This window comes from Celeribacter halophilus (assembly GCF_900114135.1).
GTDB classification, from domain to species: Bacteria; Pseudomonadota; Alphaproteobacteria; order Rhodobacterales; family Rhodobacteraceae; genus Celeribacter; species Celeribacter halophilus.
Genome location: NZ_FORY01000006.1, coordinates 1 through 55,530, shown reverse-complemented (window position 1 = coordinate 55,530; position 55,530 = coordinate 1). Strand labels below are relative to the sequence as shown.

General features: G+C 59.3%; 60 protein-coding genes (1 of these 60 only partly in view). 42 read left to right on the top strand and 18 right to left on the bottom strand.

All coding sequences use genetic code 11. The features are described from left to right. Positions 1–514, bottom strand: partial view of a hydroxyacylglutathione hydrolase gene (gloB, locus tag BM152_RS07705; protein WP_066607173.1) — the 5' portion only. 251 nt of this gene lie to the left of the window's left edge; 514 of the gene's 765 nt are visible here — the first part of the coding sequence; it begins with the start codon at positions 512–514; its stop codon lies beyond the left edge, outside the window. Between the two features lie 63 nt (positions 515–577). On the opposite strand from gloB, the gene BM152_RS07700 reads away from it, so the two are divergent. The 10 genes from BM152_RS07700 (at position 578) to BM152_RS07660 (ending at position 8,650) form a co-directional block, all read left to right on the top strand. Next, positions 578–1,327: a class I SAM-dependent methyltransferase gene (locus BM152_RS07700; RefSeq protein WP_066607176.1), complete on the top strand. Its 750-nt coding sequence runs from the start codon at positions 578–580 to the stop codon at positions 1,325–1,327. A 42-nt stretch (positions 1,328–1,369) separates the two neighbouring features. After that, complete coding sequence (locus BM152_RS19420; protein WP_139222483.1) at positions 1,370–1,612, top strand: hypothetical protein; 243 nt, start codon at positions 1,370–1,372, stop codon at positions 1,610–1,612. Beyond that, positions 1,596–2,444, top strand: coding sequence for a DUF481 domain-containing protein (locus BM152_RS07695; RefSeq protein WP_066607179.1), 849 nt, complete (start codon positions 1,596–1,598; stop codon positions 2,442–2,444). The genes BM152_RS19420 and BM152_RS07695 overlap by 17 nt, the downstream gene beginning before the upstream one ends. Before the next feature lie 389 nt (positions 2,445–2,833). Beyond that, entirely contained in the window at positions 2,834–3,394 is a 561-nt protein-coding gene (locus BM152_RS07690) for a F0F1 ATP synthase subunit delta (RefSeq protein ID WP_066607181.1), read from the top strand. Then, entirely contained in the window at positions 3,394–4,932 is a 1,539-nt protein-coding gene (gene atpA / locus BM152_RS07685; RefSeq protein ID WP_066607190.1) for a F0F1 ATP synthase subunit alpha, read from the top strand. Before BM152_RS07690 ends, atpA begins: the two co-directional genes overlap by 1 nt. 18 nt (positions 4,933–4,950) lie before the next feature. Beyond that, the gene (locus tag BM152_RS07680; protein WP_066607192.1) at positions 4,951–5,823 is read left to right on the top strand and encodes a F0F1 ATP synthase subunit gamma; all 873 of its coding nucleotides are present in this window, start codon (positions 4,951–4,953) and stop codon (positions 5,821–5,823) included. A gap of 18 nt (positions 5,824–5,841) precedes the next feature. After that, a complete protein-coding gene (gene atpD / locus BM152_RS07675; protein ID WP_066607195.1) occupies positions 5,842–7,266 on the top strand; it encodes a F0F1 ATP synthase subunit beta in 1,425 nt (474 codons plus the stop codon). Between the two features lie 132 nt (positions 7,267–7,398). Then, entirely contained in the window at positions 7,399–7,806 is a 408-nt protein-coding gene (gene atpC, locus BM152_RS07670; protein WP_066607197.1) for an ATP synthase F1 subunit epsilon, read from the top strand. Positions 7,807–7,880: 74 nt separating this feature from the next. Then, a complete protein-coding gene (locus tag BM152_RS07665; RefSeq protein ID WP_066607205.1) occupies positions 7,881–8,234 on the top strand; it encodes a hypothetical protein in 354 nt (117 codons plus the stop codon). Between the two features lie 65 nt (positions 8,235–8,299). Continuing rightward, positions 8,300–8,650: an H-type lectin domain-containing protein gene (locus BM152_RS07660; protein WP_066607209.1), complete on the top strand. Its 351-nt coding sequence runs from the start codon at positions 8,300–8,302 to the stop codon at positions 8,648–8,650. Positions 8,651–8,717: 67 nt separating this feature from the next. On the opposite strand, the gene BM152_RS07655 is transcribed toward BM152_RS07660, so the two are convergent. Then, entirely contained in the window at positions 8,718–9,734 is a 1,017-nt protein-coding gene (locus BM152_RS07655; RefSeq protein ID WP_066607212.1) for a ribose-phosphate pyrophosphokinase, read from the bottom strand. Positions 9,735–9,848: 114 nt separating this feature from the next. Here BM152_RS07655 and BM152_RS07650 point away from each other — a divergent pair, with 114 nt between their 5' ends. Next, the gene (locus tag BM152_RS07650; protein WP_066607215.1) at positions 9,849–10,448 is read left to right on the top strand and encodes a 2-hydroxychromene-2-carboxylate isomerase; all 600 of its coding nucleotides are present in this window, start codon (positions 9,849–9,851) and stop codon (positions 10,446–10,448) included. 59 nt (positions 10,449–10,507) lie between these two features. Here the strand turns inward: BM152_RS07650 and BM152_RS07645 are convergent, their stop codons facing one another. From BM152_RS07645 to BM152_RS07625, 5 genes are all read right to left on the bottom strand, one after another. Further along, positions 10,508–11,551 (bottom strand): threonine aldolase family protein, encoded by a 1,044-nt coding sequence (locus BM152_RS07645; protein WP_066607217.1) that lies wholly within the window; start codon positions 11,549–11,551, stop codon positions 10,508–10,510. Beyond that, positions 11,551–12,000, bottom strand: coding sequence for a YcgN family cysteine cluster protein (locus tag BM152_RS07640; RefSeq protein WP_066607222.1), 450 nt, complete (start codon positions 11,998–12,000; stop codon positions 11,551–11,553). Before BM152_RS07640 ends, BM152_RS07645 begins: the two co-directional genes overlap by 1 nt. After that, on the bottom strand, positions 11,997–12,923 hold the full coding sequence (locus BM152_RS07635; RefSeq protein WP_066607225.1) for a bifunctional riboflavin kinase/FAD synthetase: 927 nt from the start codon (positions 12,921–12,923) through the stop codon (positions 11,997–11,999). Before BM152_RS07635 ends, BM152_RS07640 begins: the two co-directional genes overlap by 4 nt. Positions 12,924–12,956: 33 nt before the next feature. Then, positions 12,957–13,400 carry a MaoC family dehydratase gene (locus BM152_RS07630; protein ID WP_066607227.1) on the bottom strand — a complete coding sequence of 148 codons (444 nt, stop codon included), beginning with the start codon at positions 13,398–13,400 and terminating at the stop codon, positions 12,957–12,959. A 298-nt stretch (positions 13,401–13,698) separates the two neighbouring features. After that, positions 13,699–14,574 (bottom strand): TIGR01459 family HAD-type hydrolase, encoded by an 876-nt coding sequence (locus tag BM152_RS07625; RefSeq protein ID WP_066607230.1) that lies wholly within the window; start codon positions 14,572–14,574, stop codon positions 13,699–13,701. A gap of 186 nt (positions 14,575–14,760) precedes the next feature. On the opposite strand from BM152_RS07625, the gene BM152_RS07620 reads away from it, so the two are divergent. The 7 genes from BM152_RS07620 to ruvB all read left to right on the top strand — a co-directional run bounded on the left by BM152_RS07620 (position 14,761) and on the right by ruvB (position 20,716). After that, positions 14,761–16,014: an MFS transporter gene (locus BM152_RS07620; protein ID WP_066607232.1), complete on the top strand. Its 1,254-nt coding sequence runs from the start codon at positions 14,761–14,763 to the stop codon at positions 16,012–16,014. A gap of 61 nt (positions 16,015–16,075) precedes the next feature. Next, complete coding sequence (msrA, locus tag BM152_RS07615) at positions 16,076–16,777, top strand: peptide-methionine (S)-S-oxide reductase MsrA (RefSeq protein WP_066607235.1); 702 nt, start codon at positions 16,076–16,078, stop codon at positions 16,775–16,777. Positions 16,778–16,879: 102 nt separating this feature from the next. Further along, complete coding sequence (locus BM152_RS07610; RefSeq protein WP_066607238.1) at positions 16,880–17,752, top strand: 50S ribosomal protein L11 methyltransferase; 873 nt, start codon at positions 16,880–16,882, stop codon at positions 17,750–17,752. A gap of 104 nt (positions 17,753–17,856) precedes the next feature. Further along, positions 17,857–18,204, top strand: a complete 348-nt coding sequence (locus BM152_RS07605) for a hypothetical protein (RefSeq protein WP_066607242.1) — start codon at positions 17,857–17,859, stop codon at positions 18,202–18,204. Positions 18,205–18,493: 289 nt separating this feature from the next. After that, positions 18,494–19,003: a crossover junction endodeoxyribonuclease RuvC gene (gene ruvC / locus BM152_RS07600; RefSeq protein WP_066607243.1), complete on the top strand. Its 510-nt coding sequence runs from the start codon at positions 18,494–18,496 to the stop codon at positions 19,001–19,003. Beyond that, positions 19,000–19,683, top strand: coding sequence for a Holliday junction branch migration protein RuvA (gene ruvA, locus BM152_RS07595; RefSeq protein WP_066607245.1), 684 nt, complete (start codon positions 19,000–19,002; stop codon positions 19,681–19,683). The genes ruvC and ruvA overlap by 4 nt, the downstream gene beginning before the upstream one ends. Before the next feature lie 4 nt (positions 19,684–19,687). Further along, complete coding sequence (ruvB, locus tag BM152_RS07590; protein WP_066607249.1) at positions 19,688–20,716, top strand: Holliday junction branch migration DNA helicase RuvB; 1,029 nt, start codon at positions 19,688–19,690, stop codon at positions 20,714–20,716. 44 nt (positions 20,717–20,760) lie between these two features. Here ruvB and aroQ read toward each other — a convergent pair whose 3' ends face one another. Next, positions 20,761–21,198, bottom strand: a complete 438-nt coding sequence (gene aroQ / locus BM152_RS07585) for a type II 3-dehydroquinate dehydratase (RefSeq protein ID WP_066607253.1) — start codon at positions 21,196–21,198, stop codon at positions 20,761–20,763. Positions 21,199–21,313: 115 nt separating this feature from the next. Here aroQ and BM152_RS07580 point away from each other — a divergent pair, with 115 nt between their 5' ends. The 15 genes from BM152_RS07580 (at position 21,314) to BM152_RS07510 (ending at position 35,690) form a co-directional block, all read left to right on the top strand. Then, positions 21,314–21,943 carry a hypothetical protein gene (locus BM152_RS07580; RefSeq protein WP_066607256.1) on the top strand — a complete coding sequence of 210 codons (630 nt, stop codon included), beginning with the start codon at positions 21,314–21,316 and terminating at the stop codon, positions 21,941–21,943. Between the two features lie 6 nt (positions 21,944–21,949). Further along, complete coding sequence (thpR, locus tag BM152_RS07575) at positions 21,950–22,489, top strand: RNA 2',3'-cyclic phosphodiesterase (protein WP_066607259.1); 540 nt, start codon at positions 21,950–21,952, stop codon at positions 22,487–22,489. A gap of 114 nt (positions 22,490–22,603) precedes the next feature. Beyond that, a complete protein-coding gene (ybgC, locus tag BM152_RS07570) occupies positions 22,604–22,993 on the top strand; it encodes a tol-pal system-associated acyl-CoA thioesterase (RefSeq protein WP_066607267.1) in 390 nt (129 codons plus the stop codon). Positions 22,994–23,139: 146 nt separating this feature from the next. Then, positions 23,140–23,835, top strand: a complete 696-nt coding sequence (tolQ, locus tag BM152_RS07565; protein ID WP_066607270.1) for a protein TolQ — start codon at positions 23,140–23,142, stop codon at positions 23,833–23,835. Between the two features lies 1 nt (position 23,836). Continuing rightward, positions 23,837–24,307, top strand: coding sequence for a protein TolR (gene tolR, locus BM152_RS07560; RefSeq protein ID WP_066607272.1), 471 nt, complete (start codon positions 23,837–23,839; stop codon positions 24,305–24,307). A 12-nt stretch (positions 24,308–24,319) separates the two neighbouring features. Continuing rightward, complete coding sequence (locus tag BM152_RS07555) at positions 24,320–25,453, top strand: hypothetical protein (protein ID WP_066607276.1); 1,134 nt, start codon at positions 24,320–24,322, stop codon at positions 25,451–25,453. Beyond that, positions 25,450–26,784 carry a Tol-Pal system beta propeller repeat protein TolB gene (gene tolB / locus BM152_RS07550; RefSeq protein WP_066607278.1) on the top strand — a complete coding sequence of 445 codons (1,335 nt, stop codon included), beginning with the start codon at positions 25,450–25,452 and terminating at the stop codon, positions 26,782–26,784. The genes BM152_RS07555 and tolB overlap by 4 nt, the downstream gene beginning before the upstream one ends. 83 nt (positions 26,785–26,867) lie before the next feature. Beyond that, on the top strand, positions 26,868–27,398 hold the full coding sequence (gene pal, locus BM152_RS07545; RefSeq protein WP_082715436.1) for a peptidoglycan-associated lipoprotein Pal: 531 nt from the start codon (positions 26,868–26,870) through the stop codon (positions 27,396–27,398). A 12-nt stretch (positions 27,399–27,410) separates the two neighbouring features. Then, positions 27,411–28,244: a tol-pal system protein YbgF gene (ybgF, locus tag BM152_RS07540; protein ID WP_066607280.1), complete on the top strand. Its 834-nt coding sequence runs from the start codon at positions 27,411–27,413 to the stop codon at positions 28,242–28,244. Between the two features lie 7 nt (positions 28,245–28,251). Next, a complete protein-coding gene (tilS, locus tag BM152_RS07535) occupies positions 28,252–29,514 on the top strand; it encodes a tRNA lysidine(34) synthetase TilS (RefSeq protein ID WP_158527953.1) in 1,263 nt (420 codons plus the stop codon). Between the two features lie 79 nt (positions 29,515–29,593). Beyond that, positions 29,594–31,513, top strand: coding sequence for an ATP-dependent zinc metalloprotease FtsH (gene ftsH / locus BM152_RS07530; RefSeq protein WP_066607283.1), 1,920 nt, complete (start codon positions 29,594–29,596; stop codon positions 31,511–31,513). Between the two features lie 139 nt (positions 31,514–31,652). Continuing rightward, a complete protein-coding gene (locus BM152_RS07525; protein WP_331711577.1) occupies positions 31,653–31,967 on the top strand; it encodes a chorismate mutase in 315 nt (104 codons plus the stop codon). Position 31,968: 1 nt separating this feature from the next. Then, positions 31,969–32,868 carry a bifunctional methylenetetrahydrofolate dehydrogenase/methenyltetrahydrofolate cyclohydrolase FolD gene (gene folD / locus BM152_RS07520; RefSeq protein ID WP_066607290.1) on the top strand — a complete coding sequence of 300 codons (900 nt, stop codon included), beginning with the start codon at positions 31,969–31,971 and terminating at the stop codon, positions 32,866–32,868. Positions 32,869–33,570: 702 nt separating this feature from the next. Then, positions 33,571–34,257, top strand: a complete 687-nt coding sequence (locus BM152_RS18800) for a helix-turn-helix transcriptional regulator (protein ID WP_158527952.1) — start codon at positions 33,571–33,573, stop codon at positions 34,255–34,257. Between the two features lie 413 nt (positions 34,258–34,670). Further along, positions 34,671–35,690 carry a LysR family transcriptional regulator gene (locus tag BM152_RS07510; RefSeq protein WP_082715439.1) on the top strand — a complete coding sequence of 340 codons (1,020 nt, stop codon included), beginning with the start codon at positions 34,671–34,673 and terminating at the stop codon, positions 35,688–35,690. 235 nt (positions 35,691–35,925) lie between these two features. Here BM152_RS07510 and BM152_RS07505 read toward each other — a convergent pair whose 3' ends face one another. From BM152_RS07505 to BM152_RS07490, 4 genes are all read right to left on the bottom strand, one after another. After that, the gene (locus tag BM152_RS07505) at positions 35,926–36,642 is read right to left on the bottom strand and encodes a hypothetical protein (RefSeq protein WP_066607298.1); all 717 of its coding nucleotides are present in this window, start codon (positions 36,640–36,642) and stop codon (positions 35,926–35,928) included. A 114-nt stretch (positions 36,643–36,756) separates the two neighbouring features. Then, positions 36,757–37,149, bottom strand: a complete 393-nt coding sequence (locus BM152_RS07500) for a hypothetical protein (protein WP_066607304.1) — start codon at positions 37,147–37,149, stop codon at positions 36,757–36,759. 495 nt (positions 37,150–37,644) lie between these two features. Continuing rightward, on the bottom strand, positions 37,645–38,811 hold the full coding sequence (locus tag BM152_RS07495; RefSeq protein ID WP_066607307.1) for an Lcl C-terminal domain-containing protein: 1,167 nt from the start codon (positions 38,809–38,811) through the stop codon (positions 37,645–37,647). Positions 38,812–38,861: 50 nt separating this feature from the next. Then, positions 38,862–39,404, bottom strand: a complete 543-nt coding sequence (locus tag BM152_RS07490) for an RICIN domain-containing protein (protein ID WP_066607310.1) — start codon at positions 39,402–39,404, stop codon at positions 38,862–38,864. A gap of 262 nt (positions 39,405–39,666) precedes the next feature. Between BM152_RS07490 and BM152_RS07485 the strand changes: the two genes are divergently transcribed. From BM152_RS07485 to BM152_RS07470, 4 genes are all read left to right on the top strand, one after another. After that, positions 39,667–39,954 carry an ArsR/SmtB family transcription factor gene (locus tag BM152_RS07485; protein ID WP_111481366.1) on the top strand — a complete coding sequence of 96 codons (288 nt, stop codon included), beginning with the start codon at positions 39,667–39,669 and terminating at the stop codon, positions 39,952–39,954. Then, a complete protein-coding gene (locus BM152_RS07480; RefSeq protein ID WP_066607314.1) occupies positions 39,951–41,009 on the top strand; it encodes a permease in 1,059 nt (352 codons plus the stop codon). Before BM152_RS07485 ends, BM152_RS07480 begins: the two co-directional genes overlap by 4 nt. Before the next feature lie 43 nt (positions 41,010–41,052). Continuing rightward, on the top strand, positions 41,053–41,289 hold the full coding sequence (locus BM152_RS07475; RefSeq protein WP_066607317.1) for a thioredoxin family protein: 237 nt from the start codon (positions 41,053–41,055) through the stop codon (positions 41,287–41,289). An 83-nt stretch (positions 41,290–41,372) separates the two neighbouring features. Further along, a complete protein-coding gene (locus BM152_RS07470; RefSeq protein WP_066607319.1) occupies positions 41,373–41,777 on the top strand; it encodes an OsmC family protein in 405 nt (134 codons plus the stop codon). A gap of 62 nt (positions 41,778–41,839) precedes the next feature. Here the strand turns inward: BM152_RS07470 and BM152_RS07465 are convergent, their stop codons facing one another. After that, positions 41,840–42,178: an ArsR/SmtB family transcription factor gene (locus BM152_RS07465; protein ID WP_066607321.1), complete on the bottom strand. Its 339-nt coding sequence runs from the start codon at positions 42,176–42,178 to the stop codon at positions 41,840–41,842. A 116-nt stretch (positions 42,179–42,294) separates the two neighbouring features. Between BM152_RS07465 and arsB the strand changes: the two genes are divergently transcribed. Then, complete coding sequence (gene arsB / locus BM152_RS07460; RefSeq protein ID WP_066607324.1) at positions 42,295–43,332, top strand: ACR3 family arsenite efflux transporter; 1,038 nt, start codon at positions 42,295–42,297, stop codon at positions 43,330–43,332. Between the two features lie 476 nt (positions 43,333–43,808). On the opposite strand, the gene BM152_RS07455 is transcribed toward arsB, so the two are convergent. Continuing rightward, complete coding sequence (locus BM152_RS07455) at positions 43,809–45,707, bottom strand: acyl-CoA synthetase (RefSeq protein WP_066607327.1); 1,899 nt, start codon at positions 45,705–45,707, stop codon at positions 43,809–43,811. 245 nt (positions 45,708–45,952) lie between these two features. On the opposite strand from BM152_RS07455, the gene BM152_RS07450 reads away from it, so the two are divergent. Then, the gene (locus BM152_RS07450; protein WP_066607329.1) at positions 45,953–47,071 is read left to right on the top strand and encodes a beta-ketoacyl-ACP synthase III; all 1,119 of its coding nucleotides are present in this window, start codon (positions 45,953–45,955) and stop codon (positions 47,069–47,071) included. Here BM152_RS07450 and BM152_RS07445 read toward each other — a convergent pair. The 4 genes from BM152_RS07445 to BM152_RS07430 all read right to left on the bottom strand — a co-directional run bounded on the left by BM152_RS07445 (position 47,035) and on the right by BM152_RS07430 (position 51,153). Then, a complete protein-coding gene (locus BM152_RS07445; RefSeq protein WP_066607332.1) occupies positions 47,035–48,333 on the bottom strand; it encodes a DUF2254 domain-containing protein in 1,299 nt (432 codons plus the stop codon). The two genes, BM152_RS07450 and BM152_RS07445, sit on opposite strands and share 37 nt — an antisense overlap. Positions 48,334–48,373: 40 nt before the next feature. Then, on the bottom strand, positions 48,374–48,649 hold the full coding sequence (locus BM152_RS07440; RefSeq protein ID WP_066607335.1) for a hypothetical protein: 276 nt from the start codon (positions 48,647–48,649) through the stop codon (positions 48,374–48,376). Between the two features lie 207 nt (positions 48,650–48,856). Next, a complete protein-coding gene (gene lysM / locus BM152_RS07435) occupies positions 48,857–49,279 on the bottom strand; it encodes a peptidoglycan-binding protein LysM (RefSeq protein WP_066607338.1) in 423 nt (140 codons plus the stop codon). A gap of 86 nt (positions 49,280–49,365) precedes the next feature. Beyond that, a complete protein-coding gene (locus tag BM152_RS07430) occupies positions 49,366–51,153 on the bottom strand; it encodes an ABC transporter transmembrane domain-containing protein (RefSeq protein WP_066607341.1) in 1,788 nt (595 codons plus the stop codon). A 523-nt stretch (positions 51,154–51,676) separates the two neighbouring features. Here BM152_RS07430 and BM152_RS07425 point away from each other — a divergent pair. The 3 genes from BM152_RS07425 to BM152_RS07415 all read left to right on the top strand — a co-directional run bounded on the left by BM152_RS07425 (position 51,677) and on the right by BM152_RS07415 (position 54,830). Further along, positions 51,677–52,684, top strand: a complete 1,008-nt coding sequence (locus tag BM152_RS07425) for an ABC transporter substrate-binding protein (protein ID WP_066607344.1) — start codon at positions 51,677–51,679, stop codon at positions 52,682–52,684. A gap of 189 nt (positions 52,685–52,873) precedes the next feature. Further along, positions 52,874–53,761 carry an ABC transporter permease gene (locus BM152_RS07420; RefSeq protein ID WP_066607348.1) on the top strand — a complete coding sequence of 296 codons (888 nt, stop codon included), beginning with the start codon at positions 52,874–52,876 and terminating at the stop codon, positions 53,759–53,761. After that, positions 53,754–54,830 carry a quaternary amine ABC transporter ATP-binding protein gene (locus BM152_RS07415; protein WP_066607351.1) on the top strand — a complete coding sequence of 359 codons (1,077 nt, stop codon included), beginning with the start codon at positions 53,754–53,756 and terminating at the stop codon, positions 54,828–54,830. Before BM152_RS07420 ends, BM152_RS07415 begins: the two co-directional genes overlap by 8 nt. Positions 54,831–55,530 lie beyond the last annotated feature (700 nt).

The window sequence follows — 55,530 nt, the reverse complement described above, 5'->3', positions numbered from 1 at the left end:
ATTCGTGGCCGGAATAGACCACCGTGTCGTCGGGCAGCGTGGCAAATCGCGAGAGTGTCTCCCACATCTGCTCCGGCGTGCCCTCGAACAGGCGACCGCAGCCCAGAGCCATCAGGCTGTCGGCGGTAAACAGGGTTTTGCTTGAGGGGATGTAATAGGCGACGTGCCCCACCGTGTGACCATCTGCGGCCAAGACTTCGACCTCGTGGTCCGCAAAGGTAAAGCTCTGCCCCGGTTCCACCATGCGCGTCAGAGGCGGTAGGCGGTGCTGGTCGGTCTTTGCGCCTGTGACGGTCGCGCCCGTGGCCTCGACAAGTCCCGCTGTGCCTTCCACATGATCCCAATGGTGATGGGTGAGCCAGATTTCATCCAGCGTCCAGCCCCGTTCGGTGAGTGCATCAAGAATGGGCGCTGGGTCCGCCGCATCGACCACGGCGGTGCGTCCGCTGGCCGGATCATGGACAAGGAAATCGTAATTGTCGGTCAGTGCGGCAATGGTGACGATCTCTAGCATGGCGTTCTCCCGTCTCTTGCGTCTATGCTGACACTACCATTTGGGGAAGGCCCGCGGATTGCAATGCATCTTGATGTCGTTGAGCTGAGAAATTTTTATTATCGGACCGGATTGGGACGCGCGGCACAGCGTGCGATCCGGGAACAGGTCGTGAGCTACTGGCCGGATGCGGGGCGACAGACCGTGGCGGGGTTCGGTTTTTCCGTGCCGCTGCTGCGTCCGTTTCTGGCCGATGCGCGGCGGGTGATTGCCTTGATGCCGGATCAACAAGGGGTGATGCATTGGCCTGCGGGGATGCCGAATGTCTCGGCGCTCTGTCCGGAAACACGCTGGCCGATCCAGACGGGATTTGTCGACAAGCTGCTGGTGATGCACGGGCTTGAAACGTCTGACGCGCCGGATGCGCTTTTGGAGGAATGTTGGCGGGCGCTCGGACCGGGAGGCAAGGCCATGTTCATCGTGCCGAATCGTGGCGGGCTTTGGTCGCGTTCGGACAGCACGCCGTTCGGCTATGGCCGTCCTTACAGTCTGGGGCAGCTCGAATCGCAACTCCGCCGCGCGCGGTTCGTGCCGGAGCGCCACGCCGCCGTGTTGTTCCAGCCCCCCTCGCACAAGCGCCACTGGCTGCGCTGGGGGCCGGTCTGGGAGAAGATCGGGCGGCGTTTGTCCAGCGGGCTGGCCGGTGGTGTGCTGGTCGTCGAAGCATCGAAACAGGTTTATGCGAAGACCGGTTCCGGCACGCCCGAGGCGGTGCGCCGCAAAGGGGGCGTGCTCGAAGGGCTGCGGCCCGCGCCTGAGGCGAAACCGGTTTAGCCACCGATCCGTGGGTATTGGCGTGGAACGAGCCGGTGCCTCTTGAAAAACCTGCCTGAAAATTTCCGTCGCGGCTTTCCGCAACGTCAACTTTGGCGAAGGCGGCAGGCTGGCCAGTTTTCGCCAACTTTAAAGCGGCAGATCGGTCATTTTTTGCCGAAAACCGCCATGTCTCACGGGAAACATATTTGTGTTTTCCCCCTCCAACCTTTTGAAAAATTTATCCTATTTTCCGCCACCACCAATTCAATGGATAAGGAGCCTGATTATGGGTCTTCAAAATAAAACACTTCCTTTTGCGGTTCTTCTGGCCTCTGTGCTCGCTGTTCCGGCCGTAGCCCAGCAAAGCGCAGTCTTCACCAATGTTGATGCTGCGGGTGATGCTGTCGATGATCTCGAAGATGATATCCAAGACGAATTCGCCGAAGCTCGCGACTCGCGCAAATTCGGCAACGGAACCGGTGCTCGCGGCTGGTATGGCTCCGTTTCTGCGACGGCCAACGGCACAAGCGGGAACTCCGATACTGCGGACCTCGGTGTCGGTGCGCGCTTCGGCTATGGCGACGGTGTGAACGGCCATGATTTCGTCCTGAGCTATAACTATAGTGAAGATGACGATGAATCGACTGCGAACTCGTTGGCTGCGGCCTATGACTATACGCGCATGTTTAACCGTGACTTCTACGGCTACGGCAAAATCCGCACCACTTACGACGAGTTCAGCTCCTATGAAACCGACAGCTTTATCGGTCTGGGTGTCGGCTACCGTGTTGTGAACACGCATGACATGACCTGGTCGGTTCAAGCCGGTCCGGGCTGGCGTTATGCAGAAGTTGCTGATGATACCCTCGCGGATGACATCGACGAAGTCGCAGGTAGTCTTGCATCCAAATTCTACTACGAATTGGGCAACGGTATGTTCCTGACCAATGACACCGACATCATCACGTCCGACGCCGATACATCCGTGACCAACGATCTCGGTTTCAACGTGTCGATTTCCGGTCCGCTGGCCATGCGCACCTCGCTGTTGACCGAATACCATTCCGACCCGCTTGATGGTTATAAAAAGACAGACAACACCCTCGGTGTGTCTCTGGTTTATTCCTTCAAGTAATCCGAGGTTTCATCGGGCAGTTTGAATATCAGACACCACAGGCAGAACGGGAGTCTTCGGGCTCCCGTTCTTTTGCGTTGTGCGTGCCGGGCGGGGGAATCACACGGTTTCGTGAGGCGAAACTGTTTTGGCTGCGCAATTTTTTTGCGTCCTGATGAAGGCGCAAGGGACGAGGATCGGCTAAAGCCCTGAAAAAACTGCAATGAGAGTTTACTCTGTTGGCGCTAAAGTCGCGTAACAAGGTTGCGACGAGGCCGATGCTCTGCTACATCCACGCTGATTTTGCTGCCTGCGCGGCTCGCGCGCGGGTCAAACAATCTGCTCTGTCTCCGAATAGGGCCCCGAACGGGGCGCTCGGGGGAGGGCCCTAAGACATCGGAAGGGTGGACGTGTCCGAACCAGCTTCGATCTCCAGCGGCATCGCCGCACGCTACGCAAAGGCCGTTTTCGAACTGGCCAAGGAAAGCAATGCCATCAAGGCGCTTGAAGGGGACGTGGCGACGCTGTCGGCAGCGCTCTCCGAGAGCGATGACCTCAAGGCGCTCATCACTTCGCCGGTTCATTCCCGTGAAGAAATGGGAGCCGCGATTGCGGCCATCGCCAAAAAGGCCGGATTGACGGACTTCACGTCCAGCACTCTGGCGCTGATGGCGCAGAACCGCCGACTTTTCGCCCTGCCGCAACTTGTGGCCGGTCTGAGCACTCTGCTCGCCGACGAACGGGGTGAAGTGACTGCCGAGGTTGTCTCCGCGAAAGCACTGACCAAGGCCCAGGCCACCAAGCTTGCCAAGACCCTCTCCGAGAAATTTGGCAAAGACGTGAACATAAATGCGACCGTGGATGAAGCACTCATCGGCGGTCTTGTCGTTAAGGTGGGCTCGAAGATGATCGATACCTCGATCGCTTCCAAGCTCAACTCCCTCCAGAATGCAATGAAAGAGGTCGGATAATGGGAATCCAGGCAGCTGAAATTTCTGCGATCCTAAAGGAGCAGATTAAAAACTTCGGTCAAGACGCCGAAGTTGCTGAAGTGGGCCGCGTGCTCTCCGTCGGTGACGGTATTGCGCGTGTGTATGGCCTCGATAACGTTCAGGCCGGTGAGATGGTTGAATTCCCCGGTGGTATCCGCGGGATGGCCCTCAACCTCGAAGCCGACAACGTCGGTGTCGTGATCTTCGGGTCCGACCGTGACATTAAAGAAGGCGACACCGTCAAGCGCACCAAGTCCATCGTGGACGTGCCTGCTGGCGAAGGTCTGCTGGGACGTGTTGTGGACGGTCTGGGCAACCCGCTCGACGGCAAGGGCGCGATTGAAGCCTCCGAGCGTCGCATCGCTGATGTGAAAGCTCCGGGCATCATCCCGCGTAAATCCGTGCACGAGCCGATGGCAACCGGCCTCAAATCTGTGGACGCCATGATCCCGATCGGCCGTGGCCAGCGTGAGTTGATCATCGGTGACCGTCAGACCGGTAAGACCGCTGTGGCGCTTGATGCGATCCTCAACCAGAAATCCTACAACGACGCTGCTGGCGATGACGAGAGCAAGAAGCTCTACTGCATCTACGTGGCAATCGGTCAGAAACGCTCCACCGTTGCGCAGCTTGTGAAAAAGCTCGAAGAAACCGGTGCGATCGAATATTCCATCGTTGTGGCTGCAACCGCGTCCGATCCGGCTCCGATGCAGTTCATGGCACCCTATGCCGCGACCGCAATGGCCGAATACTTCCGCGACAACGGCAAGCACGCGCTCATCATCTACGATGACCTGTCCAAACAGGCCGTGAGCTATCGCCAGATGTCCCTGCTTCTGCGTCGTCCGCCGGGGCGTGAAGCTTACCCGGGTGACGTGTTCTATCTCCACTCGCGCCTGCTGGAACGTTCCGCGAAGCTGAACGAAGACTTCGGTTCCGGTTCCTTGACGGCGCTGCCGATCATCGAAACCCAAGGTGGCGACGTGTCCGCGTTTATTCCGACCAACGTGATCTCCATCACCGACGGTCAGATCTTCCTTGAAACCGAGCTGTTCTATCAGGGTATCCGCCCGGCTGTGAACACCGGTCTGTCCGTGTCCCGTGTGGGCTCCTCGGCTCAGACGAAAGCCATGTCCTCTGTGGCTGGTCCGGTGAAACTGTCGCTGGCTCAATACCGCGAGATGGCGGCCTTTGCCCAGTTCGGCTCCGATCTTGATGCCTCCACCCAGCAGTTGCTGAACCGTGGTGCGCGTCTGACCGAGCTGATGAAGCAGCCGCAATACTCGCCGCTGACCAACGCCGAGATCGTTTGCGTTATCTTCGCCGGCACCAACGGCTATCTGGACAACATTCCGGTGACCGAAGTCGGCGCTTTCGAAGCCAAGCTTCTCGACTTCCTGCGCAACCAGAAAGCTGATGTTCTTCAGTGGATCACCGATGAAGATCCGAAGATCAAAGGCGAGCCTGCTGTCAAGCTCAAAGCGGTTCTGGACGAATTCGCCAAAACCTACGCTTAATCCTGAAGGACAGCTTTAATGCCCAACCTCAAGGATCTCAAAAACCGGATCGCCAGCGTGAAGTCCACGCGGAAGATCACGAAGGCCATGCAGATGGTGGCCGCCGCAAAATTGCGGCGGGCACAGGATGCGGCTGAGGCCTCGCGCCCCTATGCAGAGCGTTTCAACGCTGTGCTGGGTGCGCTGTCGGCTTCGGTAGGTGGCTCCGATACCGCGCCCCGGCTTCTCGCCGGGACCGGCAAAGACGATGTGCATCTGCTCGTTGTCATGACCTCTGAAAAGGGTCTGTGTGGTGGCTTCAACACCAATATTGTGAAGCTGGCAAAAGCCCGCATCGCGGAGCTTCAGGGCAAAGGCAAGACGGTGAAGATTCTCACCGTCGGCAAAAAAGGCCGTGAGCAGCTCAAACGCGAATATGCGGATCTTTCTGTCGCCCATGTGGACCTCTCCGAGGTGAAGAAAATCGGTTACGCAAATGCGCAAAGCATCGCAAAGGACCTTCTGTCCCGTTTCGATGATGGCGAATTTGACGTGGCGACGATCTTCTATGCCAAATTCCAAAACGTCGTGACCCAGATCCCGACCGCTCAACAGATCATCCCCGCCGCTTATGAAACGGATGAGGATGCCGGTGGTGCGCTCTACGATTACGAGCCCTCCGAGGAGGCCATTCTGGCCGACCTTCTGCCGCGCGGTGTGGCAACACAGATCTTCTCGGCTCTTTTGGAAAATGGTGCCTCCGAGCAGGGTGCGCGGATGTCCGCCATGGACAACGCTACCCGTAACGCAGGCGACATGATCGACAAGCTGACAATCGAGTATAACCGCTCGCGTCAGGCCGTCATCACCAACGAGCTTATCGAAATCATCTCGGGCGCTGAAGCGCTCTAAGACCCGGAGTAAAGAAACATGGCACAGTCCAAAGGCAAGATCACGCAGGTGATTGGCGCCGTTGTCGACGTACAGTTCGACGGCGAGCTTCCCGCCATTCTCAACGCACTTGAAACCGACAACAACGGCAACCGTCTGGTTCTCGAAGTTGCTCAACACCTCGGCGAAAACTCGGTTCGCACCATCGCTATGGACGCGACCGAAGGTCTCGTGCGCGGTCAGGAAGTCTCCGACACCGGTGGCCCGATCACCATTCCGGTCGGCAACGCAACGCTTGGCCGTATCCTCAACGTGATCGGTGAGCCGGTTGACGAAAAAGGCCCCGTCAACGCCTCCGAGTCCCGCCCGATCCACGCGGAAGCTCCGGAATTCAACGAGCAGTCCACAGAGACCTCCATCCTCGTCACCGGCATCAAGGTGATCGACCTTCTCGCACCTTACTCCAAAGGTGGTAAGATCGGTCTCTTCGGTGGTGCTGGTGTGGGTAAAACCGTTCTCATCATGGAACTCATCAACAACATCGCCAAAGTGCACTCCGGTTTCTCCGTGTTTGCCGGTGTGGGTGAGCGGACTCGTGAAGGGAACGACCTTTACCACGAGATGATCGAATCCAACGTTATCAAGCCCGACGCTCTCGAAGAGTCGCAAGTGGCACTGGTTTACGGTCAGATGAACGAGCCTCCGGGAGCTCGTATGCGTGTTGCTCTGACCGGTCTGACACTGGCCGAGCAGTTCCGCGACCAGTCCGGCAGCGATGTTCTGTTCTTCGTGGACAACATCTTCCGCTTCACACAGGCCGGTTCCGAGGTGTCCGCACTTCTCGGTCGTATCCCCTCTGCTGTGGGTTACCAGCCGACGCTGGCCACCGACATGGGTGCAATGCAGGAGCGTATTACCTCCACGAAAAACGGCTCGATCACCTCGATCCAGGCTGTGTATGTGCCTGCGGATGACCTTACCGACCCCGCGCCGGCAACGACCTTTGCCCACTTGGATGCAACGACGGTTCTTAACCGCGCCATCTCCGAGCTCGGCATCTATCCGGCCGTTGACCCGCTCGACTCCTCCTCGCGTATCCTTGATCCGCAAATCGTTGGTGAAGAGCACTATCAGGTTGCGCGTGACGTCCAGAACATCCTTCAGCGCTACAAATCGCTGCAAGACATCATCGCCATCCTCGGCATGGACGAACTTTCGGAAGAAGATAAGCTGACCGTGGCCCGTGCCCGTAAGATCCAGCGTTTCCTCTCCCAGCCGTTCGACGTGGCGAAAGTGTTCACCGGCTCCGACGGTGTGCAGGTTCCGCTCGAAGACACGATCTCGTCCTTCAAGGCGGTTGTGGCTGGCGAATATGACCACCTGCCGGAAGCAGCCTTCTACATGGTTGGCGGCATCGACGAAGTGCTTGCGAAAGCTGAGAAACTGGCAGCGGAAGCCGCCTAATCGAACCCAAAGCGTTCCGCGATGCGTGTCTTTGATGCGCATCACGGGACGCCCGCAACATAGAAACGGTGCACGGGTTTGCCCCATTTCTTGAGCGGGACCGTGGGCAACACCTTTTGAAGGAGGCCTCTCATGGCTAAAGTCCAATTTGATCTCGTCTCTCCCGAGCGCAAACTTGCGTCTCTTGAAGTGGAGCAGGTCCAGATCCCGGGTTCCGAAGGTCGTCTCACCGCGATGGCGGGCCATGAGCCCACAATCCTTACGCTGCGTCCCGGTCGTCTGATCGTCAGCAGCAGCGAAGGTGAGCAGGAGTACATCGTGACGGGCGGTTTCGCCGAACTGTCGCCTGAACATATCTCCGTGCTGGCCGAGGTTGCTTTGCCGCGTGGGGAGATGTCTCAGGAGATCGTCACAGACCTGATCGCGAAAGCGCGGGCGGAACATGACAAGGCATCGCAGGAAGATCAGGCGGAAACGCATTCCTTCCTCGCCGATGTCATGCATATCGCCGAAGATCTCGGGTTCCACACCAATCTCTGATTGGTCTTGTGAAATGAATTAGGAAAGGCCCTGCGTTCGCGCGGGGCTTTTTCTTTGAAAGAGGGGAGACGATTTTGGACAAAGACTTTCAGGAGCGCGTGCAGGACTGGGTTCTTACCTGTTTTGGTGAGGAGGTCGCTTTGGATCGCACAGAGCGCAATCGCCGGTTTCTCGAAGAAGCCCTTGAACTGGTGCAGTCGCTCGGTGCGTCCAAGGCTTTTGCCCATGATCTTGTCGATTATGTCTTTGCGCGTCCTGAGGGCGACCCCGCACAAGAGGTCGGCGGGGTGATGGTCACGCTGGCATCGCTGTGTGCAACGCAGGGCATCGACATGGTGGAGGCTGGAGAAAGCGAGCTCTTACGGATCGAGCAGCCTGAGGTCATTGCAAAAATACGAACCAAACATGCGGAAAAGCCGGAGTTCTAAAATACGCTTCCCTTTTGGCCCCGTTTCGGGGCAATCTCCGGCGGGGGCAAAATTAAAAAAGACACATGGATAGAATAGATACGCATCAACTCGGGATCACGCAGGGATCTCTCGTGCTTTTTTCCGATTTTCAGGATGGTGGCGTGATGTGGACCGGCACCGGCCCACGGGAATTGCGCCGCGTTGTTGAATTTGACGAAAGCTTTCTCAAGCCGCCTGTGGTGCAGGTGAGCCTCTCGATGCTTGATATTGACCAATCAACCAATCACCGCGTGGATATTTCTGCGGAAATGGTGTCGGAGAGCGGCTTTGTGATCGTTTTCAAGACATGGGGCGATACGCGTATTGCCCGCGCCCGTGCCGACTGGACCGCTTTTGGCTCTGTGCGCCACGAGGATGATTGGGATCTTTATTAAACGGTTCGAGCAATAAAAAAGCGCAGGAGAGTGTCCTGCGCTTTTGTCTGTTCGGGGTGGTCTGCGCTTACGGGTGGTAAACGCCTTCGTAAAGCGGGACCAGCGTCTTGTCTTCGAACAAAGAGGACACCGATGTGCCGTTCCATGTGTTGATGATCGCCTGAGCGAACAGGGGCGCGGTGGGCACGATGCGGATGTTCTTGCATTTTTCGACTGCATCCGTGGCTTCGATCGAGTCGGTGATGACCAGCGAGGACAGCTTGGAATTGGTCACACGTTCGACAGCGGGGCCGGAAAGCACGCCGTGGGAGATGTAGGCGTGAACCTCGGCAGCACCGTGCTCCAGCAGCAACTCGGCGGCTTTACAGAGCGTGCCGGCGGTGTCCACAAGGTCGTCCACGATGATACATTTCTTGCCTTCGACATTGCCGATGACCGTCATCTCCGCCACTTCGCCCGGTTTCTCGCGGCGTTTGTCCACAATGGAGAGGGGGGCGTCGATGCGCTTGGCCAGTTCACGCGCACGCGCCACACCGCCCACGTCGGGGGAGACCACCATGATGTCTTCGAGACCGTCTTTGAAATGGTGTTTGATGTCGAGGGCGAACACGGGGGAGGCGTAGAGGTTGTCGACGGGGATGTCGAAGAAGCCCTGAATCTGTGTCGCGTGCAGATCAAGCGTCAAAACCCGTTCGATCCCTGCTTCGACCATCATGTTGGCGACGAGCTTTGCGGTGATCGGTGTGCGCGCCTTGGTGCGGCGGTCCTGACGGGCGTAGCCGAAATAGGGCACCACGGCGGTGATGCGGCCAGCCGAGGAGCGGCGCAGCGCGTCGGTGATGATCAGCAATTCCATGAGATTGTCATTGGCCGGATTCGAGGTCGGCTGAACCACGAACATATCTTCGCCGCGCACGTTTTCGTACACTTCGACGAAAATCTCGCCATCGTTGAACCGCTCGACGCGGGCGTCGCAGAGGTCAATCGACATGCCGCGGTGCATCGACAGGCGACGCGCGACGGCGTTCGCGAGGGTGCGGTTGGCATTGCCAGAAATAATTTTGGGCTCGTGAGTCATGGGCATAGCAGCTTTCCCGGGGTGTTTTCGGCCAAACCGTCACGGAATCGTGACGTTGACATCGCTTACCACTCGGTTAGCGTCTTGGAAACATCCCCAAGGTCCCGAGGAGGGGGCAAAGTGGCACATATCGACTATTATTTTTCTCTTCTGTCCCCTTTCACCTATCTCGCATCCGAAGGCTTTGCCGGTATCGCGCAAAAGCATGGTGCAAGCGTGCGCTACAAACCGTTCGATATTCTGACGATGTTCGACCGGATCGGTGCCCCGCGTCCTGCGGAGCGTTCCGAGGCGCGCAAGGTCTATCGTATGCAGGAGTTGAAGCGTTTCGCGGCCCAATCCGGCAAACCGATGAAGTTTCAACCGGCTTTCTGGCCGACCAATGTGGCGCCAGCCTCCTATGCAGTGATTGCCGCGCAGGAGGCCGGTGGCGGCGATCTTGACGGGTTGGTGTTCGACTTGCTGAAAGCGGTCTGGGAAGAGGACCGCGATATCGCCGATGATGCCGTGATTACAGTGGCGCTCAAGGACAACAGTTTTGATCCGATGCTGTCGATGACAGGGATGCTCAAAGGCGCGGAGATCTATGCGAAAAATCTGGAGGAAGGGCTGAAGGCGGGTGTCTTCGGTGCGCCGTTCTTTATCGTTACGGACACGGATGAGCGGTTCTGGGGACAGGACCGGCTCGATATGCTGGACGCGCATCTCGGAACGCTCTGAGCCGCGTCATATGGGCGGCTTGCCTGCCTCCCTCGCAGTCAGATGCGCGGGAGGAGCGTTTAGAGATCGCTCACGAATGCCGCGAGAAGTGCATCCACATCGGCCTCTGTTGTGGACCAACTGGTGACGAACCGTGCCATGAGCGGGGTTTCAGGATCACCGATTAGGCCAGTGTCATGGTCAGCAAGGTGATAGATGGCACCTTTCGCTTTGGCTTTCACATGCATGATGCGGGGCAGGCGGGCGAAGACTAGGTTGCCGTCGACATGATAGGGCAACTCGCCGCCGATCTCCGCGATCCCTTGGGCAAGCCGTGCGCCCATCGCATTGGCGTGGGTGGCGAGGTCCAGCCAGAGATCATCGTCCAGCCACGCCAGAATTTGGGCTGAAACATAGCGGGCCTTCGACAGGTTGTGGCCACCGCGCATCCGTTGGCTCTCGAAGGCCTCTTGATAGGACGGATCAAACAGCACCGCTGCTTCGGCCCCCATTGCCCCTGTCTTTGTGGCCCCCAAGGAGAGCGTCGAAAGCTCGCGGGTCATTTCCCACGGGCTGGCCCCGCTTGCGGCCATGGCATTGGCAAAACGGGCACCGTCCAGATGCAGCGGAAGTTTCGCGGCGTCGGCGATCTGTGAAATGTCTTCGGGCCGATACAACTCGCCGAATTCGGTCAGATTGGTGATCGACACGGCGGCAGGCGGGCTGATGTGAATGTCTTCTGCGGCTTTGCCCTTGCGAACCTCCAGACCCAGTTCCTGCGGGTCAAGACGGCTGCCGCGTCCGGTCAGAGGCATGAGTTTCGCCCCGCCGGAGTAGAAGGGCACGGAATTGCGCTCGTCCACGTCGACATGTGCACTCTGATGGCAATAGATCGTCCCCCAAGGCGGGGTCATCGCGGCCAGTAGTGCTGCATTGGTTCCGGTGCCAGACATCATCGGATAGACCAGAGCGTCAGGGGCCTGAAACAGGTCGCGCAGCCGTTCTGTCAGCTCTGCGGTCCAACGGTCCTCGGCATAGGGCGCCGCATAGCCGTCATTGGCTTTGGCAAGCGCGTCCATGATTTTCGGATGCACGGTAGAGGTGTTGTCGGAGGCAAAAAACATCAGTTCGGCTCCTCGATGATATGGTCTTCCCACTCGTCTTCGGCCACCTCGAATTCGGGCACGGTGCGGCCACGGATCGAGACGCCTGCGGCATGGACGCTTTCGGGGTCCCCCGTTAAAAGCGGGTGCCAGTCGGGGAGGGCGCGGCCTTGCCACAGCAACCGGTAGGCGCAGGTTGTGGGCATCCAGTAGGCGTGGGTTTCAATGTTCTGCGGGGTAAGCTGAATACATTCCGGCACCAGCTTCTTGCGGATTTGATACTGCCCGCATTGACAGGATTGGTCGTCCAGCAGGCGACAGGCCACGCGGGTCAGATAGACTTGGCCGGTGTCGGCATCTTCGATCTTGTTCAGGCAACATTTGCCGCAACCGTCACAGAGCGCTTCCCATTCTTCTTCCGACATTTTCGTCAGAGGGACTGTCTCCCAGAACCGCGCGCGCTTGCTCATTCCACTGACCCGAGAATATCGCGGGCTTGTGCGCAATCCTTGGTCATCTGTTCGATCAGTGGCTCCAGCCCGTTGAACACAAGCTCAGGGCGGAGATATTCGACGAAGGCCACCGACAGATGTTCGTCATAGAGGCTGCCTTCGAAATCGAAAATGAAGGTTTCGAGACAGGGCAGATTGGCGCCAAAGGTCGGTTTGACGCCGAGCGAGGCCGCGCCTTGGTAGCTGCCTTTATGCGGACCGGTCAGCACATCCACAAGCACGGCATACACCCCGAATTTCGGCGCGTGCAGCCCCTCGATCGACATATTCGCTGTGGGGAAACCCAGATCGCGGCCACGTTTGTCACCATGCCCGACCATGCCTTCGATCCGGTGCCAGTGTCCGAGCATCTCGGCGGCCTTGCGCGGCTCGCCCTCGGCCAGCGCGGCGCGGATTGCGGAGGAGGAGGAAACGCCGCTGCCGGTTTCCAGAAGCTCTGCGACGGTGACGCCAAAACCCATCTGTGCGCCGAAACGTTTGAGGTCATCGACATTGCCCGCCCGTTTGGCCCCGAAACAGAAATCCGCGCCTACGACGATATGTTTAAGCCCCAGACCTTCCACAATAATTTCTTGCGCAAAGGCCTCCGGCGTCATGGCGGCTAGCTCTGCGTTGAAGGGCAGTTGGAACAGACATTCGACACCGAGTTTTTCCAGCCGGTTGGCTTTTGCTTCGGGGTTCATCAGGCGAAAGGGCGGAGCACCGGGGGCGAAAAATTCGCGTGGATGCGGTTCGAATGTGACGATGCCAAGCGGACCGTGGGCGCGGGCGAGATCAATGACATGCCGGTGACCACGATGCACACCATCGAAATTGCCGATGGCGGCGGAACAGCCCTTGGCCTCTTCGGGAATGTCGGTCCAGTGCGTGTAGGTCTGCATGGGGCTCCTCACAGGAGGCGCCCTCCCGTGTCGTCAGTCGAATTTGCGGCTTGGCGCGAGGACCATGGCCTCGCCTTTCAGGACAACGGTATCGCCCACGGTGCAGCGACATTCAAGGGCAACGCGGCGTTTTGCGTGGATGATGTCGGTGACGGTCACTTCGGCCAGCACCGTGTCGCCGGGGCGGACGGGGGCCAGAAACTTGAGCGTCTGCCCCATGTAGATCGTCCCGTGCCCGGGAAGCTGCTCGCCGATCACGGCGGAAATCAGGCCGGCGGTCAACATGCCGTGGGCGATGCGGCCTTCGAAAATCGTGTCTTCGGCATAGGAGTCGTCGAAATGCACAGGGTTACGGTCCGTCGAAATCTCGCCAAAAAGCTCGATATCACGGTCGGTTACGGTCTTGCGCAGCGAGCGCGTCATGCCGATTTCGATGTCTTCGATGCAGATGGTTCCGCGGGGCTGATTGTCCAACATGCGCTCCGATTCCTTCCCAGTGTTGCGATGCAGCATAGGCCGGATTTAGCGAAGAAACAATATTGCGCGCAAGAAAATTTGTATGTTGGCGCAAAAATCGGAAATAAATTACTCTAAAATTCCAACATCATCCCGCCAAACAGCGACCAAACCCCCGCGCCAAACCGCCTTTTCGCCCTGTCGGATAGGCGTCGGACAACCGTCGGACTTTTGTCGGGCCTGCCGCGCCCAAAAGTCATGCCCAGAAAAAAGGCGCCAGATCGCGTCCGGCGCCCGTTTCCTTTGCTGCCCGAAATACTCAGCGCAGGAAAGAGATCGCGGCTGTCGGGGAGAGGTTCTGTTCGGAAAGCCACAGTTTGAGTCGCTCGGGGTCGGGGTTCACCGGATCGGGACCGAATTCCTTGGCCGCCAGACCGCCGGTGATGAAAAGCACATCCAGCCCCTCGCCAATGCCACCCATCACATCCGTGCCGATGCCGTCGCCGATGCAGAGAATACGGTTGTCGTCAATCTGGCCCAGCTGCGCCAGACGACGGCGGGCGAGATCGTAGATCGGCGGATGCGGCTTGCCGAAATAGAGGCTCTCGCCGCCCATCTCGGTATAAAGCGCGGCCAAGGCCCCCGCACACCATTCTCGCACCTCGCCACGGTCCACGACAATGTCGGGGTTGGCGCAGAGAAGCTTCAGCCCCTTCTGCTTGGCATAGAGGAATTGCGGACGGTAGACTTCGGGATCGGCCAGCGGATCTTCGGGGCCGGAGCAAACGATGCCCTCGGCCTCTTCCAGCGGCACTTCGGTGATCTGAACGGCCTCGTCGGTGGCAAGGTCCATCGGCTGCATGAAGTCGTCTTTGAACTTGTCACCGATGTGATGCACCTTTTCGCCCACCACGCCGAGATACATGGCCAGACGCGCGGAATCGCCGGAGGTGGCAATGGCGTCATAGGCGTCATCGGGCACGCCGAATTCCTTGATCTGCTGCGCGACCGAGCGCCACGGGCGCGGCGAGTTGGTCACAAGCACCACTTTGCCGCCACCGGCGCGATAGGTCTGCAAGGCAGCGCAGGCGTCGGGGAAGGCTTTGATCCCGTTGTGGACACAGCCCCACAGGTCGACAAAGAGCGCATCGTAATCGGTCGAAATCTCGGAGAGGGTCTGGATCAGGCGTGTCATGGGAGTCCGTGAGGTTGGAGTGGCTATGGCCTTTAGCTACCCCGCAAGGCGGAGAAATGAAAGCACAGCTTTGCGAAGGCGGCGGAGGAGGGAAGGCCGGATTGGCCCATGCGCTTCGAGGGCGTTCAGGGGGGTGTGCAGGAATTCCTGCTATTCAAATTCCCGTGTGCGCCCTAAAGGAGACCTATGACACGCACACCGATCCCCCTGTCCGAGACTTCGAACCTGCCGCGTTGGCGCAGGCCGGAGAGCCTGTTGTTCCTGATGGCCTTTGCCATGCCTGTGGCTTTTGCCACATGGAACGCCTTGTTGAACAACTTTGTGATCGAGGCGGCGGGCTTTACCGGCGTCGAGATCGGCTGGCTCCATACGGTGCGGGAGATTCCGGGCTTTCTGGCCATCGGGGTGATCGCGCTGATTATGGTGATCCGCGAGCAGGTTTTGGGCGTGGTGGCCTTGCTGCTCTTGGGGGTGGCGACGGCTTTGACCGCCTATTTCCCCTCTCTGGGCGGGATTTTGACCATCACCATGCTGTCCTCCATCGGGTTCCACTATTTCGAGACCGTGAACCAGTCGCTTCAGTTGCAATGGCTCTCGAAAGACCGTGCGCCCATTGTGATCGGGCGATTGATGGCGGCGGGCTCTGCGGCCTCTCTGGTGGCCTATGGGGTGCTGGTGCTGACGTGGAAGAGTTTCGATCTGTCCTATGCGCTGGTCTATATGGTCTCCGGCGGGTTTACGGCTGTGGTGGCGGTGTTTGCGCTTGTGGCCTATCCGCAGTTCGAAGCCCCCAATCCGCAGTCCAAGAAGCTGGTGCTCAAGCGGCGCTATGGACTTTATTATGCGCTTCAGTTCATGGCCGGGGCGCGGCGGCAGATTTTTGTGGTGTTCGCGGCCTTCATGATGGTCGAGAAATTCGGCTTTCAGGTGCATGAGATCACGGCACTGTTCCTGATCAACTACGTCGCCAATATGGTGATCGCGCCCTATATGGGCAAAGTGGTCTTTATCAAGGGCGAGCGCTTTGTCTTGATGCTGGAATATACGGGGCTGGTGCTGGTGTTTCTGGCCTATGGCGGGATTTATTGGCTGGGTTGGGGCGTGTTGGTGGCCGGCACGCTCTATGTGATTGATCATATGCTGTTCGGGCTGGCCTTTGCGCTCAAGACCTATTTCCAGAAGATCGCCGATCCCGAAGACATTGCGCCGACGGCGGCGGTGGCCTTTACCATCAACCATATCGCGGCGGTGTTCCTGCCTGCGCTGCTGGGCTATCTCTGGGTCGCTTCACCGGGTGGTGTGTTCGCGTTGGCGGCGATGATGGCGATGGCGTCGCTCGGTTTGGCCGCGCTGATCCCGCGTCATCCGGTCAAGGGCAACGAGTGGCGGCTTTTGCCTTTGGTGCGTGAGACGGCTGTGGTGCGTAACCCCGCAGAGTAAGTTTGGTGATTTGCCAATTGCGCTCTATATTGGACAAGCAACGCAATGACGGAGCCTGAATATGTTCTCTGCCCTGACGAAAAAACTCACGATGCCGATGCCTGACGAGGCTTTGCCCGGACGGGCGGAGGAAATACCGACTGCCGAGGAGCATTTCGTCTTTCATGTTCCGCTCAAGGGCGACATTCCCGAGGGCTGCGAGGTGGCGGTTTTCGGGATGGGGTGCTTCTGGGGTGTCGAGCGCATGTTCTGGCAGGTGCCGGGTGTGGTGAACACGGCGGCGGGCTATGCGGGGGGCTATACGCCCAACCCGACTTATGAAGAAGTCTGCACCGGCAAGACCGGCCATAATGAAGTGGTGCGGGTGGTCTATGATCCCGCAAAGGTAAGCTATGAGGCGCTGCTCAAGGTGTTCTGGGAAGGGCACGACCCGACCCAGGGGATGCGTCAGGGCAATGATCGCGGCACGCAATATCGTTCCGGCATTTATTACAGTTCGGAGGCCCAACGCGCCGCCGCAGATGCCAGTCTTGCGGGATATAACGTCTTGTTGCAGGATAAGGGGTTCGGGGCGATCACGACCGAGGTTCTGCCCGCAGGCGCGTTCTATTTCGCCGAAGCCGACCATCAGCAATATCTGGCCAAGAATCCGGCGGGCTATTGCGGGATTGGCGGCACGGGGGTGAGCTGTCCCGTGGGGCTTTCGATGAGCCGCCAGATGCAATGGACCGACCCGACGGAGCGGCCTGCGTCGCAGGAATGAGCCTTTCGGGGGTTCCCGTGAGCTGATGTTTTGAAACGGGCCGCGCTTGAGTAAAGCGCGGCTTCGCTTTATGGCGGAGAAAAGCCCTTTCGGAGAACCAAGATGACCACCTTTACCGCTTTTACCAAGACCAAGGGCAAAGCCCCCGCCGAAGCCATCGGGGAGGCTTTGGAATTTCTCGATCCCGAACCCACTGGCGTGGGCGTGTTCGAGATTGAGGACGGTTCGGGTCTGTGGGAAGTCGGGGCCTATTTCACCGAAGCGCCCGACGAGATCGCGCTGGCGCTTCTGGCGAAGGCCAATGACGCGCCGGATTTTGTGATTTCCGAACTGCCGGAAACCGACTGGGTCGCCAAGGTGCGCCGCGATCTGGCGCCTGTCGAGGCGGGGCGGTTCTTTGTCTACGGCTCGCATGACGCCGACAAGCTGCCCGCCGACAAGATCGGTCTGTTGATCGAGGCGGCGATGGCCTTTGGCACCGGACATCACGGCACGACGCTGGGCTGTCTCAAGGCGCTGGATCGTCTGCTGGCGGAGGGCAAGAGCTTTGACATGGTGGCCGACATCGGTTGCGGCACGGCGGTGCTGGCGATGGCGGCGGCGAAGATCTCCGACAAGACCGTCTATGCCTCCGATATTGACGAGGTGGCCGTGGAGGTCGCGCAATCGAATGTCGATGCCAATGATCTGAACGGTCAGGTCGTCTGTCTGGAGGCGGCGGGCTTTAACCATGAAACCCTAGCCGAAAAAGCGCCTTTCGATCTGGTCTTTGCCAATATCCTCAAAGGCCCGCTGGTGGCTCTGGCCCCCGATATGGCGCGCCATGTGGCCCCGGGCGGGCATGTGATTCTCTCGGGGATTCTCAATCCGCAGGCCGATGAGGTTGTCGAGGTTTATTCACGCTCCGGCTTCAATCTTGTGGATCGGCAGGAGATTGTTGACTGGACGACGCTGACTATGGCGCGGGAAGGCTGATTTTTCGACGAAATACCTCTGTTTCGCCCATCTTGCCTTGATCTCGACACATTTCGCCGTAATCTCGTCATGGTCGGTGGGGGCCGATGTATGAGGAGGCTGCTATGGCTCAGGCCGGTTCGCAGCAATTGAATAAACGCCTGACACGGATCGAGGCACGCCGTCGTGCTTTGCGTCGTGGAGTGATTTATTCCGTTAATCATGACGGGCTGATCATTGCCCGTCCGCGTCGTCGCGGTCTGCGGCGGCCGATCCATTTGGTCTTTGTGGCTCTGGCGGGAATTATCCTGTTCAAGGCCGTGCTTTATGCTACACTCGGATCGTCCACATATGTGGCGCGTGTCGAGGATCTCGCGGCTGGCACCGCGATCGAGCGCGCAGGCGCTTGGGTGATGCAAGCCGACCAGTTGACGATCTGGTTGGCACTCCAAGGTAAGATGCTTCTGAGTTAAATAGTTTCCGGTGCGACATTGGGCTGTTTCCCAATATGCCCTGTCGCACCATTCCACGTTCAGGCCCGCACCGTTCAACCGGTGCGGGCTTTTGCGTTGGCGGTTGTCGAGTGCGTTGGTCGTGGTGTTGGCCTGTTTGTGGTCTGCGCTACTGTGCTGGCTAGGCCCGTAACAGGTCCGCAACGGAGAAACTCCGCCGGACATGAGCCCCACGCGTGAAACCCGTGCTTGGCAAATGTTCTTGTTTCGTGCTAACTCGACCTTAACGAATAAACGAGCAGGTGAGAACATGCGTGTGATGGGCATCGACCCTGGGCTGCGCAATATGGGCTGGGGCATTATTGATGTTACCGGATCGCGCATGAGCCATGTGGCCAACGGCACCTGTCGTTCGGCGGCCTCTGACGAGCTGGCCACGCGGCTTTTGTCGCTGTTCGACCAGCTCACGGAAATTGTCAAAACCTATGCGCCGGATTGCGCGGCGGTGGAGCAGACTTTTGTAAACAAGGATGCTGTGGCCACGCTGAAACTCGGACAGGCGCGTTCAGTGGCGTTGCTGGTGCCTGCGCGGGCGGGGATTCCCATCGGGGAATATGCGCCCAATGCGGTGAAAAAGACTGTCGTTGGCGTGGGCCACGCGGCCAAGCAACAGGTCGAGCATATGATCAAGCTGCAACTGCCCGGTGCAAAGCTCGAAGGGCCGGACGCGGTCGACGCGCTGGCCATCGCCATCACCCATTCCTACCATGCGCAATCCTCCTCGCGGCTGGCGGATGCGCTCAAGAAAGCAGCCTCATGATTGGCAAGATTACAGGTGTTATCGATTATATCGGCACGGATCATGTTCTGATCGACGTGCGCGGAGTCGGCTATATCGTCTATGTTTCCGAACGCACGCGCATGGCGCTGCCGGGGCAGGGGGCGCCGGTTGCGCTCTATACCGATCTGTTGGTGCGCGAAGACAATTTGCAGCTTTTCGGCTTTACCTCGCTTCTGGAGAAGGAGTGGTATCGTCTGCTCATCTCGGTGCAGGGCATCGGCTCAAAAGCGGCCATGGCGATTCTCGGCACTTTGGGGCCGGAAGCCACAGGCCGCGCGATTGCGCTGGGCGACTGGGGTGCGGTGAAGGCGGCTCCCGGTGTCGGGCCGAAGATCGCGCAGCGCGTGGTGAACGAGTTGAAGGACAAGGCCCCCACGGTGATGTCTATGGGCGGGAGCCTCTCGGAAACGCTGGATGCGCCGGAGGCCGCCGAAGTGGTGGAGACGGACGCCCCTGCGCCCGCCGTGAAACCGACCCGCAAAGCACCCGCGAAAGCCAATGCCAGTGCCGAGGCCGAAGCCCTGTCGGCGCTTCAGAACCTTGGCTATTCGCCCTCTGATGCGGCGGGGGCTGTGGCACAGGCGGCGCAGGATGCGCCGGAGGCGGCGACCTCGGACCTGATCCGCGCCGCGCTGAAACTTCTGGCTCCGAAAGGGTAGATGAATGGACGCGCCCGATCCCACTTTGCGCCCTGACCGCCAGCCGGAGGACACCGACCGCGCCCTGCGTCCGCAGGTCTTGGAAGAGTTCATCGGTCAGCAGGAGGCGCGTGCCAACCTGCGCGTGTTCATCGAAAGCGCCAAGATGCGCGGCGAGGCGATGGACCACGTTCTGTTTCACGGCCCGCCGGGTCTGGGGAAAACCACGCTGGCGCAGATCATGGCGCGTGAACTGGGCGTGAATTTCAAGATGACCTCGGGGCCGGTTCTGGCCAAAGCGGGGGATCTGGCGGCGATTCTGACCAATCTCGAAGCCCGCGATGTGTTGTTCATCGACGAGATCCATCGGATGAATCCGGTGGTCGAAGAGGTGCTCTATCCGGCGATGGAGGATTTCGAGCTTGATCTGGTGATCGGTGAAGGCCCCGCTGCGCGCACCGTGCGGATCGAGTTGCAGCCCTTTACCCTTGTGGGTGCGACCACGCGGCTGGGGCTTTTGACCACGCCTTTGCGTGATCGTTTCGGCATCCCGACGCGGCTTCAGTTCTACACGACCGAGGAATTGCACGAGATCGTCACCCGTGGCGCACGTCTGCTGGGGATTCCGACCGATCCTGACGGGGCTTACGAGATCGCCAAACGCGCCCGAGGCACGCCGCGGATTGCGGGGCGGCTTTTGCGGCGGGTGGTGGATTTTGCCGTGGTCGAGGGCGACGGGCGGATTTCCAAACCTCTGGCCGACGGGGCTCTGACGCGTTTGGGGGTGGACCTTCTGGGCCTTGACGGTGCGGACCGGCGCTACCTGTCGATGATCGCGGAGAATTACGGCGGCGGGCCGGTCGGTGTGGAGACGCTGGCGGCGGCGCTGTCGGAGAGCCGCGATGCCATCGAGGATGTGATCGAGCCGTATCTGTTGCAGCAGGGGCTTATCCAGCGCACCCCGCGCGGGCGGATGCTGTCGCAAAAGACATGGAGGCATCTCGGGCTTGAGGCGCCAAAAGCGCCGGATCAGTCGGATCTGTTCGGCAAGTAAGCGCGGCAGGTAAGGGGGCTGGCCGGGCGGAAAGCCCGTTCGGATCAGCCCAGAAGATGTCCCATCTGCGCCACCGCAAGCCGGTAGCCGTTCACGCCGAACCCCGCCATGACCGCATCGGCCCGCATCGAGACATAAGAGTGGTGGCGGAAGGCTTCGCGCTTGTGGACCTGCGAGATATGCACCTCGATCACCGGCCCCTCAAAGGTGTTGAGCGCGTCCAGAATGGCCACGGAAGTGTGGGTATAGGCCGCCGGATTGATGACGATGCCCGCCGCTTTCTCGCGGGCCTCGTGGATCAAATCGATGATCTCGCCCTCGTGGTTCGACTGGGCAAAGACGATGTCGAGATCATGGCTCGCGGCCTCGGCGGCGCAGAGCGCTTCGACATCTTCGAGCGTCTCCTTGCCGTAAATCTCCGGCTGGCGCTTGCCCAGCAGGTTCAGGTTGGGGCCGTTCAGGATGTAGATGGTTTTGCTCATAGCTGTCTCCGGGCCGCGTGCCGCATGTCTGTTTTGCGGCCAAGCTACGCGGGGCAGGGGTTGTCGCGCAAGCCACCCTGTTGCAAAAGGAGACCTTGAGACGCGAGAGGGCCACATGAGCGACATCACACCGGAACGTATCGAGCAGTTTTTCACCCGATCAAATGGCGACTATGTCTTTGCCCGCTGGGGGCGTCCCGTTGCGCCTGTGGTGTTCGGGGTGGAGGAAGAGACCCTTGTGATCGTGAAATCCGCCATTGAGGCCTGTGTCGCCATCGCGGGGCACCGGATCGAGGAGATGGACCCTGAACTGGGCACGAACCTGATGGTGTTCTTCCTGTCCGATTGGGCGGAGCTTCTCGACGTGCCGCATATGGGGGATCTGATTCCCGAACTGGAGAGCCGCGTCGCCACGCTGCAAGAACGGAACGCGCATCAATACCGCGCCTTCCGTTTCGATGATGCCGGCGCGATCAAGGCGTGTTTCAGCTTTGTGCGCATGGGCGGTGCGATGGACGAGGTGCCCGCCGAGGTGATCGCCCTGTCGCAGGCGGTGCAGGCGATGCTGCTGTGGTCCGACAAGGAATTTACCCAAGACAGCCCGCTGGCCCAGACGGTCGAGGGCACGGTGGTGCGCCCCGATGTGGCCAATGTGCTGCGGGCGGCCTATGACCCCTTGCTGCCCGATGCGGCGCGTGATGCCGCCCATGCGCTTAGGCTCTATGCGCGGGTGATTGCGGGGTGAGCGGCTATGCGGGCCTTTGTCGGACTGCCTCTGCCGGATGATCTGACCGACCGGTTGGAGGCGCTGGCTGCGCCCTTGCGGTTCGGACGTGCGGTGCCTGCGGAAAATATGCATGTCACGCTGGCCTTTCTGGATGACCAGCCTGAAGAGCTTCTGGCCGAGTTGCACGAGGAACTGGCGTCTCTCTGCCTGCCTGCGCCGGAGATTGCGGTGGCGGGGCTGGATGTCTTCGGCGGCAACAAGCCGCGCCTGCTCTTTGCCTCTGTGAGACAAGATGACGCCCTGACCGCGCTGCGTAACAAAGTGCGTCAGGCGGCGCGTGCGGTGGGGATCGACCTGCCACATGAACGCTTTCGCCCGCATATCTCCCTGCGCCGGTTCCATCGCCTTCGCGCGGGGGAGCAGCAGGAACTGGACCATCTGATCGCGGCGCAGGGGGCTTTTGCATGGCCCGCCTTCCAGCCGCCGGAATGTGCCATGATCGGCTCCACCCTGACGCCGGAGGGCGCGCAATACGACACGCTTGCGACCTATCCGCTCGGGTGATGACCCCTGCGGCCCCGCGCCCGAGCTGCGGAAAATCGAGCGCCGGAAAATCCGGTTCAGCTTTTTCACGAAAGGCACTAGGGTTGCGCACAGAGCAACAGAGGTGCGTGGCAGATGACCCATAAATTTCCCGTCCATGTCTATTACGAAGACACCGACCTTGCAGGCATTGTCTATTACGCGAATTACCTCAAATTCATCGAACGCGCGCGCACGGAATGGGTGCGGGATCTGGGCGTGGATCAGGTGAAGCTCAAAGAGGACGAAGGCGTGGTCTTTGCCGTGCGCCGAGTCGAGGCGGACTATCTCACCCCCGCCAGATTCGATGATGATCTGGTGGTCGAAACCGCGCTGGAAGCCATGACAGGCGTGCGCATCGTGTTGACCCAAGAGGTCAAACGCGGCGAGGACCTGCTTTTTTCGGCGCAGGTGACGCTTGTGGCGCTCACTCCGACCGGCCATCCGGCGCGACTTCCGGCGGTTCTCCGCCGAAATCTGCACTGAAATCTTCGCGAAATCGCTCAAAATCCGATAATTTCACGAAACTCTCGCATCTTCGTGTTGGCGAGGGCCCTGTGGATAGGATAGAATCCTTGGTAATGATGAGAGCCGTGTAAATACGGCCAACAGGCGATTAAAAGAGCAGGTTCATGGACCAGACAACCCTTGCGATGGCGCAGGAGATCGATTTCTCCTTGCTGGCGCTTTTTATGCGCGCAACCTTCACGGTTAAAATTGTGATGATCCTTTTGATCGTGGCCTCCTTCTGGTCATGGTCGATCATCATCCAGAAATTCATCTCTTATAAAAAGGCCCGCGCAGAGGCGGCGGCTTTCGATCAGGCGTTCTGGTCGGGCGAGCCTCTCGACGAGCTTTATGACCAGATCGCAGGCGGGCCGATGAGCGCGCCAGAGCGGGTCTTTGCTGCGGGCATGACCGAGTGGCGGCGTTCTCACAAGGCCGATGGCGGGCTGATCGCCGGTGCGCAGTCGCGTATCGACCGGTCGATGGATGTGGCGATTGCCAAAGAGAGCGAAGACATGACCGCAGGCCTGTCGTTTCTGGCCACGGTGGGCTCGACCGGGCCGTTTGTCGGGCTGTTCGGCACGGTCTGGGGGATCAAGACCGCGTTTGAAGACATCGCCATGGCGCAATCCACCAACCTTGCAGTTGTGGCACCGGGGATCGCGGAGGCTTTGCTGGCCACGGCTCTGGGTCTTCTGGCGGCTATTCCGGCGGTAATTTTCTACAACAAGCTCAACGCGGACAGCGACCGTATCCTTGGTGGATACGAGGCTTTCGCAGACGAGTTTGCGACCATTCTTTCGCGCGAGCTGGATAGCTGACATGGGCGCAGGTGTCGTGCAGAAACAGCGCGGGGGCGGACGCGGCAGAGGCCGTCGTCGTCCCGCCGCGATGAGCGAGATCAACGTCACGCCCTTTGTGGATGTGATGCTGGTGCTTTTGATTATCTTCATGGTGGCCGCTCCGATGATGACCGTGGGTGTTCCGGTGGAATTGCCCGAAACGGCGGCCACGGCGTTGCCGCAAGAGGAGCAGGAGCCGCTGACCATCACGCTGACAGCGGACGGGCAGGTTTTGTTGATGGCGAATGAGACGCCGGAGGCGGACCTTGTGACCAAGCTGCGTGCCATCGCGACCGAGCGCAATGATGACAAAATCTTCCTGCGTGCCGACGGATCGGTGCCTTACGAACGTGTGGCTCAGGTGATGGGCGCGCTCAATGCGGGCGGGTTTCGCAAAATCGGTCTGGTGACGGAGCAAGGCGGGCCACGTCTCGACGGGTCCGGGAATTAAAGGGCAGGCATCGTGAACGCGGGCCAATATATCTCTGGTGCGGGCCATTTGGGGCTCATTGCCTATATGCTTTTCGGGGGGCTGTTTTTGCGCCCCGAGAGAACGGACGAGATGTCTGTGCAGGAGGTTGCCCTGATCTCCGAGTCCGAATTTGCCGCGCTGGTGGAGCAAAGCACCGCGCCGGACAATTTCGAAGAAGCCCCGCAATTGCAGGCGCCGCAGACGGAGCCCGCGCCGGAGGTGAACACGCCCGAGGAAAGCGTTGCCGAGCCAGCCGCGCCCGAAGCGCCCGCGCCGGTGGAGACGCCGGTCGAGGTGACGCCGACGCCGCCCGCGCCGCAGGTGGAGCTGGAGCTTTCGCTTGAGGATCCGGGGGCGAACCTGCCGGATATTGCCAATCAGAAACCGACCCCGCGCCCCGTGCCGCGCATCTCCGATCAGGTGGTGACCGCGCCCGAGCCGCAGCCGGAAGTCTCCGATGCGCCGGTCGAGGCCGCCAACGAGGAGGCGGAGAGCCCCGAGGTGGTTGAGGAACAGGTCGAACAGGCCGCACCGCAGGAAACCACGACCGAGATTGTGACCGAGGCGGAGAAGCCCTCCGGCATGACCTCGTCGCCGCGTCCGAAAACGCGTCCGGCCAATCTGGCAGCACAGGCGGAAGCGGCGCAGGAGCCTGTGGAACAACCCGCCACGCCCACCGAGCAACCCGCCGAGACGCCGCGCGATACATCCGATGCTGTGGCCGAGGCCGCGGCTGCTGCGGCGGCTGCGCTGGCGGCCGAGAGTGCCGCCACACCGGCCGCGCCCGCTCGCCCGACAGGTCCGCCGCTCACTGCTGGCGAGCGCGAAGGGATGCGGGTCGCCGTGTCGCAATGCTGGAACGTGGGTGCCATGTCCACCGAAGCGATGCGCACCACCATCACCGTGGGCGTGTCCATGAACGAAGACGGGACGCCGCAAAACGGCTCGATCAAGCTCTTGGGCTTTGAAGGCGGATCACAATCTGCTGCGGATCAGGCCTTTGCCGTGGCCCGACGCGCAATAATCCGCTGCGGAGCCAGCGGTTTCCCGTTGCCTGTGGAAAAATACGCCCAATGGCGCAATATCGAAATGACGTTCGATCCCGAACAGATGAGGTACAAATGAAACGCCTGACGACACTCGCCTGTGCCCTAGCTGCCGCGCTCACTGTGGGGGCTGCGCCGATGATGGCACAGGACCCGGGGCCGCTGAAACTCGACATTACCAGAGGTGTGATCGAGCCGGTGCCCCTTGCGATCCCCGATTTCATTGCGGAGACGCCGCAGGCGGCAGAATATGCCAAGCAGATCTCGGATGTGATCGCGGCCGATCTGGTGGGCACGGGGTTGTTCCGTGAAATCCCGCCCTCCGCCCATATCGCGCAGGTGACGAATTTCTCCTCCTCCGTGTCCTATGCGGACTGGAAAGCCATCAATGCGCAGGGGCTTGTGACCGGCGCTGTGGGCATGGATGCTTCCGGCAATCTGTCGGTGAAGTTCCGCGTCTTCGACATCTATGCCGAAGCGCCTCTGGGCTCCGGTCTGCAACTGGGCGGCTCGACCTCAAGCTGGCGTCGGATCGCGCATAAGGTGGCCGATGTGGTCTATGCGCGGATCACCGGCGAGGGCGGCTATTTCGACAGCCGCGTGGTCTTTGTCTCCGAGAGCGGGCCGAAGAACGACCGCAAGAAACGTCTGGCAGTGATGGATTACGACGGGGCAGGGCTCCAGTATCTCACAGACGACAGTTTCATCGTTTTCGCGCCGCGTTTCTCGCCCACCGGAGACCGTGTGCTTTATACCTCTTATGAAAACGGCACGCCGCAGATCATGATGCTGGACGTGGGCACGGTGACGCGCCGCCGCCTGCCGCTGCCTGCCGAATCCGTGACCTTCGCGCCGCGCTTCTCGCCGGACGGGCAGTCGATCGTCTACTCCATGTCCACGGGCACCAACACGGATCTCTACCGGATGGATATTGCCTCAGGACAGAACACGCGGCTGACCAACACGCCCGCGATTGAAACCGCGCCGTCCTTCTCGCCGGACGGCTCGCAGATCGTCTTCGAATCGGACCGCTCCGGCACGCAGCAGCTTTACATCATGCCCGCAGGCGGTGGTGAGGCGCGGCGGATTTCCTCGGGCAAGGGCCGCTATGGCACGCCCGTATGGTCCCCGCGCGGTGATCTTATCGCCTTTACCAAACAGAATCAGGGCCGGTTCCATATCGGTGTCATGCGCACGGACGGCTCCGAAGAACGCCTTCTGACCGCGTCCTTCCTTGACGAGGGGCCAAGCTGGTCTCCCAACGGACGGGTCATCATGTTCACCCGTGAAAGTCAGGGCGCATCGGGCGCAAGCGCGCTCTATACGGTCGATATTTCGGGCCGGAACCTCAAACGCGTGCCGACCAATGCGGGCGCATCCGATCCGGCATGGTCGCCCCTGTTGAAATAATGCGGCAACCCTCCCCAAGTCGCGGGGAGGGTGCTATAGTGTCTTAAAAGAGCAGTTTCGAGTTTCCGCAAAGGAAGAACCTCATGTCCAACATTCTGATTTCCCGCACCTCGCGTGCTGTCCTCCTGATCGCAGCCCTCGGCCTGTCGGCCTGTACCAACCCCGACCGGTTTGGTGCCGGTGGCGGGGCCAATGGCGCAGGCATGGGCGCGAATGGCGCTTTGGCAGGCTCTGCCTCCGATCCGACCTCTGTGGCCTATTTCAACCAGACGGTCGGGGATCGTGTGCTGTTCGCGATTGACCAGTCCACACTCTCTGACGAGGCGCGTGTTGTTCTGGCCGGTCAGGCCAAGTGGCTCAATGACAATCCGGCCTACACGGCGATCATCGAAGGTCACGCCGACGAGCAGGGCACCCGCGATTACAACTTTGCGCTTTCGGCGCGGCGTGCGGCCTCTGTGCAGGAATATCTGATCAGTCAGGGTGTGAACCCCTCGCGGCTCAAGACCATTCCCTACGGCAAGGAGCGCCCGCTGGCGATCTGTTCCGACGAAACCTGCTATAGCCAGAACCGCCGCGCTGTGACGGTGCTTGCGGCTGGCGCGGGCATGTAAGGAGCCGTGAAGATGAAAGCCCTCTTTCTCAGTGCTGTTCTGACGGCAGGTCTGTGCACGCCGCTATTTGCGCAGGATGCGCAGACGCTGGCCGATATCCGTCAGGAAGCGGCGGTGCTTTCGGTCGAGATCAACACGCTCAAACGCGAACTGTCCACGACCGGCGCACCCAATACGCGGATTGCGGGGGCCAGCACGCTGGAGCGGGTCGATCTGATGGAGAGCGCTCTGGCCAATCTGACGGCCAAGATCGAGGCGCTGGAATTTCGCATTGATCGCGTTGTGAAGGACGGGACCAACCAGTTGGACGATCTCAACTTCCGGCTCTGTGAGCTGGAAGCGGGCTGTGACATCGGCAACCTGCCGCCGCTCAAACCGATTGGCGGAGAGACCGGCGCGACCGATCTGGTCATTGCGGGGCCGAATAGCGAGCCTCCGATGGACGGGGGCGGTGATCTGGCTCTGTCCGAACAGGCCGATTTCGACGCGGCTCAGGCGCTGTTTGATGCAGGGAAATACACGGAGGCCGCGCAGGCCTTTGCCAATTTCGCGCAGACCTATACCGGCGGATACCTCACAAGTGACGCGCATTTCATGCGGGGCGAGGCGCTTGCGGCGGCTGGTCAGACCGCAGATGCGGCGCGCGCCTATCTCGACAGTTTCTCCGGCAATCCCGAGGGCGACCGTGCGCCGGATGCCTTGTTGCGTCTGGCGGGGGCTCTGAGCGATCTGGGGCAAACGGAAAAGGGCTGTGTCATGTATGGCGAAGTCGTCTCCCGTTTTGCAGGATCGCAAGCCGCCACTCAGGCCCAGACCGACGCATCCCTGCGCGGTTGTTCTCTGTAAAGGCCGGATGATGGAAGAAAAAGCGGCGAACCGGGCGATGCTCAGGCATTTCGTGGCCTCCGCCTTTTCTTTCGACAAACCGGACCATCTGGCCGTGGCCGTCTCTGGCGGCGGCGACAGCCTCGCACTTTTGCATCTGATGGCCGAATGGGCCGCAGAGGAACGCGTGCGCCTCGAAGCCGTCACGGTGAACCACGGGTTGCGTCCGGAGGCTGCCGAAGAGGCGAAATTCGTGGCGGAAGTGTCCGAACGTCTCAAGGTCAGACACACCACGCTCAACTGGACGGGCTACACGGGCAAGGGCAATTTGCAGGACGCCGCCCGCCGTGCGCGTTATCGGTTGATGGCCGACTGGGCCAAGGGGCGCGGGATTTCCACGATTGCACTGGCCCATACGGCGGATGATCAGGCCGAGACGTTTTTCATGCGTCTGGCGCGGGCCTCCGGCATTGACGGGCTGACGGGGATGCAGAGGCGCAGGGCCTCCGACGGGATCACCTGGGTGCGACCTCTCTTGATGCAGGAGCGGTTCGAGCTTCGGCAATATCTACGTGAATTGCGCGAACCGTGGGTGGATGATCCGTCCAATGACGACGAGGCCTATGACCGTGTGAAAGCTCGCCGCGCGATGGAGGAACTCTCCAAACTCGGCATCGACGTGCATGTGGTGGGGCGGGTGATGGACCATCTGGGACAGGTGCGTTCGGCGCTCGACTTTGCCACCCATGATCACGCGATGGACTGTGTGCGCGAGGAGCAGGGTGATCTGATCATCGACCGCCGCCGCTTTGCCGAAGGATCGCCCGAAGTGAATCGCCGTCTGGTCGCTGCCGCCCTGCGGTGGATTGCCTCGGCGGATTATGGCCCGCGCGGGATGAAGCTTCAGGAATTTCTTTCTGCCATGATGCGGGGCCGCGATGCGACGCTGCACGGCGTGCGGCTTTTGGGGGGTAAGGATGTCTTCCGGCTGACCCGCGAACATGGTGCGGTTGCCGGTGTCGTGGCCGCTCCGGATCAGGTCTGGGACGGGCGGTGGCGTCTGGAAGGTATTGAAAACAAGGGTTTCGTGATCCGCGCTCTAGGCGAAGACGGGTTGTTGCAACTGGGTGAACGCCCGAAAGACGCCCCGCCGCGCGAGACTTTGGCCGCCTCTCCGGCGGTATTTGACGGCAATACACTGATTTCCGCCCCTCTTGCCGGAATGGGGCCGGCCTCCGCACGGCTGATCCATCCGACTGGCGGATTCTACACATCGCTTTTATCGCATTGAACTTGGGCCGTGGATGCCTATCTTAGGGGGAAGCCTCACGCTATCGGCGTGACCCCTGACTATTTCGAGGAGACCCCCCTTGGGCAACGCACGTAATCTCGCCTTCTGGCTTGTGCTTCTGGTGCTCGTACTGACCCTGTTTCAGGTGCTCGGCGGCAATCAGAGCAGCATGTCGTCAGAAGTTGTTCCCTATTCCGAATTCATGTCGAAAGTGGATGACGGCACGGTTAACACCGTCGATATCGATGGCGAGAAAGTCTATTTCGTCGATTCAGACAATCGGCGCAAATATACCATCAATCCGGGTGATGATACGCTCGTTTCCGAACTGCTCGACAAAGATGTCACCGTCGAGGGCAAACCGCAGGAAGAAAGCGGCATCATGCCCTTTATCCTGTCCTTCCTGCCGATCTTCCTGATCATCGGTGTCTGGATCTATTTCATGAACCGGATGCAAGGTGGCGGCAAAGGCGGCGCGATGGGCTTTGGCAAGTCGCGGGCAAAGCTTTTGACCGAAAAGCAGGGGCGCGTGACCTTTGACGATGTCGCAGGCATCGACGAGGCCAAGGAAGAGTTGGAAGAAATCGTCGAATTCCTCCGTAATCCGCAGAAATTCTCCGCACTTGGCGGCAAAATTCCCAAAGGCGCCTTGCTGGTCGGGCCTCCGGGCACGGGTAAGACGCTTCTGGCACGTGCGATTGCGGGTGAAGCCGGTGTGCCGTTCTTCACCATTTCCGGCTCCGACTTTGTCGAGATGTTCGTGGGTGTCGGTGCCAGCCGTGTGCGCGATATGTTCGAACAGGCGAAAAAGAACGCGCCCTGTATCCTCTTTATCGACGAGATCGACGCTGTGGGCCGTGCCCGTGGGGCCGGTTACGGCGGCGGCAATGACGAGCGCGAACAGACGCTCAACCAGTTGCTGGTCGAGATGGACGGGTTCGAATCGAACGAAGGCATCATCATCGTGGCGGCGACCAACCGTCGTGACGTGCTCGACCCCGCGCTTTTGCGTCCGGGCCGGTTCGACCGTCAGATCACGGTGCCGAATCCCGACATCAAAGGCCGCGAGAAAATTCTCAACGTCCATGCGCGCAAAGTGCCGCTGGGTCCGAATGTGGACCTGCGCCTGATTGCCCGCGGGACGCCGGGGTTCTCGGGGGCCGATCTGGCCAACCTTGTGAACGAGGCCGCTTTGACAGCGGCACGGATCGGGCGGCGTCAGGTCACGATGGACGATTTTGAACATGCCAAGGACAAGGTCATGATGGGGGCCGAGCGCCGCTCCATGGTCCTGACCGACGAGCAAAAGGAAAAAACCGCCTATCACGAAGCCGGTCACGCCATCGTCGGTTTGAAACTGCCGAAATGCGATCCGGTCTATAAAGCGACGATCATTCCGCGCGGCGGGGCTCTTGGCATGGTGATGAGCCTGCCGGAGATGGACAAGCTCCAGATGTTCAAGGACGAGGCCCGTCAGCGCATCGCCATGACTATGGCGGGCAAGGCGGCGGAAATCTTCAAATACGGTGAAGAGGAAGTGTCCTCCGGCCCTGTCGGCGACATCCAGCAGGCCAGCCAGTTGGCGCGCGCGATGGTGATGCGCTACGGCATGTCGGACAAGGTCGGCAACGTGGACTATGCCGAGGCGGCCGAAGGTTATTCGGGCAATACGGCGGGCTTCTCCGTGTCGGCGCATACCAAAGAGCTGATCGAGGAAGAGGTGAAACGCTTCATCGATGAGGGCTATGCGGAGGCTTACCGGATCATTTCCGAGAATGCCGAAGAGTTCGAACGTCTGGCGCAAGGGCTTCTCGAATACGAGACGCTTACGGGCGACGAGATCAAACGTGTGATCGCGGGCCAGCCGCCGCAACCGGGCGAAGATGATGATGGTGGCGCCTCTGGCAAGAAAGAGGATGCCCCCTCGGTTACGGCCATTCCGAAGACCAAGAAAAAGCCGAAAGACGATAGTGGTCTGGAACCTGAGCCCACTGTCTGACGATCGAACTGACAGATCAAAAAAGCCGCGTCTCGATTGAGGCGCGGTTTTTCTTTGGGCCTCATGGATATGACTGCGGCCTCATGATCTTTCCCAAGCGGCGGGCACATGTTAAAGGGCAGGCAAAGAGGATATGCCGATGCTCAAACCACCGAAAGACATCCCTACTATGGCCGAGTTGCGCCAGCAGATCGACCGGATCGACCGCGACCTCGTCGCCCTTCTGGCGTTGCGTCAGGCGCATGTGGATCGGGCGATTGAACTCAAACCCGGCGAGGGGCTGCCTGCGCGGATCGAGACCCGTGTGCAGGATGTTCTGGACAAGGTCGAAGCGCAGGCGCGGGAGGCCGGTTTCACCCCCGATCTTGCGCGCCGGATGTGGGCGCTGATGGTCGAGGAAATGATTGCCCGCGAAGAACGTGTGCTGGGCAGCGATGAAGAGAATGGAGACTGAGATGACGGCCACTCTGATTGACGGCAAAGCGTTTGCGGCGTTGATCCGCGAAAAGGTTGCGACCCATGTGGCGCGGATCAAGGAGGCGCAAGGCGTGACCCCCGGTCTGGCCGTGGTGCTGGTGGGCGATGATCCGGCCTCCGAGGTCTATGTGCGCTCGAAAGGCAAGCAGACGGTCGAGGCGGGGATGAACTCCTTCGAGCACAAGCTGCCCGTGGACACCACGCAAGAGGCGCTTCTGGAGTTGATCGAGACGCTCAACGCCGACCCGAGCGTGCACGGTATTCTGGTGCAATTGCCTTTGCCCTCACATCTCGACGAGAGCCTCGTGATCAATGCGATTGATCCGGCAAAAGACGTGGACGGGTTCCATATCTCCAATGTCGGCCTTCTGGCGACGGGGCAAAAGAGCATGGTGCCCTGCACGCCTCTGGGCTGTGTGATGATGCTGCGTGACCAGTTGGGCGATCTGTCCGGCAAGGATGCGGTGGTGATCGGGCGCTCGAATATTGTCGGCAAGCCGATGGCACAGCTTTTGCTGCGTGAAAGCTGCACCGTGACCATCGCGCACAGTCGGACGAAGGATTTGCCGGAGGTGGTCAAACGCGCGGATATCGTCGTGGCCGCCGTGGGGCGTGCGAATTTCGTGCAAGGTGACTGGATCAAACCGGGTGCCACGGTGATTGATGTGGGCATCAACCGTATTCCTGCGCCGGAGCGTGGCGAAGGCAAGTCGCGCCTTGTGGGTGACGTGGATTTCGCGGCTGCCAAGGAGGTCGCGGGTGCGATCACCCCCGTGCCCGGTGGCGTGGGGCCGATGACGATTGCCTGCCTTCTGGCCAACACGCTCACGGCTTGCTGCCGCGCACATGGCTTGGCCGAGCCGGACGGTCTGACATAAGCGTAGGGTTTGCCGCCCTTCGGGGTGGTGTTCGCAAGTTTGAAACCGGTCTCCGTGTGTTTCGGGGGCCGGAGATGCGCGGAGTCCCGCGCATCATTTTTGAAGGCTATCCGCTAAAGGATGTGCCTAGACCGGAGGGGATTGCCCGTGTGTCTCAAAGTTGTGGTTTGCAAGCCACCGAAACGGGGTGTGAGTCGCGTGCCGAATGGGCGGATTCTGTTGGAATAAGGCCGAATTGCGACTTTGGAATTGACCCGATGATAAAATTTATGCTGTCTTTTCGGGGAGAGAGCGCATTACCCGTTCGGTCTATGGCCGAAAAAAGGCGGATTCTCGATATAACCTCGTGTAATCAAGAGATTGATCTCTTCTAGGGCTTTTTGAGGGTAGGTCAAATGGCCAATGCAGGGGGGTGATACACCGGTTAAACAAGCCGGGAAACCTATGCCTTTGGACAGGTGATAGGGTTTCCAATAGTTAAATATAGATTAACGGTGAGCCGTTTTCTGCTACCTTTGCTTCAATACGAGTATGTGCGGAGTTTATGTTTTGGTTGTGGGGACAACCATCTGCACAGTTGGAGAAATAGTAAGGGAGGTAGCTATGTACGAACCGAGGGGGACGGACCAAGACGTCACACATCCGGCAATTCAGCCAAGCATGTGTCAGAAAGATCTCTTCACATTCATAGGATCGCAACGATTGTTCTCGGAGGTCGTCCTCAGGACGATCGAGACGGAATTTGACGAGGTGCGCGCCTCTCGCTTTCCGGATTTGGAAACATGGGATCTTGTGCTTTCAAACCATATTCAGCCGGAAGGCCGGGCGACACGGCTTTTGATTGTCGATGAGCGTCAGGCAGACAGGTTCATGACTTTTCTTGAGCGACAGGATCATCTGACGCCCCGTGTCCGGCTGGCGATTGCCGTGCGGGATGATGCCAGCGCCACGGAGGTGGTGGAACGCTGGGGGGCGCGGCTTTCAACCTATACGGTGAGTGTCCTGCCGATGAACCTGAACCTGACAGCCTGGGTCCAGTTGATCCGGTTGATTGATTGCGGCGCGCATTACCTGCCGGTGTGTTCACTGGGCGCAATGCAAGCCGTCAAAAGGGACCGTGCGGCAATGCCGGACGACGATCCAAATGACGAGGTGTCACCCGCCAAGGACGCCCGCGAGGAGGCCTGCGCCCAAGGGGTTGCCAAACTGACCCCGCGCGAGCGCGAAGTGCTCAAACTGGTGGCCTCGGGACAGCCGAACAAGATGATCGCTAATGAATTGTCGGTCTCTGCTCACACAATCAAGCTGCATCTGCACCGTATCATGGCGAAACTTGGCGTCACGAACCGGACCGAAGCGGCAATCTGTTTTCACAGCCAGAATTGCTAGGGCGCGGTGCGCTCGCCGAACGTGCGGGCGCTTTTCACATGGCTTTGCCCGAACCGCTCACACATGCGTCGGGCAGGCTCTGCGGGTCACGCGGGTCCCGAAATGCACCACAGGGTTTCAGGAGCCGCCGCACACCGTATCTTTATAATCGGCCTTTCACGTTTACTTGTGACTCCGTCACGCGCGAAGGGCCTTGGCCGGTCGGACACCGGCTGGCACAAATGAACGCACCTGATCACTGAATGACGCTCCCGAGCCGCTTTGTCGGCGGGAGCACATATCATTTTCCGGGTGCCAAATGCAGCGGGACAGGATGCGCGTAAAGCGCGGATGTGAGGCCATATCGCGCTTTGTCGTGCGAAGCCGGAAACAAACGGCGTCTTAGGGAGCTGCTGCCGGAAATCGGGGGGATTATGAGTTATTCTAACGGAATTACACTTCGCCAACTGGAAGTGATCAATGCGATAGCTATTTCCGGGTCGATCCGCAAAGCTGCGAAACTTTTAGGGTTGTCCCAACCCACCATTTCGGCCCAGCTTGCCAAGCTCGAAGATGATCTCGGCGCACAGCTGGTGCATCGGGATCGCAAGCGCTGCGAGGTGCTGACCGGAGCAGGGGAGCTTTGGGCAACCACGGCGCGCAATGTTCTGGCCGATCTCGAACAGGGGAAAAGCCGCCATTGTGAGCAGTTCGGGCAGCAGCAATGCAAGATGAGCCTCGCCACGATCCCCTCCCATGCGGGGCGGGTGCTGGGGCTGGCGGCGACACTGGCCCATGCCGATCCGCGGATTTCGGAGTTTTCGCTGGAGTTCGCCACGTCAAGCGCCGAACTTCTCGACTATCTTGCCATTCGCAAGGCCAGTGTGGGCCTGTTGGCCAAGACGGAGACCCTGCGCGAGACCACGTCGCTCAAATATGAAGTGCTATATGAAGACCGGATTTTGTGGGCCATTCCCAAGACTATAGATCCGAACCTGGCCCTCGATATCATTCACGGAAACGTGGTCCCGAAAACCCTGCCGCAAGCCCTGATGAAACGTGTTTGCGTCACCGCCTCGCATGAATGGCGGGTAAAGAGCAACGCATGGTATAAATCCCACCTTCCCTCCGCCGTGCCGTATTTCTCCAGTGATCTGCATATCGGAGCCGTTGAGATCGTCGCGCAGGGGCTTGCGACCTGCCACCTGTCGATGACGTTGCACGGCAACCTGCCGGAGCGTGTCCGCGAGAATGTCGCCTTTTATGACACGGGCCGCGTCGCACAGAAAATGGCTCTGGTCATGCCGCGTCATTTGATGATGGTGCCGACATTCGCCAATTACTTCGCGCGTCTCGCCGATGCGGTGCGCCAGAATTACGCCAGCCACGAGAAAGCCTCTTTGCAGGATATGCCCGACTTAGGTCATCCGTCTGTGCATCTGTTCGCGGGGTGAAATATGGGGATGCTTTGCGCGCGGAGCAGCGTTGCTGATGTGACAATGGCCTGCGCGGCGTGATGTCATACTGTGGGTATGAGGCGGAAAATCCGAAAAAAGGTTTCGCCCTGCTGCGACCCGTGCGTGTGAGGCTTTCTTTCGGTCAATCGGGACAGAGTTGACGGAAAACGCGTGGGGCCGTGCAGGGCGAAAGTTTACACTCGCATATTGGGGGGGCAGAGTGTTTCGGGGGTTATTGCATTTGACTGCGGCAGTATTTGGCGATCTGGTCGTTCGAATAGGGCGTTCCCGTCTGTTTGCGAGCGAGAATCTTGCCATCTGCACGTTTCGAACAGGACACATAGCGCGAGATCGGGGCCGCTGTCGTGCGGGTCGCGGTCTGACGGTTCATCGAAGACACGGTCGCGCGTTGGGCCTGGGCCGCTGAACGGCGTTCAGAGCCGGAGCAGACGCTGCCCGAGGGGATCGAGCCGACTTGGCGAAGCGCAAAACAGGCTTCCGCATCACGACGGGCAATCATAATCAGCGCGGCCTGACCCTGTCCCATCTGGGCGAGAAGACAGGCTTCGTCGACGCGGTTCATCCCGCCACCGGCACCGCCACCAATCAGGGATATGCCGATACTGCCGGACAAGGCGCAGGGGTGGCCTGATCCCATCGAGGGAGGCTGGACCGAGGGCGCGGAACGCACCGTGTAGGATCCGCTGTAGGAATTACGGGTGCTGAGCGTGCCCGGTGTGCTTTGATCCAGATAGATCTGGGCATTCGAGTTGCCGCTTGTCACGGAGGCGGATGCCGAGCTTTCCACTTCCGCGGCACTGGATGAGCTTGATGTCGAAGTGCTGGTTGTGGATTGGCTGGAGGCAGATGTTGCCCACAGCATCGCTGCCGAGATAACCGTTACTTTTGCCAATATTCCGATTGGCATCTCCTTTTTGTCATAAAACATGAGACCTTCTCCTCTCCGAACGCAGAGGGTTGAAATGAGGCCGGAGCGGTACGTTCGGATTCCACTCCGGCCACCTGAAACCGCAAGTGTGCGGTCAGGCTTTGACACCAAGTATTAGAACATGGTGCCAAATCCGCCGAAGGCGCCGCTGGAGCTGCCGTTGGTACCGGAGTAGCTGCCGCCCGCAGTCGAACCACCAATCCCGAAGGTTGCAGAGGTGGATGTGTTGTTCACTGCACCGTTTGAAGTGGTGCCGGAGGCCGAGCCGGAGCCTGCTGCGCCAAAGCCCAGAGCGGTGTAGCCAACAGCCTGACCGCTGGACGACAGGCCCATCGAAGAGGTGTTGGATGCGCCGGAGACGCCGAAGGTGGTGCCTGCGCTGGACCCGCCTGTGATGGCTGCGCCGCTTTCGGAACCGGACCACGATCCGGTGCCCAGAACTGTGTCAGCCGATGCGGCTCCTACGGTCAAAGCTGCTGCAGATGCGATAACAAGAAAAAGTTTCATAGTTCATTTCCTCCCATTGGGTTTCCAAACGAGGCCACCAGTTACTCGGTTACTGTGAGTGTTTTGACCGCCTCGACACTGAATGTAAGCGGGGCTTTCAGGGCGCGACAGTTGGACTGATGTCTATTGGCAAAAGGGGCAGGTTTCGCGGCGGACAGCGGGCGAAGGCAGGGCTGGGAGGCTGCGTTTGATCTATGTCTGCTAGCCAATTGGGCGCAGGAGATAGCCCGTTGGATTAAACCCTGAGGAGTAGTCCTCTCCGGCCCTCTGCGTGAATTTGCAGGGAGGGTCTGGCGTAAGCTGTTATTTTATCGGGAAATATAGAGGGGCGCGGACGTCTTTGCATGAATGATGCACTGAAACGCGCGGTTCGGTAGAATCATCGGGCGGACAGGTGTGTGCGCCGTGCCGGTGGTCATATGTTGTTTGCTGTAAGGAGTAGGGTAGGGGGCGCTTCCCGCCAGACCTGAGCAGGTATGACGGGAAACGCGAGGCTCAGCGCACGCAGCGCACGAGGTTGTCGGGGCGGTCTATGTCGCAGGCATTGATCGAGCAGCGTTGCGCGCCCGAGCCATGCCAGTCCATATACTCGTCCTGATCCGCTGATTTGCTGAGCGCCAGACCGAAGACGATGACATTGGCGTGGCTCTTGATGTCGCCGAATGTGGTGCTGGTCCAATAGTCGAGCGTCTCGGAGTCCTGTGTCACCTCGAACAGATCATCAATGGCGGGGATGCTGGTGCGGTTGTAGTCGACAATGCTTTGCAACTCCTTGCTGTCGGGCAGACGCCAGTCGTCGTAACCGCCCAGATCGAGCCCTTCGCAATAGGCCAGCGCCTCTTTCCATTCGTGGCGGGTGCCATCGTCGGCCTGTTGCCACATCAACCCCGTGGCTGCATCGGAAACCGTGCCATCGTCATTGGCGGTGAAACTGTTCACGCCATAGACATCGGAATCTCCGGCTACGCAGCGCACGAAATTGCCCGGAGCGCCTTGCCCGTCACCCGTCGGCAATCCGCTTTGTGTGCTTGGGGCGCCGGTGTAGAAATCGAGGCCCGTGCCGTAGGACTTGATATGGCCATCCGCGAAGTTGAAGCCGAAAGCCCCCTGATTGCGTCCGTTGATGACTGGACCTTTCACATAGAGCGTGCTGCTCCAGTATTGTCCGGCGAAGGCCATCTGTCCTTCGGGATAGGAGAAGTCGAACACGCTGGTGTCGATATAGGGGGTGGGTTCGCCCTCTTCGGGGCGAAGCAATTCGCCGCGGAAATCGGCGAGGGAATAGAGTTCCTTGATCGAGGGCACGCGCCAGTCGGTGCGCCCGCCGAGGTCCAGTGCCTCGCAATAGCCGATGGCGTCTGCATATTTCAGGCGGTCGTCTGTCGGCGTCTTTTGCCAGAGCAAGCCCGTGACATTGTCGGTCACCGTGCCGTTTTCGTTGTCGGTGTAATCGGAGGCCGTGCCCGTGTATTGCGCATCCTGACCGTAAAGCGCTTCGCCTGTCGCGGGGCAGGTGATTGCCTCACCGGCGAGATCGAAACATTGATCCTGCATCGTGTCGACAAGGGGGTAAGTCAGATCCTCTGCGGCATAGAGCGGTGCGGACAACCCGCCGCTCAGAGCAATCGCCGAGATCAAAGAGGTGTGGGATATAAGGCGCATGAGGCCCTCCATTTCTAATACAAAGGGGCGCCGAAAAGCGCCCCGTGGTGTCAATCTGCTGTGCGGTAGGCCCATGTTTGGGAGGCGGTCTGTTCGCTGGCGCATTGTGCCAGACTCAGGTCTTTGATCTGGTTTTGTTGACTGCGGCCAAAGCGGGTGTCTTCACCCAGTGTCAGGCACAGGTCGGGAGATGCGGCAGGCGAGATTGTGCCCGCATCGGAAAAGGTGAAGCTCTGCGCCTCGGAGCCGTCACAGGTGGCAAGTTCAAGAGCGGCACCGGCTTCCATCGCGCTGGCTTGCATACAAAGATCAAACTCCGGCATGTAGTACAAACCGTTGGCGAACTGTGTGGAGTCGAAGGCCTGATCGACAAAGATGCGACCGGACGGGCTATAGCAGGTGTGGCCTTGAAGCCCGTTTGCAGGATCGGCCTGTGCGCCCTGACCGCCGGAAATATCGATACAATAGCCGTTCTGGATGTTGTCGAGTTTGTCCACGGCGTAGATTTCGACGTTTTCGGCCCATGCACCTTGCGCGCTGGTGGCGGCGAGAACGAGGGCGGTGAGGCCAGCAGTTTTGAGAGAGGCTTTCATCTCATTTTCATTCCTTCTGTGTCCTGAGCGAGATGCGTCACATGGAGGAGTTTCCGTCGCCGCATATTGGCACATTCCGTATTTTTATTCGTGCCAATGTGACGCAGGGGAATGCAGGCGCGTGGTTGCACCTGTCCTTGCAGCTATTCCCCTGTGCCGTCCTGCACCATGCGCCCCCCTGTCTCTATCGGTGTTGTGCTCATGTGAGAGCGAATTGACATACATCAAAGCGCATATGCGCAAAGAGGCATATTTGAATCCCATGCAAGAGATTCTGACAGCCATATCCGACCCGACCCGCCGCGCCGCTCTCGCCATTCTCTGGGATGGTGGCGAGCATTGTGTATGTGAACTGATGAAGACACTCGATGCGAGCCAGAGTCGGATGTCGCGGCATATGAAAACCCTGCGCCAGGCGGGGCTGGTGGTGGACCGGCGCGATGCGCAATGGGTCCGCTATCGCCGCAACCCCGATCTCGTGCCGGAATTTGCTGCCGTGATCGACGCGGTGCTGGCGGCGGAAGGCAAACTGGAAAGGAAGGTCGCATGACCACTGAAACCCATGATATTTCCCCGAAACATGGTGTGCCCGACTGGCTCTGGTATGTCGGCGTTCCTGTGGTCGGGGTCGTCCTTTACCTGCTCTACGGCCAGTTGATCCCGTTCTCGGAATGGGTCACATCGCTTTTCCCCGTGGCGCGTGACAGCCATACGGGGGAGGCCATTGCCTTTTTCTTCTATGACGTGCCCAAGGTGTTGTTGCTGCTGACCGGCATTGTCTTTGTCATCGGTGTGTTGCGCAGCTGGTTCAGCCCCGAAAAGACCCGCGCCATTCTTGCAGGGCGGCACGAGCTTTGGGGCTATCCGATGGCGGCGTTTCTTGGGGTGCTGACGCCGTTCTGTTCCTGCTCCTCCGTGCCGCTTTTCATCGGCTTTGTGTCGGCGGGGATCCCCTTGGGCGTTACCTTCTCCTTCCTGATCGCCGGTCCGATGGTCGGCCCTGTGGGTCTCGGACTGCTCTATGGTCTCGTTGGCTGGAAGGTCGCCACGATCTACCTCGTCTTCGGCTTCTCCATCGCCACGGTTGCGGGCTTTGTTCTGGGCAAGATGCATCTGGAGAAATATCTTCAGGACTGGGTGCGCGAGTTGAACGCGGGGCCTGTGGGTGAACTTGCCGAAGAGCGGCTGCGCTTTGTGGACCGGCTGAAAATCGGTCTGGAACAGGTGCGCGAGATTGTCGGCAAGGTCTGGATCTGGGTGCTGGTCGGTATCGGTATCGGTGCAGCCATCCACGGTTATGTTCCCGAAGCGATGATGCTCAAGATCATGGGTGGCGAGGCATGGTGGTCGGTTCCGGCAGCGGTGGTCGTGGGCGTGCCCATGTATACCAATGCGGCGGGCGTCATTCCCATCGTCGAGGCGCTCTTGGGCAAGGGCGCGGCGCTGGGCACAACTCTGGCCTTTATGATGTCGGTGATCGCGCTGTCCCTGCCGGAAATGGTCATCCTCAAACAGGTGCTGACCTATCGCCTGATCGCCATCTTCATCGCGGTTGTCTCGCTGGGCATCCTTGCTACGGGCTTCCTCTTCAACTTCCTGCTGTGACGCTGCGGGACACACCCTCTGACATTTCAAGAAAGGACATCCCATGAAAACCATCAAAGTCTACGGCCCCGGATGCAAACGCTGTGCAGCCACTGAAGCTATGGTCAAGGACGCTGCGGCGAAACTTGGCATAGAGGTGGATGTGGAAAAGGTGACGGATGCGAAATCCATCGCAATGGCGGGCGTCATGTCGACGCCGGGTCTCTCGGTGGACGGCAAGCTCGTCCATGCAGGCGGTCTGCCCGATGAGGCCAAGCTGGAAAGCTGGTTGAAGGGCTGATCTGGCGCCTTCTCAACAGGGCCTGTGCGGGCGAGATGATCGCCGCCGCACAGCGCCGCTACCCGTTTTTAAGGATTGCGACAATGCTCAACTATACCGTCACCGCGCGCAGGGTTGATGAGCACGGCTCCGAAGCCCGCACTAAAGATGCGCTCATTGTGCTCGACACGGATATGAAGGGGCGGGCCGATGCGTTCAACCCCGCCGAGATGCTACTGGCGAGCCTTGCGGCCTGTATGCTCAAGGGCACCGAGCGGGTGATCCCCATGTTGGAGTTTGACCTGCGCGGGATCGAGGTGTCGCTGCGCGGCCAGCGTCAGGACAGTCCGCCGAAAATGGTGAAGATCGACTACGAGATCACAGTGGATACGGACGAGACTAACCAGCGGCTCGATCTCCTGCATCGCAATCTCCAGAAATACGGGACGATCTACAACACTTTGGCGGGGGCCACGGAGATTTCCGGCCAGATCCGGCGCAAGGATTGATTGCGCGCGCCGGAGTGTGAGGTTTTCTGCCCCCGTAGCTGGTCACAAGCCTGCTGCGGGGGTTAGCATTTGGGGGCGGAAAGGCGCGACAGGTTCAGTCCGGCGCAGGCTGTCGCATCCCCGCCGCAGCAATCATCCAGCAGAAACAGGACCAAACCGTTCACCGCCTCGAAATTCGGGGCGTAGTGGATTTCCCTGTGATGGCGCTCCGTGGTGACAAGCCCCGCCCGTTTCAGCACGGAAAGATGCCCCGACAGGGTGGAGGGCTTCAGGTCAAGCAGGCGGCCGAGTTCCATCGCGGGTGTGCCTTCGGGGCCGCGCTGCACCAGCAGGCGAAACACGGAGAGCCGCGCGTCATGGGCGAGGGCGGCAAAAGCGTCAATGGCGAGGTCTTTGTTCATATTTCGTTGATACGCGAAATGAAACCTGTTGACAAGTTCTCGGGTGCGGCGCTAGATGCTCTCAATTCGCGCAAATGCGAAATGAGAACGAGACCACAGGCAAAGGGAAACGCGCCATGTCCGATACATCACCAACCCCAATGGGCCGCTTTGAACGCTTGCTCACCCTTTGGGTCGCGCTTGCTATGGTGGCGGGCATTGTCGTCGGGGCGCTCGCGCCCGGTCTCGTGCAGGCGATTGCCGCCACCGAAGTCGCGTCGATCAACCTTGTCGTCGCGGTTCTGATCTGGGCTATGGTCTATCCGATGATGGTCAGCGTCGATTTCGGCGCGATCAAAGGGGTGGCGCGTCAGCCCAAGGGGCTTGTGGTCACTTTGGTGGTCAACTGGCTGATCAAGCCGTTCACAATGGCCTTTCTTGCCGTGCTGTTTTTCGATCACATCTTTGCCCCTTGGATCGCGCCCGAGGATGCCTCGCAATATATCGCAGGGCTGATCCTCTTGGGGGCAGCGCCGTGCACGGCGATGGTCTTTGTCTGGTCGCAACTCACGCGTGGGGATGCGACCTATACGCTGGTGCAGGTTTCGGTAAACGACATCATCATGGTCTTTGCCTTCGCTCCGATTGTCGCGCTTTTGCTGGGTGTTACGGATGTGATCGTGCCGTGGGATACGCTGGTTCTGGCGACTGTGCTTTATGTGGTCCTGCCGCTCATAGCGGGTCTTGTTACACGCCGGATTCTCGGGTCAGAGGCGGCGATTGAATCCTTCACCCACCGTATCAAGCCGTTTTCAATGATCGGTCTCATTGCTACGGTTGCGATCCTGTTCGGGCTGCAAGGCGATGTGATCCTGTCGCGCCCGATGGTGATTGCGTTGATCGCTGTGCCGCTTCTGATCCAGAGCTATGGCATCTTCGCGCTGGCCTATGGGGCCGCCTTCCTCATGCGCGTGCCGCATAAAATTGCAGCCCCCTGCGCCATGATCGGCACGTCGAATTTCTTTGAGCTAGCCGTTGCCGTGGCCATCAGCCTCTTTGGTCTGAATTCCGGTGCGGCACTCGCCACGGTGGTTGGCGTTCTGGTCGAAGTGCCCGTGATGCTGTCGCTGGTGGCCTTTGCCAATCGCACCCGTGCGCGTTTTCCTTTGATCTGATTTTCGTGTGATCTGGGCACGATGCTTTGCGTTGAGCCGCACGTAGATCACGATTGCGGAGATCAAGAAAGTGGCGGTTCCAATACAAGAAAAAATAATGAGGCCGGACCAGGTCGGGAAACCCATAGAAAATCCCAAAACTGTTGCTGCTATTGCGGCCAATGTGGAGATTACAAGCAGTCCAATTAGCATTTTATCCTCGTTGGAGTGGTGTGCAGTTCAGGTGGCAAGAACCGATGTGATGATTTCAAGCTTAAAATATTCGCGAACAACATATTCTATGAGATGAATGCATAAAATAGTAAAAACTTAGATATAATTGTGAAATAAAAATGTTAATTCTTACTTAATAAAAGTAGGATTTCGTCAAATTTTAGAGAGTTTTGGCGGCCTGACGCAGGTGCGTGACCCTCTGAAAGCAGACAAAGCCCCGCAGAGGGGGCTTTGTCGAGAGGTTGTGGATGTCCGTTCAGAGCTTATTCGGCCCATTCCCACGGGTTCGTGAATTGCCCCAAGACGTGCGAGACCTGTTCCGCTTCGGCTTGTTGGTCCGGCGTGATCCGCGCGACAAGGCCGCGTTTCTTGTCATCAATCACAACAGCAACCCGCGCCGAAAGTCCGGCTTTTTTCAAGGCTGCGTTGTAAATGCGCGTGATGGCCATTTTCCGCAGTTCCGGTTTGAACACCTTGCCCACGGCGGTTTTCGGCAGTTCGTCCATGATTTCGATATGTTTCGGAATCGCGGCGCGTTCGTGGATATGCACTTTGGCATAGTCCATGAGTTCTTCGGGCGTGACCGAAGCCCCCTCGATCAGTTCCACATAGGCGCAGGGGATTTCGCCAGCATGGGCGTCCGGCTGGCCGATGGCGCCCGCCATAGCGATGGCCTCGTGACCGGCAAGGGCCTCTTCGATCTCGGCGGGGTCGATGTTGTGCCCGCCACGGATGATCAGGTCTTTCGCCCGTCCCGTGATCCAGAGATAGCCGTCCTCGTCGATCCGGCCCAGATCACCGGTGCGTAGATAGACATCGTGGTGGAACAGATCGTGGTTCTTGTCCCGCTCGGTATAGGTGGAGCCGGCAAACACGCCGGGGCTGTCGATACAGATTTCGCCCACTTCGTCTACGGCACATTCTACAGGGCCGTCCGGCGTATGGCGCAGGATTTTCACATCCGTATGCGGGAAGGGAATGCCGACGGAGCCGATCTTCTTGAGCCCGCCCACGGGGTTGACGGAGACAAGACAGGTCGCCTCGGTCAGCCCGTAGCCTTCGACAATCTCGACACCTGCGGTCTGTTCAAACCGTTTATACAGTTCGACGGGCAGGGGCGCGGAGCCGGAGAAGGCCATGCGCACAGAGGAAATATCGGCATCCACCTTGCGCTGCATCAGCACGGAAACAGCGGTCGGAACGGTGATGATGAAGGAAATTTTCCAGCGCTCGCAAAGCTTCCAGAAATTGTCGAACACCCCTTCGCCGCGATAGCCCGCAGGGGTCGGGAAAACTCCGTGTGCGCCGGAGGCAAGTTGGCTCATCACAATCACCTGACAGGCGAAGACATGAAACAGCGGCAGCGGGCACATGATGTTGTCTTCTTCGGTGAACAACAGGCGCGAGCCGATCCAGCCGTTGTAGATCATGCCGGAGTATTTGTGCTGTGCCACTTTCGGCATGCCGGTCGTGCCGCCGGTGTGGAAATAGGCCGCCACACGGTCTTCGCGCACATCCTCGAAGGACAACCGGTCGCCGGGATATTTCGCCAGCTCCGTGTTGAAGTTCAGAATGTCGGCGTGATGGGCGGTGGCGTCGGCGTTCTTGGGCCGGATAAAGGGCACGATCCACTTTTTCGGCGGTGTGAGATAGCGCAGAAGATCGACTTCGAGCACCGTGTTCACATTGGGCGCGTGGCGGACAGCCTCGGCCACTTTCTGCGCCACGTCGGTTTTGGGAAAGCTCTTGAGCGTCACCACGACCTTGGCATTGGTTTCGCGCAGGATCGCGGCGATCTGTTCGGGTTCAAGAAGCGGGTTGATCGGGTTCACAATCCCCGCGACCATGCCGCCCAGAAAGGTCAGCATCGTCTCGTTGGCGTTGGGCATGATATAGGCGATCACGTCTTTCTCACCCACGCCGAGCGCACGGAACATATTGGCCGCCTGAGTGCTTTTCTCAAGCGTTTGCCGCCATGTCATGGTCTCGGCCTTGTCCTTTGGCCCAGAGGTGATCTGGTAGGAAAAGGCCGGACGATCCGGGAAAGCCTCGGCGGTCTTTTTGAGCCGTTCATAAATCGTGACGGGCACATCGCGTGCCTCCCACGGCATTTCCGCCTCAATCACATTGCGCGCCTCAAGCGAGCTGAAATCTGATGGCATCCCTTCCTCCCTTTCCTATACGAAGTGCCGGTTTGTCTCCGGTCTCTTCGTCTCCTCGCGGGTATGATGCGGCCAAAGCCCACACCGCGCAAGGGCACAGGACTACCCTGCAACGCAGCGTCATCCCACATAAATTTTATTCCGACGCCACGTCAGCTTGTCGGGCACATGCGTTGCAGTGGTGGACGAATGGCTTCGGGCTGACTAGGTTGCATCCACTTCGATCTGGCATAAGGAGCGGCGGGATGAAAGAGGTTGTGATCAGTGGCACCGGTGTTTTTACCCCGCCATATTCCATTTCCAATGACGAGTTGGTGGCGTCCTTCAACGCCTATGTTGATCTTTTCAACGCCGAACATGCCGAAGAGATTGCGGCGGGGACGGTCGAGGCGAAGTCCTATTCCTCCTCCGAGTTCATCTTTGCCGCCTCGGGGATCGAGAGCCGATATGTGATGGAAAAGGATGGTATTCTGGACCCGCATCGCATGTGTCCGAGCTATCCGCCGCGTGGGGATGACGAACCGTCTCTTATGGCCGAAATGGCGCTGGATGCGGCCAAGACGGCGCTGGAGGCAGGCGGTGTCGAGGCGTCTGATGTTGACCTGATCCTGTGTGCCGCGTCGAATATGGAACGGGCCTATCCCGCTATGGCGGTGGAAATTCAGGCGCTCATGGGGGCGGGCGGTTTTGCCTTTGATATGAATGTGGCCTGTTCCTCGGCAACATTCGGTATCCAGACTGCTGCAGACATGATCCGCGCGGGCTCGATCAAACGTGCTTTGGTGCTTTGTCCGGAGATCACCTCCGGCCATCTCGAATGGCGCGACCGTGACTGCCATTTCATCTTTGGCGATGTGGCGACCGCGGTGCTTCTGGAGGCTGCAGATGTGGCGACCAAGCCGCAGTTCAAGCTGCTCTCCAGCCGCTGCGCCACGCAGTTTTCCAACAACATTCGCAACAACAACGGCTTCCTGCGTCGGGCCCATGACCAGATGGACGACCGCCGCGACATGCAGTTCATGCAGAACGGGCGCAAAGTGTTCAAAGAGGTGCTGCCGCTCGTGTCCCAACATATCGCGCAGCATATGGAGGAGGAGGGGCAAGACCCGACCACGCTCAAGCGTCTCTGGCTGCATCAGGCGAACAAGTCGATGAATGACTACATCGGCAAAAAGGTTCTGGGCCGCGTGCCGACGCCGGAAGAACAGCCCAACATCCTGCAAGACTACGCCAACACCTCGTCGGCGGGGTCGATCATTGCCTTCGCGCAGCATGGCGAGGGGCTGTCGCAGGGGGATCTGGGGCTGATCTGTTCTTTCGGGGCGGGCTATTCGGTTGGCTCAGTGGTGGTCGAAAAGCTCTGATCCGCCCATGTTTTCCCGAGCGGGGAGACGGCAACCAACGCGCGTTTCTCGTTGTCGAGTGGTAGCGCATTGGTAGCGTAGTCCAATGCGCGCTGCGCCATCTCGTGTGCCGCTTCCGCAAATTCCGTGTCCGGTGCCTCGGACAAGGCCAGAAGACAGCGGCGGAGTGCCGTGCAAACCTCAAGACATCCGGCCCCGTCGCGGGCTGTGGCGGCAAAGGCGGCGTGAAAGAGGTCGTGCGAGGCGGGCGGCGGACAGAACACCCGTGGCGCGCGGAGTTTGGGGGTCGGGTCTATCTGTGCGGTGTGCCAGAACAGTGCGGTCAGCCGCGTGATCGCATCAATCGCGGTGCCGGGATCGTTGATGCCCGGAGACAGGGCTTTCGAAGAAATTTCCGACAGGGTGGTGAGGCTGAACTCCGCATCGACCTCATGGGTGCGGGTGGCGCCGATGACAAACCCGCGCACAATCGCCGCGTGATCCGCCTCGGGCGTCAGACCGGAGGCTTGGGCCAGAAGGCTGCCTTCCAGCACAAACTGGCCGGGGCGTTGCAACACATAGATCAACCCCTGATCGCCGGCGCAGTCGTTGAGGCTGCGGGTGTCGATGAACTGGATATATCCGGTCTTGTGGGCGCGGATTTCGGTTGTGTTTTCCGGCAGCACCGTGTCCGGCGTCAACAGGTTCGCGCCCAAAGCAGGGTCTTTGCGCAGCATGGTGAGGCTGCGGCGGGCTTCGTGTTCGGCAAGGTCGAGACTGTTGTCGAGACTGCCAAGCTGGCTGAGATGTTCGATCCAGCGCAGCATGGCGATGATGATGACCACGACCGCAAGGATGGTGATGGCCATGACGACAATCGCCTCTTCGTCGCCATAGAGATGGGTGCGGAACAGGATGATGGATGTCAGCGCAAAGATGAATGCCCCAATAAAGGCGGCCAGCACAGATTGCGTGGTTGTGTCCTGAAGCAACAGCCGGTGAATACGCGGTGTGGCCGTTGCCGCCGCAGAGGCATGGGCGCTGACCATGACGTTGAGCGAAAAGGTCGAGACCGCGAGCATGGAGGAGGCGAGAATGGTCAGGACCGGCGTGACGGCGGAGGCGTCGATCAACTGGGTCCATTCGTTTGGCAGGTAGTGGCGCAGCACCAGCGTGACCAGCGAGACCACCAGAGACAAAAGCGCATAGAGCGTCACGCGCAGCCAGAGCGCGTGATAGTAGCGCCGGAAGAACAGCAAAGGCTTTCTCAGAAGATCATACATATCGGTGCCTTTGCTCTACGGACGCTGGGTCTATGATGGCTCATTCTGGCGGGGGTTCAAGCCGGTAACCTGCCGCCCAAAGCTCGCAGATGAAAAGCGCGGCCTCGGAAAAACACTGATCCGCGAGACGTTCCAGTGGCGGCTCCCCCCAGCCTGCCATATCCGCGGCAACCGTGGTCAGCGCGAAAACAGCCGCCATCGGGTCCGGTGCGTCGGGCTGGGCGATGAGACCGCGCAGGGCGTCATGCGGGGTTTGACGCTCGACCAACAGGCGCTCCGTGATCCTCTGTTCGAGCAACTCCTGTTTTTGATCCATATCTACACCAACCCGGCGACCGCGTTACAAAACAGAACATCCATCATATAGCCTTTGTTTCCGGCGCTCGGGCAAGTTTTCCGTTGGGGCGATCGGGAAGGGATGCGGCGCATTAAAGCGTAAATGCGGATTCGCTCAAGAAAAAGACGCCGCGGTGATGCGGCGTCTTGTCGGAAGTTTACTTTGAATTTTAGTAAAATTTTCGGATTAGCCCTGCGGGATGATAAGCATCTGGCCCGGATAGATTTTGTCTGGATCGGAGAGCATCGGCTTGTTGGCCTCGAAAATCTCCATGTAGCGGTTGCCGTCGCCCAGAGCCGCTTTGGAAATGCCCCAAAGCGTGTCGCCCTTTTTGACTTCGTGGAACACCGGATCATTGCCTTCAAGCGTGTCTTCGACAGCGGCGACGCCTTCGACATTGCCTGCGGCCATGATGATTTTCTCTTTGGTCACCTGATCGGTGACGGTGCCGCCCAGAACAACCTTGTCGCCGTCCATTGCCACTTCGACGCCTTCGGCCTCAAGTCCAAGGGCTTTGATCTCGGCCAGAATGGCGTCGGCATCGGCCTCTTCCTCTTTCTTGCCGAATACTTTTTTACCTGCGTCTTTTACAAAGCTGAAAAGTCCCATCACTCATCTCCTGTATTTGGGTTGATTCAAACTATGCTGAACGCGGGGCCGGAAGGAAACGGGAATTTTGCGCACTGCTCCCCGTCTTACTCCCCGTTGGTGAATTGCAGCTTGGCCAGCCGTGCATAAAGCCCGCCCTGCGCGACCAGATCCTCATGGGTGCCGGAGGCGACAATCTTGCCATCTTCAAAGACCAGAATGCGGTCGGCCTTTTTCACCGTAGCCAGACGGTGCGCCACGATCAGCGTGGTGCGGGTGCGGGCCATGTCTTCGACTGCGGTTTGCACGGCTTGCTCGGATTCGGAATCGAGCGCGGAGGTGGCTTCGTCCAAGAGCAGGATCGGTGCATCGCGCAGGATCGCACGGGCAATGGCCACGCGCTGTTTCTGGCCGCCGGACAACATGATGCCGCGCTCGCCCACATAGGAGTCGTAGCCTTCGGGCAGTTGCGAGAGGAAACCGTCGGCAGCGGCGGCCTTGGCGGCTTTGATGACATCCTCCATCGAGGCATCGGGGCGACCGAAACGGATGTTGTCGGCGGCAGAGGCGGCGAAGATCACCGGATCTTGCGGCACCAGCGCGATGTGGCGGCGGAAATCTCCGCGCGCCATATCGGCAATGGGCTGTCCGTCGATGGAGATCACGCCCTCTTGCGGGTCATAGAACCGCTGCAAAAGTTGGATGATCGTGGATTTCCCCGCGCCTGACGGGCCGACGAGGGCGACGGTTTCGCCCGGCTTGATGTCAAAGGACACGCCGTCCAGCGCGGGCGTGGTCGGTCGCGAGGGGTAGAAGAAGCGCACATCCTGAAAGCTGACGGCGCCTTGGACGGGAGAGGGGACAGGCTTGGGATGGGCGGGATCTTTGACCGGATCGTCGGAGGAGAGCAGTTCGACAAGCCGTTCGGTGGCCCCTGCGGCGCGTTGCAATTCGCCCCAGATTTCGGACAGTGCCCCAGCCGCCCCTGCGACCATGATGGCGTAGATCACGAATTGCACCAGTTCACCGATGGTCATCGCGTCTGTGCGCACATCGCGCGCGCCGATCCAGAGCACGCCGACCACGCCGGAGAAAATCAGTGCAATGACGATCACGGTCATGGCGGCGCGGGTTTTGATGCGGGTATGGGCGGAGGTGAAGCTCTTTTCCGTCACCTCGTCGAACCGCGCGGCCTGTTGTGCTTCGCCGGTGAAGGCCTGCACGGTCTGGGCGGAGAGCAGCGCCTCGGAGGCGGTGCCGGAGGAGGAGGCGATCCATTCCTGATTTTCGCGCGAGAGTTTGCGCAGGCGCCGTCCCAGCACGATGATCGGCACGATGACCACGGGCACAATCAGAAGAACAAGCCCCGTAAGTTTGGCGGAGGTAAACAGCATCAGCACCAGCCCGCCCAGCATGATCAGCGCATTGCGCAGCGCGACCGAGATCGAAGAGCCGATCACGGAGAGGATCAGCGTGGTGTCGGTTGTGATGCGCGAGAGCACCTCGCCGGTCATGATTTTCTCGTAGAAGGCGGGGGACATGCGGATCATCCGGTCGAAAACGGATTTTCGGATGTCGGCCACAACGCGTTCACCCAGACGGGTGACAAGATAATAGCGCATCCCCGTGCCAAGCGCCAAAGCCCCCGCAATCATCAGGGCGGCGCTGAAATACTGGTCGAGCAGCACAACGCCCGCGCTCTGGAACCCGTCCACCACGCGGCGCACGGCCAGCGGCAGGATGAGCGAGATACAGGCGGTGATGACAAGCGCGATGATCGCGGCGGCCATCAGGCCGGTGTAGGGGCGCAGGAATGGCCACAGTTCGGCCAGTGCGCCAATGCGTTTCGATTTCGCGCGCTCGGCGGCATCTGTCAGTGTGCGGTCAGTGGCCATGATCTATCCTTATCCCCCGATGCAGGTCTTGGCGCGGGCAATACGCGCGGGTCATCTCGGTCGGATCGACTGTTAAAGCGTTTCGCGAAAAGACTGAACCACAGATTTTCGGGAAATTTGGCATGGCTGATGGCCCTCGGAGCGCCTCCGGAGACGGCACAGAAACGGGAAATGCCACTGGGTGTAGCGGTGGCGTAACGTTACATGCCCAATATCTATGCATTGAGCAGGAAGCCGCTTGCATCACAGGGCTTGATATGATGGGTTATGCACACGCTCCGCCGGATCGTGCCTCATGTGACCATGTCCTGTCTTGTAACAGGTCGGATACGGGGCTCGGGGCGCCTGTGGCTTGCATTGCCTATACCGGGTAGAAATACCGTATAGAGGCGGCCACGACAGGCAGCGAACGGCAAGCGCGGAGAAATCGCCCAATTCGGGGTGGTGACCGGTCTCGACACATCCTTGCTTTAGGAGGACCGAGCCGGCAGACACACACACGAAGTAAGCGGGAGTCCCCCTTATGAAATTTACGACTAAAATTGCGGCCAGTTCTTTGGCCCTTGCTGCCCTCGCGGGTGGCGCTTTCGCCGAAGACTGTGGCGATGTCACGATCGCCGAGATGAACTGGGCTTCGGCCTCTCTTCTGGCGAATGTCGATGCGATCATCCTCGAAGAAGGCTATGGTTGCGATGTCGAGCTGATCAGCGGCGACACGACACCCACGTTCACCTCGATGAACGAAAAAGGCGAACCGGATCTGGCCCCTGAACTTTGGGTTAATGCCGTCCGCGAACCGCTTAATGCGGCCATTGAAGAAGGTCGGATGCTTTCTGCCCTTGAAGGCCCGATCACGGGTCTTGGCGAAGGCTGGTGGGTGACGAAGAAATTCATGGAAGACCACCCCGAGATCGATACGGTCGAGAAGATGCTCGAACACCCCGAGCTGGTGCCCTACATCGAAGATGAAGACAAAGGCGCCTTCATGGGCTGTCCTGCGGGCTGGGGCTGTCAGCTTGCCAATGCGAATATGTTCCGTGCATTCGACATGGAAGAAAAAGGCTGGGTTCTGGTTGATCCGGGTTCATCCGCCGGTCTCGACGGGTCTATCGCCAAGGCTGTGGAGCGTGACGAGCCGTGGTTTGGCTACTACTGGTCTCCGACTGCGGTCATCGGCAAATACGACCTGCAAATGCTGCCGTTCGAGGCAGAGTGGGCCGGCACCGAGAACTGGGACGGCTGTATGGTGAAATCCGTTGACGAATGTGCCGATCCGCAACCGTCGAGCTGGACTGAATCCGTAGTGCACTCTGTGGTGACTGCCGAGTTTGCCGAAGAGAATGCTGTCGCGATGGGCTATCTCGCGAAACGCGTAGTTCCGGGTGATGTGGTCAATGCGATGCTCGTTTATATGAACGACAATCAGGCCACCGGTGAGGATGCCGCTTACGAATTCCTCGCGACCAAAGAAGATATCTGGACCCAGTGGGTGCCTGAAGATGTCGCCGAAAAGGTGAAAGACGCCCTTTGATGGCAGCTTTCTGAATTTCGGAGGGGGTCGCATCAAAGCTGGTGCGGCCCCCACGCAGTTTAGCGGATTTCGTGACGCCTGTGGGATACAGGTTGCCAAAATTCGCCCTGCATGGAGACATTATCCGGCGTGTTCTCGTGAACCTGTGTCAAGGTGGATGGGAAACGTCATGGCACAAGGACATCATATATGGACTGGCTTATTGAATTTCCGTCGCTTGGTCGACGAGATCTTTCGGCCCTGCGGCAATCTGTTGATGAAGGCTTCCGCACCTTCTCTCGCGCTTTCGGGGACAATCTCGAAGCATTCTTCTCCCCCCTTCTCAAATTTCTGATCTGGTTCGAAAACCTGCTGACCAATGCGCCATGGCCTCTGGTTATCGCGGCGATTGCGCTTCTGGCATGGCTGGGTGCGCGGAGCTGGAAAATCACCGTCGGAACCATCTTTGCCTTTCTGGTGATCGGATATTTCGGCATGTGGGAAGACACGATGGCCACGCTGGCTATGATCTCGGTGGCGACCTTTGTCTGTATTACGGTGGGCATTCCCATCGGCATCCTGATGGCGCGGTCCAACATCGCGCAGCGGATCGTCACCCCGATCCTTGATATCATGCAGACCATCCCGTCTTTTGTTTACCTCATCCCTGTGGTGATGCTTCTGGGCATCGGCAAGGTGCCGGGGCTTCTGGCCGTGTGCATCTATGCGCTTCCGCCTATCGTGCGTCTGACCAATCTGGGCATTCGCCTTGTGGACAAGGATGTTATGGAGGCCGCAGACGCCTTCGGAGCATCGGCACGGGAGAAACTCTTCGGCGTGCAGATTCCGCTGGCGCTTCCGAATATCTTCGCCGGTGTGAACCAGACGATCATGATGGCGCTGTCGATGGTGGTGATTGCTTCGATGATCGGCGTGAAGGGCCTCGGCACACCTGTGCTGCGCGCCATTTCCAACCAGTATCTTGCGCTGGGCCTGATGAACGGTCTCGCCATCGTGGCTTTGGCCATCATTTTTGACCGTGTGAGCCAGACCTACGGCAAACGCCTGCAAGCATATCGGGAGACTGGCCATGGCTGATCCTGTCACGACAGAGACCTCCACAGAGGTCAAAGTATCCATTCGCAATCTCTACAAGATTTTCGGGGATGCCCCGAAAGCCGCGCTGGAGCATGTGAAAGAGGGTATGACCAAACCCGAATTGATGGATCAGCACGGGCATGCTCTGGGGCTGAACAACATCAACCTCGACATCCCCGCCAAGGGGATTCAGGTGATTATGGGCCTGTCCGGTTCGGGCAAGTCCACCTTGATCCGTCACCTGAACCGCTTGATCGAGCCGACCTCCGGTGAAATCTGGGTTGATGGCGAGGACGTGCTGTCCATGTCACGCGATCAGTTGCGCGACCTGCGGCGGTTCAAAATGTCTATGGTGTTCCAGAAATTCGGCCTCCTGCCGCACCGCACCGTGTTGGAAAATGCGAAATACGGTCTGGAAATTCAGGGCGTAGCCGATGGCGAAGCCGATGTGCGCGCGCGCAAATGGCTGGATCGTGTGGGTCTCAACGGGTTTGAGGAGCAATACCCATCGCAACTCTCCGGTGGCCAGCAACAGCGCGTGGGCCTCGCCCGTGCCTTGGCGACGGATGCGGACATTCTGTTGATGGACGAAGCCTTCTCCGCGCTCGACCCGCTGATCCGCACGGACATGCAGTCGATCCTGCTCGAATTGCAGGAAGAACTGCACAAGACGATCATCTTCATCACCCACGATCTCGACGAGGCGCTCAACATTGCCGACTCGATTGCGATCCTGCGGGACGGGGAGATCATCCAGTCGGGCGATCCGCAGGACATCATCATGAAGCCCTCGGACGATTACATCACCGACTTCATTCGCGACATCAACCGCGCCAAGGTGGTGCGTATCCGCTCCATCTGTCGCAAGGGTGCGACGGGGCAGGGGGAGACGCTCAAAGGCAGCCTGTCGATCGAACAGGCCCTGCCCAAGCTGACCAAGGCACCGGATCACACCTGTCCTGTGGTGTCGATCTCTGGCGCGCCTTTGGGGGCGGTGTCTCTGGATGACGCCATCAATGCGCTCAAGCCGCTGGAAAGCGATAGCGACGACGAAGTGCGCTACGCCTGAGCGCGTCACCATCAAGAACGGTCTAAGGGCGGGGGAAACCCCGCCCTTTTCTTTTGTCTGGTGGATGCTGGTTTTTTGCGAGTCGGCAAAAGAGCGGGTGATTTTGTCTTCGGATGACAAAAACAGCGCCCTTCCCTAAGGGAAACCGCCCGCGACTCGCAGATTTCAGAGGCGAAAGGGGGCGATTCACCCGCGTGATTCCGGTGATTTGTGACGGTATTTCGTAAGAGGGGAGGGGAAAGCGCAAAATTCGGCTTTGAACGCTGCAAAAAACTTATGCGCGAAAGCCCGTAAAATAAGGCGTTTCGTAAGTTGAGTGCATGTTTTTTCACAAAACTTTCAAAGAATCGCTTGCGGGTTTTGATTGTTCGCCTTAGAACCCCCTTCACCGGCGGCGCAGACAGCGCGGACGGGACGCCAGATGGCACAGACGGAACAGGGTGACTGAGGTTACTGAGGGAAGTTTGGGTGATCTGACGGAGAAAATTTTGAGGTAGATCTGGGCGGGCGCGCCGTAAGTTAGGGCGCACTGGTCTGGTTTTTGTCTCGTGCTCTTTGAAATTGATAGATGAACGAAGAGATATGTGGGCGGTTTGGTCTTAACGACAAGAACGTCTGTATATCGCGCTCTTAGGGATTTCGGTCCTGATTATAGAGTGTCAGCTTCACTGTTTGTCGGCTTTCGGTGTCTTTGGATACT

Excerpts from the sequence above, each read along its gene's own strand:
- BM152_RS07700 (WP_066607176.1), top strand. The coding sequence starts at position 578 with ATGCATCTTGATGTCGTTGAGCTGAGAAATTTTTATTATCGGACCGGA.
- BM152_RS07695 (WP_066607179.1), top strand. The coding sequence starts at position 1,596 with ATGGGTCTTCAAAATAAAACACTTCCTTTTGCGGTTCTTCTGGCCTCT.
- atpA (WP_066607190.1), top strand. The coding sequence starts at position 3,394 with ATGGGAATCCAGGCAGCTGAAATTTCTGCGATCCTAAAGGAGCAGATT.
- BM152_RS07680 (WP_066607192.1), top strand. The coding sequence starts at position 4,951 with ATGCCCAACCTCAAGGATCTCAAAAACCGGATCGCCAGCGTGAAGTCC.
- atpD (WP_066607195.1), top strand. The coding sequence starts at position 5,842 with ATGGCACAGTCCAAAGGCAAGATCACGCAGGTGATTGGCGCCGTTGTC.
- atpC (WP_066607197.1), top strand. The coding sequence starts at position 7,399 with ATGGCTAAAGTCCAATTTGATCTCGTCTCTCCCGAGCGCAAACTTGCG.
- BM152_RS07660 (WP_066607209.1), top strand. The coding sequence starts at position 8,300 with ATGGATAGAATAGATACGCATCAACTCGGGATCACGCAGGGATCTCTC.
- BM152_RS07655 (WP_066607212.1), bottom strand. The coding sequence starts at position 9,734 with ATGCCCATGACTCACGAGCCCAAAATTATTTCTGGCAATGCCAACCGC.
- BM152_RS07645 (WP_066607217.1), bottom strand. The coding sequence starts at position 11,551 with ATGTTTTTTGCCTCCGACAACACCTCTACCGTGCATCCGAAAATCATG.
- BM152_RS07640 (WP_066607222.1), bottom strand. The coding sequence starts at position 12,000 with ATGAGCAAGCGCGCGCGGTTCTGGGAGACAGTCCCTCTGACGAAAATG.
- BM152_RS07635 (WP_066607225.1), bottom strand. The coding sequence starts at position 12,923 with ATGCAGACCTACACGCACTGGACCGACATTCCCGAAGAGGCCAAGGGC.
- BM152_RS07630 (WP_066607227.1), bottom strand. The coding sequence starts at position 13,400 with ATGTTGGACAATCAGCCCCGCGGAACCATCTGCATCGAAGACATCGAA.
- BM152_RS07625 (WP_066607230.1), bottom strand. The coding sequence starts at position 14,574 with ATGACACGCCTGATCCAGACCCTCTCCGAGATTTCGACCGATTACGAT.
- BM152_RS07620 (WP_066607232.1), top strand. The coding sequence starts at position 14,761 with ATGACACGCACACCGATCCCCCTGTCCGAGACTTCGAACCTGCCGCGT.
- msrA (WP_066607235.1), top strand. The coding sequence starts at position 16,076 with ATGTTCTCTGCCCTGACGAAAAAACTCACGATGCCGATGCCTGACGAG.
- BM152_RS07610 (WP_066607238.1), top strand. The coding sequence starts at position 16,880 with ATGACCACCTTTACCGCTTTTACCAAGACCAAGGGCAAAGCCCCCGCC.
- BM152_RS07605 (WP_066607242.1), top strand. The coding sequence starts at position 17,857 with ATGGCTCAGGCCGGTTCGCAGCAATTGAATAAACGCCTGACACGGATC.
- ruvC (WP_066607243.1), top strand. The coding sequence starts at position 18,494 with ATGCGTGTGATGGGCATCGACCCTGGGCTGCGCAATATGGGCTGGGGC.
- ruvA (WP_066607245.1), top strand. The coding sequence starts at position 19,000 with ATGATTGGCAAGATTACAGGTGTTATCGATTATATCGGCACGGATCAT.
- ruvB (WP_066607249.1), top strand. The coding sequence starts at position 19,688 with ATGGACGCGCCCGATCCCACTTTGCGCCCTGACCGCCAGCCGGAGGAC.
- aroQ (WP_066607253.1), bottom strand. The coding sequence starts at position 21,198 with ATGAGCAAAACCATCTACATCCTGAACGGCCCCAACCTGAACCTGCTG.
- BM152_RS07580 (WP_066607256.1), top strand. The coding sequence starts at position 21,314 with ATGAGCGACATCACACCGGAACGTATCGAGCAGTTTTTCACCCGATCA.
- thpR (WP_066607259.1), top strand. The coding sequence starts at position 21,950 with ATGCGGGCCTTTGTCGGACTGCCTCTGCCGGATGATCTGACCGACCGG.
- ybgC (WP_066607267.1), top strand. The coding sequence starts at position 22,604 with ATGACCCATAAATTTCCCGTCCATGTCTATTACGAAGACACCGACCTT.
- tolQ (WP_066607270.1), top strand. The coding sequence starts at position 23,140 with ATGGACCAGACAACCCTTGCGATGGCGCAGGAGATCGATTTCTCCTTG.
- tolR (WP_066607272.1), top strand. The coding sequence starts at position 23,837 with ATGGGCGCAGGTGTCGTGCAGAAACAGCGCGGGGGCGGACGCGGCAGA.
- tolB (WP_066607278.1), top strand. The coding sequence starts at position 25,450 with ATGAAACGCCTGACGACACTCGCCTGTGCCCTAGCTGCCGCGCTCACT.
- pal (WP_082715436.1), top strand. The coding sequence starts at position 26,868 with ATGTCCAACATTCTGATTTCCCGCACCTCGCGTGCTGTCCTCCTGATC.
- ybgF (WP_066607280.1), top strand. The coding sequence starts at position 27,411 with ATGAAAGCCCTCTTTCTCAGTGCTGTTCTGACGGCAGGTCTGTGCACG.
- tilS (WP_158527953.1), top strand. The coding sequence starts at position 28,252 with ATGATGGAAGAAAAAGCGGCGAACCGGGCGATGCTCAGGCATTTCGTG.
- BM152_RS07525 (WP_331711577.1), top strand. The coding sequence starts at position 31,653 with ATGCTCAAACCACCGAAAGACATCCCTACTATGGCCGAGTTGCGCCAG.
- folD (WP_066607290.1), top strand. The coding sequence starts at position 31,969 with ATGACGGCCACTCTGATTGACGGCAAAGCGTTTGCGGCGTTGATCCGC.
- BM152_RS07510 (WP_082715439.1), top strand. The coding sequence starts at position 34,671 with ATGAGTTATTCTAACGGAATTACACTTCGCCAACTGGAAGTGATCAAT.
- BM152_RS07505 (WP_066607298.1), bottom strand. The coding sequence starts at position 36,642 with ATGTTTTATGACAAAAAGGAGATGCCAATCGGAATATTGGCAAAAGTA.
- BM152_RS07500 (WP_066607304.1), bottom strand. The coding sequence starts at position 37,149 with ATGAAACTTTTTCTTGTTATCGCATCTGCAGCAGCTTTGACCGTAGGA.
- BM152_RS07495 (WP_066607307.1), bottom strand. The coding sequence starts at position 38,811 with ATGCGCCTTATATCCCACACCTCTTTGATCTCGGCGATTGCTCTGAGC.
- BM152_RS07490 (WP_066607310.1), bottom strand. The coding sequence starts at position 39,404 with ATGAAAGCCTCTCTCAAAACTGCTGGCCTCACCGCCCTCGTTCTCGCC.
- BM152_RS07485 (WP_111481366.1), top strand. The coding sequence starts at position 39,667 with ATGCAAGAGATTCTGACAGCCATATCCGACCCGACCCGCCGCGCCGCT.
- BM152_RS07480 (WP_066607314.1), top strand. The coding sequence starts at position 39,951 with ATGACCACTGAAACCCATGATATTTCCCCGAAACATGGTGTGCCCGAC.
- BM152_RS07475 (WP_066607317.1), top strand. The coding sequence starts at position 41,053 with ATGAAAACCATCAAAGTCTACGGCCCCGGATGCAAACGCTGTGCAGCC.
- BM152_RS07470 (WP_066607319.1), top strand. The coding sequence starts at position 41,373 with ATGCTCAACTATACCGTCACCGCGCGCAGGGTTGATGAGCACGGCTCC.
- BM152_RS07465 (WP_066607321.1), bottom strand. The coding sequence starts at position 42,178 with ATGAACAAAGACCTCGCCATTGACGCTTTTGCCGCCCTCGCCCATGAC.
- arsB (WP_066607324.1), top strand. The coding sequence starts at position 42,295 with ATGTCCGATACATCACCAACCCCAATGGGCCGCTTTGAACGCTTGCTC.
- BM152_RS07455 (WP_066607327.1), bottom strand. The coding sequence starts at position 45,707 with ATGCCATCAGATTTCAGCTCGCTTGAGGCGCGCAATGTGATTGAGGCG.
- BM152_RS07450 (WP_066607329.1), top strand. The coding sequence starts at position 45,953 with ATGAAAGAGGTTGTGATCAGTGGCACCGGTGTTTTTACCCCGCCATAT.
- BM152_RS07445 (WP_066607332.1), bottom strand. The coding sequence starts at position 48,333 with ATGTATGATCTTCTGAGAAAGCCTTTGCTGTTCTTCCGGCGCTACTAT.
- BM152_RS07440 (WP_066607335.1), bottom strand. The coding sequence starts at position 48,649 with ATGGATCAAAAACAGGAGTTGCTCGAACAGAGGATCACGGAGCGCCTG.
- lysM (WP_066607338.1), bottom strand. The coding sequence starts at position 49,279 with ATGGGACTTTTCAGCTTTGTAAAAGACGCAGGTAAAAAAGTATTCGGC.
- BM152_RS07430 (WP_066607341.1), bottom strand. The coding sequence starts at position 51,153 with ATGGCCACTGACCGCACACTGACAGATGCCGCCGAGCGCGCGAAATCG.
- BM152_RS07425 (WP_066607344.1), top strand. The coding sequence starts at position 51,677 with ATGAAATTTACGACTAAAATTGCGGCCAGTTCTTTGGCCCTTGCTGCC.
- BM152_RS07420 (WP_066607348.1), top strand. The coding sequence starts at position 52,874 with ATGGACTGGCTTATTGAATTTCCGTCGCTTGGTCGACGAGATCTTTCG.
- BM152_RS07415 (WP_066607351.1), top strand. The coding sequence starts at position 53,754 with ATGGCTGATCCTGTCACGACAGAGACCTCCACAGAGGTCAAAGTATCC.